Below are 48,909 nucleotides of genomic sequence, written 5' to 3'. Positions count from 1 at the left end.
TAATCCCATAGTAGTAATAAGCGATGCTGCAATTAATTTATTTACGTTCTTTTTCATTTAATTTCTCCTTCCTCTTTTTTGTTTGTTTGTAATCGCGCATTAAACTAAATGTCAACCCTTTTTCCATACCTCTATTCTAAATGATTCAGATTTATTAAACAATAGATATCACTATAACCATTAAAATAATGAACAGCCTATAAACGTCTGTTCAATTTGGCAATTAAAAAATATCAAAATATTTTTCATAGAACGCATTGAGCTTTTCAGCAACTCTTTCTTTGATTGTTTTACGTTTCCCTCCAAATCGACTGATTGGTGGAAGGATATGGTCAAAATCAGTACCCGTTGTTTTAAAGTATCCGTCATTTAAAGCAACCAGCATATAATGTTCCGTTTCTTCCGGTTTTAATCGTTCTTCTTTTATAATCTCATCCAGGTCTTCCTTTCGTTTTTCAGTGATGTATTGTTTCCATTCTTCCCTCGAGCTCTGAGTTTTGGCTTAGTAAGTTCTGAGATGATGGTTTGTTTGATTTCTCTATTCGACATATCGTCTAAGCCTTTCTTTTTTGGAAATAGGATTGTGATTTTCTCGATTTTAATTAATAATCCCCTTTCGTTTACAATTACATTGTACAAAAGGTATAAAAAAAGACCCGAAATGGGGCCATTGGTTTACAGTTAAGTTGGAGAATAACAGGCCTTGCATAGGGTTTAGGTACTTCCTACTTTTATATATTGATATAAAGGATTTAAATCAATATTCCGTTGCAGTGATCAATCTCATGTTGAATAACCTGGGCAGTAAAGTCTTTATATGTCTTGATCTTTACTTTCATATTTGTGTCTTGATACTTTACTTTGATAGACCGATAACGTGTCGTTTCCCTTTGCCCTTCTAATGATAAACATCCTTCCTTGGTTTTGTAAGCATCAGACATTCTAATGATTTCGGGATTTAACATGACAGTGATCTTTCCGTTGTCCTGAAATGCAATGATTCTCTTATTGATACCAATCATATTAGCAGCCATCCCAGCACAAATCTCTTTATTTGCCTCCAATGTGTCTATTAGGTCTTTTACGATGTCTGAATCGTTCTCTGTAGCCACAGAAGAAAGTCTTTGAAGGATGAATGTATCTTTTACAATATGTTTTATCATGACGACTCCTTTCAAAAAAGGCGGTTGAACCGCCTTAGTATTGCAATATTGTGCCGATGATCATAGAGACTACAATTAATGCACAGAAAAATAGAATAAAAAATCTTTTGATCATGATTTGTTTCCTTATTTTTTATTACAGATGTTTTTTAAAGTTTGACTTGGTTTGAATTTTGGAAGTTTTGTAGCGTTGATCATCATTCTCTCTTTTGTGACTGGATTGATTCCCATCCGTTCTTTGCGGTTGAAAATCACAAATTTTCCAAACCCGGCAATATCGATTTCTCCATCGTTAGCTAATGCATCCGTCATTTCTTGAAAGATTCTTTCTACAGCGTGACCTGCGTCTTTGCGAGAGATCTTGAGCTCATTGTAAATCATTTCTGTCAGGGATTCTTTATTGACGTATTTAGCCATATTAAAACTCCCTCTTTAATTCACGAAGCATTAAATCGTTGGCACATAACTTAGGCTCTTTTCCTTCGTATAAAATTTGATACACTTCTTCACAAATCGGCATATCAATATTATGCTGTGTCGCTACTTTGTGAACGATCTTTGCTGTACGCACACCCTCAACTGTCTTCTTGTTTTCTTTAAAGAAGTTTTCAACCGTGTTTTCTATACCTATGCGATATCCGGCTTCAAAATTTCTCGAGTGTTTACTAGTACAGGTAACGATAAGATCTCCAATTCCAGTCAGACCCATAAACGTTTCTTGTTTACCGCCAAAGGCCATACCATAACGAATCATTTCTTGCAGTCCTCGAGTTATTAAAGCGGCTCTGGTGTTGTCCTGATAGCCTAATCCTGACAAGATTCCAGAGGCTATGGCCATAACATTCTTGATGGCGACTCCCAGCTCACTGCCGATTTCATCGCTTCCGGTGTAGATGCGTAAATAGTTGTTTGAAAACAACTGTTGAACAGTTATAGCGTCTTCTTCTTTCAGACTCACAGCATCGATCGTTGTTAATAATCGTATTACAACTTCTTCAGCATGACTTGGTCCAATCAGAGAAACAACACTGGATAAATGTTCTTTAGAGATGCAGCGTCGAATGACTTCCGACATTCTTTCATTGGTTTCAGGATGAAAACCTTTTGACACATTGACCACAATTACTTTTTTGGAAATCAGGGTATCAATCTGTTTACAAATGGATTCGATTGCAATCGTTGGAACGGCTAAAAGAATAATATCCGCCTCTTTAACAATGTTGATATCATCGGTAGCTTTCAGGTCAGGATTGATCTCTACATCGCCAAAATATTTAGAATTTTTATGATTTAAGTTAATATCATCGATTTCGTTTTTTTCAATTCCATAAAGGATAACACTTTCATTATTATCCTGAAGAACTTGAGCAAGGGCGGTACCCCAGCTTCCACTTCCTATAATAACTGTATTCATAGTAAACACCTCAACTTTTTTTTCTGGCGATGATATGGATTGGAGTTCCTTCAAAGCCAAAAGCTTCACGAATCTTATTTTCAATATAACGTTTATAGCTGAAATGAAGCAGCTCAGGATCATTGACAAACAAAACGAAGGTAGGTGGTTCTACCCCAACCTGACTTGAATAATAGATCTTTAACTGTTTTCCATTATGTGGTTTCGCAGGATTCATCATTTGAGCATCAAGAATTACATCATTTAAAACATTAGTTTGAATTCTTAAAGTACAATTTTCATGAACTTGATCAATCAATGGAATCAATTGATTGACTTTTTGTGATGTGAGTGCAGATGTGAAAGCAATGGGTGCATAATCCAGATAAACAAATTGAGCACGAATTTCCTTCTCAATCTTATTCATGGTTTTCTCATCTTTTTCAACGGCATCCCATTTGTTATAAACGATAATGATTCCCTTACCCGCTTCATGAGCCAGTCCAGCGACATGTTTATCCTGTTCGCGAATTCCTTCGCTGCCGTCAATCACAAAGAGTACGACATTGCTTCGATCGATGGCACTTAAAGCCCTTAATATTGAGTATTTTTCAATATTTTCGTAGATCTTCCCTTTTTTACGGATTCCTGCTGTATCAATGATGATATATTCTTGCCCATTGTATTTAAAAGGTGTATCAATCGCATCCCGAGTCGTTCCTTCAACATTTGAAACAATAACGCGATCTTCTTTTAATATTGCATTCACTAATGAACTTTTTCCTACATTGGGCCGGCCAATCACACAAAAGGAAGTCATTCCTTCATAGGGTGTTAATTTCTTTTCAGGCATGACTTCAACGATTTTATCTAATATATCACCAATACCGATTCCATGCGTACTGCTGATACAATGAGGCTCTCCCAGTCCCAGTGCGTAAAACTCATACGCATCTAATAAAAGCTTTTCGTTATCTACTTTATTGACCACCAATAGAATCGGTTTTTTCGATTTTAGAAGTTTCTTTGCGATAGCCAAATCATCATTCATGACCCCTTCTTTACAGGAAGTAATAAAAAGAATGACATCCGCTTCCTCTATCGCAATCTCAACTTGCATATTGATTTCCTGGGCAAAGGGCTGATCTTCGATTTGGATTCCGCCAGTATCTATGATCCGATAATTCTTTGTAAGCCATTCTACTTCTCCGTAGATTCGATCACGGGTTACCCCAGGAGTATCATCGACAATGCTCTTTCTTTGGCCAATCAATCGATTAAACAAAGTGGATTTGCCAACATTGGGTCTTCCTACAATCGCAATCGTACCTTGAATCATAGAATCACTCCTTCTAAACTATATCTTCAATAATATTTTCAATGGTTTCTACAACTTCCGATATGGTCATATCGGAAGTATCAATCACAACCGCATCATCGGCTACTTTTAATGGTGAATGTTCTCGATGGGAATCCTGGTAATCACGAGCAACGATATCTTGAAAAATGACCTCATAGTCCGCATCGATTCCTTTGGAAATATATTCATCATACCGACGCTGTGCTCTAGCCTTGCTTGAGGCATCCATATAGATTTTAACTTCTGCATTCGGTAAAACAACCGTGCAGATATCGCGTCCATCCAAAATAAATCCTTTTTGTGATGCGATATCCTGCTGAAGAGATACCAGTTTATTTCGAACTAAGGGCAATGCAGAAATCTTACTGGCTGCCATTGATATTTCATTTAAGCGGATCTGAGAAGAAACATCCTGATTGTTTAAAAATACTTTATCTCCATCAAAATGAATATCAATACAATTTAAAGCTTCTTGTAATTCTTGCTCATTCTGTATGTCTACTTGATTTTGAATAAGATAAAAAGCTACACATCGATACATAGCACCCGTATCCAGGTGAATCATATGATAGTGATCGGCCAGAATATTGGCGATCGTGCTCTTTCCTACGCCACTAGGTCCATCAATGGCGATGTTAAATTTTGGCATACACTAAGCTCCTAATTGAGTTATAAAGTAGAATACAAAAGCTAAAGATACGATCAACAAAATTACCAATACAACTAAGATCACATTGATGATCATACCAAACTTGCTCTTTGGTTCCTGTTCCATATCCTCGATATCACGAGTACTCATTCGAATCTTTGCCGATGGCATTTCCTGTGAATCGGAAACTTTCTTTTTCGGTTTTCTCTCTTTTTTAGGTTTCTGCCGTTTTTCTTTACGAACAGGTTCTTCTTCCACTTCAGGAATGATTCGATCTTTCGGTCCAAGCACAGACAAGTGATCGGTATCTACGGTGTCATCCGCCAGGATATCATCACTTCCCAAAATGACATTTGTATAAGTAGAACCACCAGACTCTTCTTCCGTTTCGTATTCCTCTTCTTTTGTTTTAAGTTCTTCAGGAACGCTGGTTTGTACCGGATTAATGCGTGTCAGTTTCTGATTTGGCATATACATTGCCACACCGTCAACTTCTTCGACATTTGGTTTTTCCATTTTCATTGTCTGTTGAGCGGGTTCTTCTTCCTCCATAGGAACAATGTGCGTATTTCGGTGCATTGGATGTTTTTCTGTTGGTTCCAACTGACGAAGGATATTGATTTGGGTATCATCGGTTACACGATTTCCCTGTTCAATATTATACTGTTTCACTTCTCCCAACAGATCTTCGATTACGGGACTTTTCGTATTTGTTGCTTCTGATGACGAATATAAAGGAGTGGTTGCTTTTCCATCGGTTGCATGCGCCAGATTTTTATGCTGCGTGCGGGAAAGACGGGCAAAGCCAGTTTCCTGGTTGATTTTATCCTCTTGTGCGGCCGTTGTTTCTTCGTCCAATCGATTTCTCAATGTTTCATATCGTTTTACTCTTGATAATTTTTCTGCCATATGATCCTCCTAAGCATTCCATATTATTATACAAAATATTAAAATATTCTACAATATCCTTTATATAAAGGCTATAAAGACATTTCTACAACTTTTTTTAAAAAAGAAAGACTTTTCAGCCGGAACTGAGTATGGTATTCAAACCAATCTATCCAATATAGACAATCATTTAAAGTGAAAGTATACAGCTGAAACAATCGTTCATGCTGAGAAAAATCGGAAACGAATAAAGAATAGACTTTCAGAAGTTCGTCTTTGGACATTTTTTGTGTACCCTGATTGCATTCATGACATAAAAATCCGCCATCTTTAAAGCTTAACGTTTCGATTCCCTTTTTATTGTGACACCGTATACAGCCATTTACATACGGTTGAATTCCATCCACGATCAGAATTTCTTTTATTACATACAAACAATATCCATAGACCTCATTATCTTTACACTGGATTTTTGTAAGAAACATCATAAACAAATCATAGATGGATGGTTTGATTTTCGTATGTGATAGCATGTCACTGATGACAAAACAAAGACTTTGGATGACAAGATCTTCGTTTACAAGATAGAAGTATTGTTTGGCTTGTCCTTGTATCATTAAAGAGAGCCCGTTTTCTTTCTTATCGATGATCCATTCACAATAAGAAAAAGGCTGGCACACCTGACGCAGTTTTGAAGTTGAGTTTTGCACTCCTCGAGCACGGACTGTGAATATTTCTTCACGAGTCAAGATCCAAACCAAAGCATCTTTTTCTCTATAATCCTGGATTTTTAAAACGATGCCTTCGATTTTAATCATCATTTAATTCATCCAATCCAAATTCTTTGATCTTTTGTTCCTGATTACGCCAGTTTTTCTCCACGCGAACATATAATTCCAAGGATACATTCTTATGAAATTTATTTTTAAGTTCTTTTTGAGCACTTAATCGAATTCTTTTGATCATGGAACCTTGTTTCCCAATCAGAATTCCTTTTTGCGAAGGCCGATCTACGATCACAAGGGCCTGTAATACAATCTGTTTTTCGGTTTCTTCTCGATTTTCTAAAATAACCGCAACACTGTGAGGAATTTCTTCTTTTGTATAATTTAAGATCTTTTCACGAATGATCTCAGTAATTTGAAAATTCTCATCGTGATCACTGATCATTTCATCTGGAAAAAGAGATACGCCCTCAGGCAATTCTTCCTTAATAACCTTTAATAATTCATCCAGATTGTCTTGTTTTAAAGCACTGATAGGAATCATAGCTTTAAAATCGTAACGATCTTGCCAATCGATTAAAACTTTCATCATTTCCTCTTTGGTTAAAGTATCGATTTTATTTAACAGTAAAATAACTTTCTTATTCAAAGAAGAAATACGATCCAAGATAAACTGGTCACCTTTTCCAAAAGGTTGTGAAGCATCATTGATCCATACGATGCAGTCGCAATCTTCCATGGCCATATACGCATTTTTGTTCAATACCCTTCCCAGCTGCTGCTGAGGTTTGTGGATCCCTGGTGTATCTACAAAAACGTATTGAACATCCGGATATGTCAAAATTCCGGCAATATTGTTTCGGGTCGTATTTGGCTTATCCGACATGATCGCTACTTTTTGTTTCAACAAAGCGTTGAGCAAAGTGCTTTTTCCCGCATTGGGGCGTCCGATAATGGCAATAAAACCTGATTTATGATTCATATTTATTCTCCTATAATAATTTTGGTATAAAAACAAAAAGTCCAATCAGCAGGCTAAAAAAGCTCACTAAAAATACGGCAGCAGCTGCCATATCCTTGATTCGTTTTGCGTTTTCATTTCGATCTAACGAGATATAATCCACAAGATGTTCGATACACGAATTCAATATCTCAAGAACAAGCACCAAGGTAATACAAAGAATCACCAACAGCCATTCCACTAAGGAAAGGCGGAAATAAATCCCCGCCAGAATGACAAGACAGGCAAAAAGAAACTGAAGAAAGATGCTTTTATCTTTCAAAGCATAATAAAGGCCTGAAAAGGCATATTTAAATCTTCCTACGAACCACTTCATTCAAAATCACATCCTGCAGTGTAAACATTTCTTTTTCATCTTCTTTTGTCATGTGATCGTATCCCATAAGATGCAACAGACCATGACAAAAAAGAAAACAGGCTTCTCTTCTTAAGGAATGGCCATATTCTTTTGCCTGGTCTCTTATAGCCTGAACATTGATAAAAATATCGCCTAATTCATTTTGTTCTTCTTGGACAAAGATATTTGAATCATCATCCTGTAAGGCAAAACTGATTACATCGGTACTGCGATCAATATTTCTATATTCCCTATTGATTTCATGGATTCTTTGAGGCGTTACAAAAATCACACTTAGAGAATAATCCTGATGTTTGTTTAAAACTTTACAAGCATTATTCAAAATGGTCAGATAATCTTTTTTGTAACGATAAATACTTTTATCTTTTGCTTCATTGATAATAACTATTTCCATACAAGAATTATACACCAAACATAAAAAAAGAACTATATCGCTATAGTTCTTTCGTAGTTCCTCTAGGAATAAAGGAATAACCCAATTCAATCGAACGATTCTCTCTTACGGATTCATCGTCCACTAACATCTTTGTCAAAAGGCGCATCGAAACAGCTCCCATATCATATTCAGGAATGTTGAAGGTAGAGATGTTTGGTCGAGTCATGGCCAGATACTTATTGTTGAGAACACAGACCATCTGGCAATCGTCTGGAATTTTATACCCGGCTTCATTGCAAGCATTTAATAAGGCAATGGCCTGAGAATCTCGGAAAGTGAAAACAAACTGGCTTGGTTTATGGGTTTTAAAATATTCTGTTAAGAAATTATAGGAACTTTTAAAACTGTCATCGTAAGAAATATATTTTTTAAATTCTAAGCCATGATCTTTAAAAGCTTTGTCAATACCGGCACGCATTTGCGCCATCATGCTTAAATTCAGCTTGTCTTCCACAAGAGAAATATCCGTGATTCCCTTTTCAAACAATTGGTTTACGATATCGTACGCCATTTGTTCGAAATCGATATAGACATTTCCTACATTGTCAACACTGGTATCTGGGATTTGACTTCCTACAACAACCATAGGAATCTGATATTCCTGTAAGACTTCCATTTCGTCTTCTGAGAAATTGTCATTGAATAAAATTACTCCATCGACATGCGATTTAATAATGGATTCAATAACATCCTGCATTTTCGAAATACCCTGGGATGTGGTATGGAACATAATGTTGTAGTTATAGATTCTAGCCACATCCATCAAACCATTTAGAATCTTTCCATTATAAGCAAAAAGTTTTTCGCTCATTACAATAGAAACGGTTGTAGTTTTGGATAGAGCAAGTCCCTGTGCAATGGCATTAGGTTTATATCCTAATTTTTCAATGGCTTCCTGAACTCTTTGTTTGGTATCTTCTCGTACCACATTACTATCATTGATAACACGACTGACCGTCGCCAAAGAAACATCAGCTTCTTTGGCAACATCATAAATTGTAATACGCTTCATACCTATTCATTCTCCTCAGAGTTAGAAGAAGATTCTTCTTTTTTATCGAAGAAATTACGGATGCCAGAGAATAAGGCATCTCCAACTTTATGGGAAACTTCTTCCGCAGAATCTACTGCGTTTCTCAAGCTTTCGCTTTCACGAAGAACATCAAGTTTTTCATCCGCTGCATTCACAACTTTCTTGATATTTTCGTTCTTCATCAACGCATCGGCTCCCGCCTTGATACCGTCACCAATCAAACCGCCAGCACCCAACAAAAAGTCCTTTCCGGCAGAAACCGTATTTTTAAACTGCTCTGAGTTGCTGATCTCGATTGCTTTTTCTTTTGTGTTTTTTAAAACTTTTATCGTCTCTTCTTTAGCGTTATTTAAACCTTCTTTGATTTTTTCAGGTTCCGTATTTTGCTTGATCCAAATTTGAAGATCATCAAAAATCGCTTTGATTTTTTCTTTTGCATCCTGGATTACTTTTTCATTGTCTTTATTGTCTTTTTCCTCCAAAGTGGAAAGTTCATTAATGGCTTCTTCCTTCAGTTCTTCAACAATATTATTATTTTCTTCGCTCATTCTGCATCCTCCTGTTCTACATGATCGATTGGTTCTTCATTATTTGAAACATTTTTAGATTTTGTGATGTCGCCAATCCAGTTTTTGACCTGTTCAGCGTTTTTTACGATAACACCAGCACATGTTTTTACAGCTTTTTTTGTGGTCTCATGCACTTCGTCTACCGTATGAGAAATATTTTCGGCAGTAGATAAAGGAGCATCTAACTTTCTTAACTGTTGTTCCGTGGTATCTAATGTTTTCGTGGCCGCCTGTATTGTTTTCAAAAGCTCTTTCAAAACCAGAATCAAATACACAAGAACTACAATTCCCAGTATTGGAAGGATCCAGCCAGCAACCTTTGAAAGAGTTGAGAAAAATTCATCAACCGTCAAAATATCACCTCGGTTGTATTATAACACTTCAATACTACAAAAGCCATTAATTCTGAAAATATTTTCATTTTCATGAAAACGCTTAAATAAAAAGCACGTTTCCGTGCTTTTTAGTCTTTTAATAATTTTGCCAGTTTATCTTTTAATAAATAAATATCTTTACTGGACATAAATACATAGACAGCCGGTGCCATAGTTTTTAAGACTTCTGCTGAGGCATCGTCTACATCAAGTAATTGAACATTGTGACATCGATCCATCAGATCTTGAATCGTTACTGTGATCGTTTTATCTTCCCGAACCGCATTTTTCGGGAAGTCACAGAGAATAACTTCATCCGCCGTATTTAAACTCTGTGCAAATTCATCAAGAAAATATTGAAGTCTGGAATAACGGTCTGGTTTATAAAGTGCAATTACTTTTTTGCCAGGATACTTTTTTCGAGCAGAATCGATCATGTAACGAATTGCCGTAGGATGATGTGCATAATCATCGATCAAAGCAGAATCATTGATTTCTTCTACAACAAAGCGTCGAGCGATTCCTTGGTAGGTTTTTAATCCTTCGACGATTAGATCCACCGGCATTCCTAGAAGATGGCATAAGGCAAAACAGCCTAAGGCATCCTGAAGGAATGGATCCCCTACTTCGTTTAATTCAATATGAGCCAGAAGCTGTCCATGATGCATACAATCAAAATGCATTCCAAAAGGACCTTGTTCGATATGAATTGCCTGATAGTCGTTTGTATCTTTCAAACCATAGGTTGTCACGGGGACATCATAAGAAAGTTTGGGAAGATATGGATCATCTCCAAAAATTACACAATGTTTTTGCGTTTGGTGAATAAAGGTCTGAAACGCATCAAGATAGTCATCCATATCCTTATAATAATCCACATGATCCAGTTCAATGTTGGTGATTAGTGCATAATCAGGACGATAAGCTAAGAAATGGCGCTGAAACTCACAGGATTCTAAGACAAAATATTGGGCATCCTTTGGCATATGACCGTGACCATCACCAATCAGATAACCGGTTGATTTGTACTCAGGAAGCGTATGTCCTAAGATCCCGGTCGTCGTTGATTTTCCATGCGTTCCTGCTACGCAGATCGACGTATAAGATTTTAACAACTCACCGAGATATTCATTATAATAATATGTTTTTACGGTTGGATTGGAAATCGCAGCCTTCACTTCCGGATTGGATTCATCAAAAGAAAGACCAATAATGACCACATCATTATCTTTGATATTTTTTTCATCAAAATCAGTGATCACGATTCCTCTTTTTTCCAATTCATCCTGGGTAAAGATATATTTTGGAATGTCACTGCCGCGAACTTCTTTGTTCTGATCATAGAGAATCGTCGCTAAAGAAGCCATGCCGGTTCCTTTGATTCCAATAAAATGATAAGCCACTTTTATCACCTCTTATCGTCTTCAGAAAAGAGTGTTGCTTGTTTTGTTTGGTTCTTTTCGCCTTTCTCCAACATGTCATCAAGAGATAGACCTTCGCGAGTTTCTTGTGTAGTGACAACTTCTTTTTTAGGAATGCTCTCTAAACGAGGACGAAGTTCTTCACGATCACCGTACATTGGAGAAATGACAGTCATGTAGTCTTCAATTTGTTCCGGTTTATTTAAGTCAATCGCGTTATGAACTTTAGACGTATCTTTCTGAGATTCTTTCATATTACCAAAAATAGGAGAAATCACAGGAGTATACTCCAAATCTTCCTGTGGTCGACGTACTTGACGAGCTTTTGATCGATCATAGCGATACAGCTTCTTTTTCGCTGGACGCGGTTCCTCGCTGGCAATGCTGTCTACATCCAGACCGGTAAACAGTGTAGTTTGCGGCTGTTCTTTCTCCGCATTTCCAAAGACCTGGATCTGTGGTTCCTGGTATACGGGAGCTGGTTCGGCCTGAGATGGTTGAACCGTTGTCCTTTCAGCTGAGGAATCGGCTGTTTCTTTCTTTTCCTCTTTTGTTTCTTCTGTTACAGTTTCTTCTTCATCGGCATCGACTTCTTCGGTAAAAATTGCCTGCATCAAATCTTTAAACATTACGCTTCCTCCACATCTTTTATCGCATTCAAATAATCTTCAATTTCCTGTTTTGTCTTTCTTAATGAAGAAACAAAACGAGAGATTTCTTTTCCGTTTTTGTAGCTGACAAAACTTGGAATCCCCATGATATCAAGTTCCTGTGCAAGCTCTAACATTTCATCGCGGTCAATTTCGTAAAAATCGTACTCTGGGTACGCTTCCACCACAGCCGGCATAAATGGCTTGATGAACATACAGTCACCGCACCATTTTGCGGTAAACAATAAAACACTGACCTTATCTTTTTCAATGGCCTGTTGAAATTCTTCACGATTATGAATTGTTTTCATCCGGATCCTCCTTTTTCTTCAAAACACAACGAAAGATTGGCTGGTTTTGAGCAATGAATTTTTCCTCATACTCTGTGATTGCATCTTCTGGATGAGGCTCTCTTCGATAATTCACACAAAAATCTTTTAATATAAAATCATGGGATAAAAATTCCAAAACCGAATATTCAAACAAAAGCTCATTATCGGTCTTCATTTGAATTTCCCCATCTTTTGAAAGAATCGTTTTATATTGATCTAAAAACGAGGAACTGCTCAATCTTCGTTTGGCATATCTTTTTTTGGGCCATGGATCACTGAAGTTTAAATGAATGACATCAATTTCTTCCTTGTCGAACCATTCGCCGATAGAGATGGCATCTCCATGGATCAAACATAAGTTGTTTAAATCCTGAGCCTCATCAAATTTTTTGGCGGCGATTCCTGCAGCACTTTCGTTTTTTTCGATTGCCACGAAGAAATCTTGCGGATACATACGAGCCATATCCATGGAATAATTTCCTTTTCCACATCCGATTTCTACATGCAGCTGTTTATAATCTTTCTTCCATTGGGATTTCAAGGAAGAAGGATCTTCGACTCTTTTTGAACTGTTTTTTAAATATTCGACAGCCCATTTTACTTTTCTCATTCGCATATTAGCTGCAAAGTGATACGATTGCATCCGCGTAGATCGCGATTGCCTGTATCAAGTCCTCCAGTTTGATTCCTTCATCACGCTGATGACATTCTCCTACAAATTGATCGGTCGTTTTCACTTCATTTGGCAATACCGGTCCATAGGAAACAAAGTTATCAAATTTACGGGCATACGTTCCGCCGCCCAAAGTGAAAGCGCAAGAGAAAGTATCGCCTGTATATTTCTGATAGACTGTCATTAGATCCTTGACCAGCTTTGACTGAGGATCTACAAATAAAGGCTTTGAATCGCTTTCCATAACAGGACGAATGTTCGATTTCAAAGTGGAACATACATTTTCAAAACCAGACATGATTTCTTCGGCATTGGTATCATTTGGATAACGAATATCAATCAGGATCTCTGTTTTACCGTTTTCAATATCCACAATACCGGTATTCATGGTCAAAAATGACATATATAAACCATTTTTATAGATACCAACTGGTTTTCCCTGCCAATCCTTCAACAGATGGTACAGGTCTTTTGCCAACTGATCATCAAACGATTCTCCGATAAAATTTAAAAGATGCACAGCGGCATTGACTCCCAGCCATGGCATGGCCGCATGAGCGAAAACACCATCAAGATGAATGGTTTTGTCTTTGATCCAACCTTCCAGCTGATGGACCTTGCAGTAATATTCAAATTCTTCTTTTTGTTTCTCCGTAATATCTGTGACCGTACATTCCGCCTTACCAATCACGATGTTTGGACGACTGCCGGCATGCATTGATTGGATCACCGTAGAATCATCGGATGTTAAGACAACGTGTAAGCCTCCTTTTTCCCCATAAATTACCGGGAAATCGGCATCAGGCACAAATCCCATCTGCGGAATTTCTGCATGTTCTTTATAATAATCCATACATTCCATACCGCTTTCTTCATCACATCCTGTGATCAACATGACGCGGCGATTTAAAGGAATGTTCTGTTCACGAATGATCTTTAAAGCATAGTATGCGGCAAGAGCTGGTCCCTTATCATCCATGACACCGCGTCCAAAGACATAGCCGTCATTGACGGTAACCTTTAGCGGGTCTTTGGTCCAGTCTTCTCCAACAGGAACAATATCTAAATGTCCCAGAACGCCTAATGTATCCTTTTGTGTTCCATATTCTATAACACCAGCGTAGCCGTCAATATCTTTTGTCGCAAAACCATCACGCTTTGCGATATCCAACATCGCATCCAAAGCTTCCCGGCACTTTGTTCCAAAGGGTGCACCCTCTTCTTTTGTTGAAAGATCACGCACCGATTCAATAGAGACCAATGTATTCAAATCTTCAAGAAAATCTTTTTCTTTTTCTTTAGCGAGTTTTAGAAAATCCATTTTTGTCACTCCTTTTTAGCCATTTTACCATATTTCAAAAGTACAAGAAATACAGAGTTGAAAAAACCTTGGAAATCCATAGAAAAAGACAGGCTTACTCTCTGGTGCCTGTCTTGCAATTTTATTCAGCTTCTTTTTTAGGTTCTTCCTTTGGTTTTGGAAGTAAAGCTTTTGCACTGACGTTGATACGGCCTTTGTTGTCGATTTCTACAACTTTAACATCGATCGTATCCCCAATCTTCAGCACATCTTCAACTTTTTCTACTCGATGGTGGGAAATCTTAGAGATATGGAGCAATCCATCCGTATTGCCAAACAAGTTCACAAAAGCACCGAATTTTTCAATTCGTACTACCTTGGCTGTATAGATATCTCCTACTTTTGCTTCGCGAACAATGTTTTCGATCATCTCTTTGGCTTTATCGATCGTTGCGTAATCATGATGATAAATAACGACTTTACCGTCATCATCGATATCGATCTTAACATTGTCACACTGTGCAATGATCTCGTTGATCATTTTTCCACCAGGACCAATGACATCTTTGATCTTATCAGGATCGATGTGCATCATTTTGATTTTCGGCGCGTAAGGGCTCAATTCTTTACGTGGTTCAGGAATACAGCTCAGCATATTATCTAAGATCTCAAAGCGAGCCTTATGCGCCTGCGCTAAAGCTTCTTCAAAGATCTCTTTCGTGATGCCTGTTACCTTGATATCCATTTGTAAGGCCGTGATTCCATTTTTTGTACCGGCAACTTTAAAGTCCATATCGCCAAAATGATCTTCCATTCCCTGAATATCGGTCAAAACCGTATATTTCCCGGTATTGTCATCCATGATCAATCCCATGGCAATTCCCGCAACTGGAGCTTTAATAGGAACACCGGCTGCCATTAAAGACATCGTTCCCGCACAGATACTTGCCTGTGAACTGGATCCATTACTTTCCATGACATCGGCCACCGTACGGATCGTATAAGGGAATTCATCCAAACTAGGAAGCACTTGTAACAGAGCTCTTTCCCCTAAAGCACCATGACCAATCTCACGGCGGCCAGGGCTTCCCATACGACCGGTTTCACCAACACAATATGGAGGGAAATTATAATGATGCATGAAACGTTTTGCTTCTACCTCGGTTAAATCGTCAATGATTTGGTTTTCATTGATGGCTCCTAACGTGGTCGTCGATAATACCTGTGTTTCTCCGCGGGTAAACAAGGCAGAACCATGAACACGAGGCAATAGATCGACCTGAGAATTCAATGGACGGATCTCATCAATGGCACGTCCGTCCGGACGAATCTTATCTTCAATGATCAAACGACGTACTTCATCCGCTTCAATGCTGCGGCAGATCTCTTTTGTCTGTTTGATCGCATTGTTTAATTCTTTATCCGAATCGTAAGATTTTTCTTCGATCATGGCCACTGCCTGATCTGTCAGTTCATCAATTTTTCCATAGCGTTCCAATTTTTCTTTGATGGACACCGCTTCACGGATCGGCTTTTCAAAATGAGCACGAACTTCCTGATCCAATTGCTCGTCAATGGCATATAGTTCGATTTCACGTTTTTCCTTACCGCAGGCAGCTACGATTTCTTCCTGGAAAGCGCAAAGCTTTTTGATCTGTTCGTGTCCAAACATTAACGCAGCTAACATATCTTCTTCGCTGACTTCCTTGGCACCGGCTTCCACCATGTTCAATGCCTGTTTCGTTCCAGCGACAGTCAATTCAATATCACTCAAGCTGGCCTGTTCAACACTTGGATTGCAGATAAATTCTCCATTCACACGGCCTACCTTAACACCGGCAATTGGTCCGTTGAATGGGATATCACTGATGCATAAAGCTAAACTGGCTCCAAACATCGCTGCCATTTCGGCAGAACAATCCTGATCCACACTCAACACAGTGTTAACAACCTGAACTTCATTTCTGAATCCTTCCGCAAACAAAGGTCGGATTGGTCTATCGATCATTCGAGCTGTTAAGGTTGCGTGTTCGCTAGGACGTCCTTCACGACGTAAAAATCCACCTGGGATCTTACCTACTGAATACAATTTTTCTTCAAAACTTACTGTTAATGGAAAGAAATCGATTCCTTCCTTAGCCTGGTTGGATGCACAAGCGGTTGAAAGCGTTACTGTATCACCATATCGAACAATAACCGCCCCATCGGCCTGTTTTGCGATCTCACCAGTTTCTACTGTGATCCCCCGACCACAGAAATCTAAATGAAACTCTTGTTTCGCCATATGTTACCTCTCTTTTTACCAATGGTAAGTTTATCATAATCAGACAATAAAAAAAAGTAATCTTTCGATTACTTTCTCAGACCTAAACGTGCAATTAAGCTTTTATAGCGTTCTAAATCTTTTTTCTTCAAGTATGCAAGCATGTTTTTACGACGTCCAACCATTTTCATCAATCCTCTTTGAGAATGGAAATCATGTTTGTGTTCCTTGAAATGATCAGTCAAACGGTTGATCTGTGCAGTTAAAATAGCAATCTGCACTTCAGGAGAACCTGTATCTCCTTCATGAATGGCATACTCTTTCATGATTGCCTGTTTTTCAGCTTTTAATAACATATTTTCTTCCTCCTGTTTGTGTTCTTCTGATCCAGGAATCAGGTCGGAAGTCTCCAGATTCTTAGACCAAAAGCTCATATATAATATCAGTGAATTTCTAAAAAATCAACTAAAATTGTGTTCAATATCTCAAATCCCTTTTCCGTCGGAATCAAATGCCCGTTTATGATTTGTAAGTGATCCGGGATATATTGTTGCAGGACCTTCTGGTATTGTTTTCGAAAATTCATTTGATATTTATTTTCCCATTGTTGAATATCTAAACCAAAGATTGTACGTAATGACATCATGATTGAATCAAAACTTTGTTCTTTAATGTCTTCCTGAATCAATGTAGGACAAGGTCCTTTTTGAAGATAAACATTTAAATTTTTCGTATTCTCGTAGAGAGTTCCCTTTTCTTTACCGCAGGCTCCGCATCCAATCCCGATAAAGTCTTGATCGCTCCAGTATTTCATATTGTGTTTTGAAAAGAATTTGTTTTTGGCAAAGGAACTGATCTCATAATGAGTAAACCCATTCTGCTTGCAGAATTGAACAATCATTTCGTACATGTCCGCCTCCAAATCTTCATCGATCGGTTGTATATTCTGCTTTTGGAAGATCGAATTTTCTTCGATCTGTAAAGAATAGATCGAAAGATGAGGTACGTTTAACTGAACGATTTGTTGAAGGTCCTTTTTTATGTCATCGATTGTCTGATTCGGCAAGGCAAACATCAAATCGACAGATACGTTGCGAATATCCTGTTCAAAACACAATTCAATCGCTTTAAAAACATCGTCTGAAGTATGATGACGACCGATACTTTTAAGAAGGCTGTTATTCAAGGTCTGTACACCTAGACTGATTCGATTGATTCCCATTTGTTTGAACATCTTGACTTGATCATACGTTACAAGTTCAGGGTTACATTCTATGGTCCATTCATAAACACTATCTAAATATGGCCTGAACATTTCACAGAGTCGTTTTAATCCAGAGGCTGATAAAACATTGGGAGTGCCGCCGCCAAAATATAAGGTTTCTAATTGGGTCAAATGCTTATCATCAATCTCCTTTTGGATTTGATTCAGCCACGCTTCTTCTAAAGTTTCATTATATTTCTGCCGACAAAACCCACAGTAATAGCAGATATGCCGGCAAAAAGGAACATGAACATAACAAGATACAGCACGCATTATTGATCGTCCATAGAAAGAACAGCCATAAAGGCCTCCTGCGGGATTTCCACGGAACCTACCTTTTTCATTCGTTTCTTTCCTTCTTTTTGTTTTTCCAACAACTTTTTCTTACGGGAAATATCACCGCCGTAACATTTGGCAAGCACATTTTTTCGTAAAGCTTTAATGTTGGTTCGGGCAATGATTTTACCACCGATTGCCGCCTGAACTGGAATTTCAAACTGTTGTTTAGGAATGATCTCCTTTAATTTGATGGTCATGGCATTGCCTCGATTGTACGCAAAATCCTTAAATACAATCGTACTTAATGCATCGATGATCTGTCCGTTCAACAAGATATCCATTTTAACCAGCGCACTTGTTTTGTATCCGCTAAAATGATAATCCAGACTGGCATAGCCTTTGGTATAGGATTTCATTTTATCAAAGAAATCATAAATGATCTCACTTAATGGCAGTTCATAGATCATATTCATACGCAAATCATCAATGACCTGCATATCGATGTATTCCCCTCTTTTTTTCTGGCACAGATCCATCATGGCGCCAACATAATCTTTAGGGACCATGATTTCAGCCCGCACATAAGGTTCTTCAATATGATCGATATTCTGTGTAGGCGGCAATGCGCTGGGATTATCAATGGAAAGCATTGTTCCATCTGTTTTGTAAACATGATAGATCACAGAAGGAGACGTAGCGATCAGATCCAGATTGTATTCTCTTTCCAGACGTTCTTCCACGACATCCATATGTAAAAGGCCTAAAAAACCACATCGAAATCCAAAACCTAAAGCTTGTGATGTTTCTGGTTCGTAGGTCAAGGAAGCATCATTAAGCTTTAATTTTGACAAGGCTTCCTTTAAATCGTCGTATCGCGCATTATCCACCGGATATAATCCACAATACACCATCGGATTCATTTGACGATATCCGTGAAGAGGTTCCAAACAAGGATCGACTGCATTGGTGATCGTATCCCCAACTCGAACATCTTCGATATTTTTGATGGCTGCACTGACCCATCCCACTTCTCCGGTAACCAGTTGATCCTTGACGATTTCTTTTGGTGTTCTGACCCCTACATCGATAACTTCATATTCGGCTCCGGTAGCCATAAAACGAATCTTATCTTTGGGCTTGATCACTCCATTTTTCACACTGATAAAGGCAATGACGCCGCGGTAGGAATCATAAACGCTGTCAAAAACAAGCGCTTGAAGGGGCTGGTTCGGATTGCCTTTAGGCGCCGGTAATTTAGAAACGATCTCTTCCAAGACCTGATCTACATTCAATCCGGATTTGGCGCTGATCTCCACAGCTTCCGTGCAGTCCAAACCAATCAGGTTTTCAATTTCTTCTTTAACGACATCCGGCTGCGCGCTGGGCAAATCGATTTTGTTCAAAACAGGAAGAATTTCTAGATCATTTTCCAAAGCCAGATACACATTGGCCAATGTTTGCGCCTGAACGCCCTGACAGGCATCTACAACAAGAACGGCACCTTCACAGGCGGCTAACGATCGAGAAACTTCATAGCTGAAATCGACATGACCTGGTGTATCGATCAAATGAAACACATAATCTTCCCCATTTTTAGCGTGATAAATCAATTGCACGGCATTTAATTTGATCGTGATACCTCGTTCTCTTTCCAGATCCATAGAATCCAGAATCTGGTCTTTCATCTCTCTTTTTTCGACGGTATCCGTAAGTTCAAGGATGCGATCGGCCAATGTAGATTTACCATGATCGATATGTGCGATAATTGAAAAATTACGAATATGATTTTGATCCATATCAACACTCCTATACTTTTTTCCCTTTTAGATTTTGTCCCTGACCATTTGCGAAGTCCAAACCAGAAACAACAGGTTTCCCTTCCATTTGGCAGCTTTTGATGATTAAGGTTCCCTTTTGAAGATTGAGACCCAATCCACGCTGTAGCTTTCCTACCCAGACAAAAGGCTCATCAATTGGTCCAGGAACATACTCAAAATCATAGATCTTAAATTTTTTCTGATTGACCTGAATATATCCTCCTGGGTTTTGTGAAAGCGCCCGGATCTGAGCAAGGATCTCTTCGTCCGTTTTTGACAAGTCGATACGCTCATCCTCTTTTGAAATTTTGGGTGCATAGCTGACCAGCTTTTCATCCTGATCAACATAAGTTGCCTCTGTATCACAAAGGGCATCATAATTCTCAATCAACAGCTGGCTGGCGGCATCCGCCATTTTATCAAATAAGGTTGAAGAAGTCTCGTTATCATCAATCGAGATCTTCTTAGTGGCAAAGACCGGTCCTGCATCCATTTGAGGTACCATCTTCATCAGTGACATGCCGCTTTCCTTTTCACGATTCCAGATGGCTCTTTGTATAGGAGCGGCTCCTCGATATTTCGGTAATAAGGATCCATGAAGATTCACACAGCCATATTTAGGATAATCCAGGATCTCTGAAGGAACGATCTGTCCAAAAGCACAGGTGACGATCAGTTCGGGATCTGCCTTTAAAACCTCATCGAATTCCTGTTTGATATGATGCGGCTGAAAAACCGGAATATTGTTCTCCAGAGCACATTCCTTGACCGGTGAATAGACTATATTCTGTTTACGGCCCACTTTGCGATCGGGCTGCGTAACAACTAAAACGATGTGAATTCCGTTTTGAATCATATTTTCCAATAAGACTTTCGCAATATGAGGAGTCCCCATAAAAACCGTTCTTACATTTTTCATTTGAATCCCTCCAACACTTCGGTATTATACCTTATTTTTTAGAACTTGTGTTGCATTGTATCGGATATTTTGTTATAATTCAAAAGCAATTTAAGTCAGGAGGTGCAAGCCATGCCACAAATTAAATCGCAAAAGAAACGTGTTAAGACAAATAACAAAGCTCACAAATTAGTTGTATCCAAGAAAACAGCGTTGAAAACTTCTATTAAAAAAGTCTTGGCTGCCGTTGAAGCCAACGATAAAGATGCTGCCTTGGCTGCATACAACGAATGTTGTTCAAAGCTTGATAAAGCTGTCGCAAAAGGTGTACATCATAAAAATTATGCCAGCCGACAGAAATCACGTTTGGCTACAGCTATCAATAATATCAAATAAAAAGTTTCCGATGGGAAACTTTTTTTATAATTTATAATTCTAAGATAAATCGCTCAAAGCCTTCATCTTTGTTGACAAGTCCAAGTTTCATATTCTGATCCAGATTGGCAAGAGATTCCAACTGATCCAACAATTCTTCACTTGAAAAAGACCTTGCTTTTTTGACGTTGAGACTGACACGATACGGATGGGCTTTTAAAATCGAAGCAATCGTATCGCTCGAATATCCCTGATCCATATAAATACGAACCTGGAATAAAAAACGCAGTTGCGAAGCCAAAAGACCAATGATGGCCACAGGCTCTATGTTTTGTTTGCGAAAGTTTCGATAGAATGCCAACAATAAGATCTTGTTTTTTTGAAACAAGGCATCCACCATTTTAAATACATCATCCACAGGAACAGGAGCAATCAAAGCTTTGACATCGTTTAATGTGATATGATCCGCATAGGTTTTCAACTTATACACTTCAGAGTCAATGCGCAGCACATCGTAACCGATGCGCTGACAAAACCAGCGCAGTGCATCCGGGTCCATAGATACTTTATTTTTCTTTAACGTTTCGCGAATGTAACTGAGCTGACTTTCCTGATCGAGTGCCATACAGCTTAAAACTTTGGAAGCAGCTACCAGTTCCTTCACATTTTTCTTTCTTTGATCTAATTTATTCCCTTCATGAATGAAAACAATGACACATAAATCCTCATTTCTTCTTAATAAGAATTCATTGATGTCATAGTTGGTTTTATTCTTTGCCGATAAAAAAGAACAATTTTTAATGACAATCATCTTTCTATCTTCGAAAATAGACAGACTGTCCATATCTTCAAGAACGATTTCCTGGGTGTCATTAAGCGCATCATAATAATGAATCGTATCGGCTTTTTGTGTTGTTTCAATCGTTTTTAATTTTTTCTGGATTCGACTTTGATCATCGCCATATAGAATATAATACATCTTGGTCACCTATGGTATTATACCAAAGTTTTTGGAACCGGTAATAACAAAACGTAGTCCTTTCAACGTATAAATTCGGATCATCCCTGCATCACCGGTATTCAAATTGGATATCCCGGCTCTTTTTAAGTTTTTTAATGTTTCTACATGTGGATGTCCATAGCGATTATCTTTTCCGGCAGAAATGATTGCCAAAGAGGCATCCGTTGCATCGAGAAATTCAAAACAAGAACTTGTGTTTGATCCATGATGTCCCACTTTTAACAGATCGGCTTTCAAATTCGGATACCTGTGTATCAAATCTTTTTCTATTTCTTTGGAGGCATCTCCCATCCATAAAAACGAAGTGTTATCGTAAGAAAAATAAGAAATAATACTTTCATCGTTTTTATCATTGGCTTCACGTTCTTCTAAAAGAGAATAAAAGGGATAAGAGACCGGTACGGTTCCTTTTCGTTCTGTAATTATCTTTTTGATGTGAATTTGCTTTTTTAGTGAATCGATTCCTCCATCATGATCAAAATCGTTATGGGTCAAAATAACACAATCCAGCTGATGAATATGTTTCATTCTTAGAAATGGAATCACAATTTCTTCCATATTGTCACGATACAGATTCTGTCCGCAATCGATCATAACCGCACTTTTTAAAAAAGGTTCCGTAATCAAGGTGCAGTCTCCCTGTCCAATGGAAAACACGGTTACCGTAAAAAAAGGATTGGTATAAGGAGCAAAAAATGGAAACAGAAAAAAAACTAAAAGATATATGCGATTTTTATTTGCACAAAGTATTTTAAATAGAGTGATAAGCATAAACAGCAAATATATAAAACCGGCGTCAAATTCCCAAATCAAAGAGGGAATGTTCTCTAATAGTGAAAACCATAGATTCTGGAGTTCATAAAATGGAAAGAAGAATAAGAAAATTTCCACAATCAGACAATAACCGCTCATTTTACGAAGAAATCCAAAAAACAGAAGCAATACGAAATCCACTTGGTGAAAATACAGATATTGAAGACCCGTCAGAAAAACCAATCGCAAACACATCTTTTGTTTTCCATTTTGAGAAACTAAGTTCAACAATGAAAATGCAATTGGTAGTACAAACGAAAAAGAAGTTCCTTTCTGCGGAAGCAGGACAAGAAACAAAACAATGGTCATGCTGATCTGATTTTGAAGATCTTTAAAAAAGATCTTACTAAAGCGATGACAAATAAATCGAACCAGAGAGGTTGTATAGTCAAAGAGAAAACCACAAATCAGGCTGGTAAAAAAACTAACGATATAAACCTGAGAATAAGAAAGATGTTTTTTCAAGAAGTTTTCAAGTAGATATAGAAAGCTCAGTAAAGGAAGTGATAAACGATAGATCAAATCCGGCGTGTTATCATCATAAATGCCATATAGAATGGAAAACAGAAAAGGATCCTTATTATGGATCACATTAAAGATTTTCGATGAGAAAGTATGCCCTTTCGAAATGAGGTTGGTTTCACTGACTTGAGCAGAGTAAGCGATCTTTTCTTCTTTTAAATAAGACGAAAAAGAAAACATTGAAATGTTGTCTAATGAATACACCTTTTCAAACGTTTCAACATAATACGTATCAAAGATTCCTGGATCTTTTAACCCATACAAGATGATACGATCATTTTGATTCTGTGCCAATGCATAGTTTTTTTTCACTCGATAAACTGTGTATTCCCCACTTACGGGCGCATCAATGGATTGCGGCAAAAGCATTAACGAGAATAGACAACATAAAAGCCAAAGGAATAAGACAACAAACTGCTTACTTACCGAATACAGGTACAAACCATACAACAAAAAGAACAAAAACGTAAACAGAATGTCTCCGGTAATAACGATCATCCAGAAGCCAAGAGCCATGCAAAATATTTGTTTTTTCATAGACAGATATCATCCTTTAGTTTTTGAAAGGTTTTTTCTCCAATTCCTTTGACTTCCATTAATTGTTCTAAGGAAGTAAAAGGCTGATTTTGTCTATAATCAATGATTCGCTGGGCCATGACCGGTCCGATCCCGGTCAATTCACAGAGTAGTTCTTTATCGGCTTCATTAATGGAAATCAGATCCTTGGTTTGCTGGTCTCCTGGAATGAGGATCGTACTTTCCGGTTCTGGTTTCATTAAGAGGTTGATCGATCGATCATCTGCCGTCTTGGTCATACCGCCTGCCTCCTCAATGACATCTTGAACCGTAGCTTCCCATTTTACTGTATAAACTCCTGGATTTTGCACTTCCCCTTTGATCTCCACCTCTTTTAAGGAAGGTTTCACCAGTTCAAGCGATACAGGCTGAAAGCGTCCATAATAGGAAAAAAAGATACAAAAGATAAACAATAAAAAAAGAAGAGCTTTCTTCATAATGATCACCCTTCTTATATACGTAATAATATCTGGAAAATTGTTATTTGATCGTAAGAATTTTTACTTCATATGGTTCATCCACTCGGGAAACTGTAACCACTTCACCAACCTTACGATCTAAGATGGCTTCCGCCAACGGTGTATTGTTGGAAAGTTTACCGTTCAATGGATCGGCTTCGATCGATCCCACGATAGAGAACGTATTCTGTGTGTGATCGGATAGATCTTCCAAAGTAACGATTGAACCAAGTTTTACAACGGCGTTCTTGCTCTTTTTACGTTTTCCATCCGACTCTTCAATGATTTCCGCATTTTTGATCATTGTTTCCAATTCGCGAATACGAGCTTCCACCTGAGCCTGATGTTCACGTGCGGCATCATAATCAGCGTTTTCTGACAAGTCTCCCTGAGCACGTGCTTCCTGAAGTTCTACAATAACCTGCTGACGAACATTTTGAACCAGATCTTCATGTTCTCTGACCAGTTCGTTATAGCCTTCCTGTGTGACATAAAATTTATCATTTTCCATTTTGATTTCACCCCTTGATTGCATTGTGATTATAGCATACAGTTCATATTTTTCAAACTTTAATTCAGAATCAAACCAAGATCTTCACACACCTTTTGGTGTTCTTCAAATGTCTTGGAGTAATATACTTTACCATCACCATTGATATCGGCGGCAAAAAAGTAATATTCAGTTGAAGCCGGTTCTAAAACTGCTTTGATCGCATCCGCTCCAGGATTCAAAATCGGGCCAACAGGTAGACCGTCATTCAAGTATGTGTTGTATGGAGATTCAATATCCGTTTGCGTCTCACACTGTGTTGGATCATCAAACTGATCGTATAAGGCATAACATACCGTAACACTGGATTCCAAACGCATGCCGTCGTTAAGACGATTGTAGAAAACACTGGCAATCGTTGGCATATCTTCTGTTGAGCCGGACTCAAACTGAACTACACTGGCAAGAGTTACAATCTCATGCACCGAATACTCACTTTGTTCAAACAAAGATTTATTTTCCTGATAGAAACTATCAAACTGATTCAACAAAGTTCTGGTGATTTCGTCAATATCGGCTTCCGGATTTAAAAAATAGGTTTCTGGAAATAAATATCCTTCCAGCTTAACTTTATAGTTCTCGTTATTTAAGGTTTCCGCATTTAAGAAACTGTAATCTTTTGAAAGAGTCTGGATATATTCTGCATCGTTCCACTGACGGATAATATCTTCTGCCGTATATTGCGGATAGATTTCGGCAATATTTTCAGCAACTTCTTTGGCCCATGTTCCTTCAGGGACCGTCAAAGTAACCGATTCATTCACGAGATTGGATTCGTCCGAAATATAAGACAGGACCTCTTTTGTACTCATGGAATCGTTCAGTTCATAGTTACCGGCAAAATAGTTACCTGAATGCGTCAGCTTCGCATATAATTTCGCAACTATAGAGGACCGGATTATTCCTTCTTTTTCCAGGTTGGTTAAAACGGAATCAAAAGTTTCGCCTTCCTTAACTTCAAACAGAATTTCATGATCACCATTTCCGACCGCTTTAAGATTCATTGAAAAATAAACACTGGCAGAAACTCCAACAACTACAACTATCAACAATACAGTCAAAAGAATTTTTTTGAATGGAGACTTTCGTCTTCGTTGTTTAGGCATTTTCTTCATCCTCCGCAAATGTATTGATCACTTCCTCAACCATTTCCCATTCTTCCTCCGTTTCGATTGGCAACAGGTTTCCTTCATCATCATAGCGGGAAGCATAAACCTGATCTGCATCATGATCGGCATCCTGGAAAACAACATATTGTTTATCTTCATGATCAAAGGTAAACAGGATCGTCATTTTTTTCTCCAATCCATTTTCATCTTCTACATATAAACAGTTAGAATCAAGCATAATATTTTCCTTTCATAAAAAATGAGGGTTAAAATCCCCCATTTTGTTTATCTAAATATCCTTGAAGAATTTCGACTGCAGCTAACTGATCCACGACCTTTTTTCTTTTTTTGCGCGAAACATCCGCTTCCAGTAAGACTTTTGTTGCGGCGATCGTAGTCATACGTTCATCCCACAGTACCGTTTCGTATCCTTCTTTTTCCAATTCCTTAGCGAACTGAATCGATATCTGAGCTCTTTCCCCTATATCCCCATTCATATGTTTGGGTAAGCCGATGACAACCTTTTTGATCTCGTTTTCTTGCAGGATCTTTAATACTTCATCAAAACAGATATCATAATCTTCGCTTGGAAATCGGATTGTTTTCAGTGTTCTGGCGACAATTCCGCCACGATCGCTGATTGAAACTCCACAAGTTACACTACCAAGATCTAAGCCAAGAATTCGTGCCATTATTTTTCCAAATATGCGCGAACCAGCTCTTCGATAATTTCATAACGTTCGATGCGCTGAATCAAATTACGTGCATTTTTGTGCGATGAAATATAAGCTGGATCGTTACTGATCAAATAACCGGCAATTTGGTTGACCGAATTGTAACCTCTTTCTTCCAAAGCTTGACTTACATCGCGTAAAACACTTTTGATATTTTCACGACGAATCTCTTCAGTAGTAAAAGTCATAGTTTCTGTAATGTCTTTCATAAGATCACACTCCTTTAAACTACTTTATACTAAGTAATTATACAGAAAAAGAATAGAAAATGAAACACTTTGAGGAACAAAAGCGCATACATTTTAGTAAATAAGTCCCACTTTATTATTGTTTTAAAGTGTTTTTGATCAATTCAATGGCTTCATCCACTTTTGATACATCTTTACCGCCAGCCTGAGCCATATCCGGTTTGCCGCCGCCGTTTCCTGCACAAAGCTGACTTGCCTGTTTTACCAGGTTTCCAGCATGGATACCATCTTCAATAGCATCTTTGCCGGCTCCGGCAACAAATACAGCTTTATCACCATCACAGTTGACAAAGAAACATACGATATCGTCATTTTCCGCTTTCAAATTAGATACGATATCTTTTAGAGCTTTTGCATCCATGTGGGAGACTTTTTTGATCAGCACTCTATGTTTTCCCATCGTTATGGCATCTTTGATCCATTCTCGGGATTTCAGGGCGAAAATTTGATTTTTTAAATTCTCATTTTCTTTCTGGACCTTCTTCAGTTCTTCATAAACGGAACCAATCTTATCATCGATTCCTTTGATGCTTTTTTGTTTTGCGTAATCGGCAATAGACTCCAACGTTTTGTGCTCATGGGCAAATTCCTTAAACGCTTCATATTTTGTTTTGGCCGTGATTCGACGCACATCGGATCCAATGCTTTCTTCACTGATGATCTTGCATAAACCGATCTGCGATGTATTGTCTACATGACAGCCTCCACAGAACTCTTTAGAAACATCACCCATGGTTACTACCCGAACACGGTCTCCATATTTTTCATTAAATAAAGCCGTAGCTCCAGATTTTTTCGCATCCTCAATATCCATGATTTCTTTTGTGACAGCATATCCGTTAGAAATATACTGATTGACCAGATCTTCAACCTGAGACAGTTGTTCTCTGGAAATCTTTTCAAAATGATTGAAATCGAATCGTAGATAACTTTCACAAACATAAGAACCGGCCTGAGAAATATGATCGCCAATAACTTTTTTCAAGGCACTTTGAAGAAGGTGCGTACATGAATGATTGGCTGTAATAGCTGCACGTTTTGTTTCATCGACATGCTGCTCTAGGATCATCCCTTCACATAAGCTTCCTTTTTGAATCTTGATCGATAATAAATGCTGTTTGTTGGGAGCTTTTTGAACATCGATCACATCGGCAAAAAATTCCTGACTATATAAATTTCCGCTGTCCGCGATCTGACCACCGCTTTCGGCATAGAAACACGTTTTGTCCAGAATGATTTCTCCTTCATCATCTAAAGAATCCACGCGTTTTCCTTCTTTGAATAAGGCCAGCACTTTTCCTTGGCATTGCAAATGATCATACCCTACATACTCGCTTTCATCCGTAAATTCCATAAGATCCACATGTTGTGAAGCAAAAGATTCTTTGGTGCTGCGAGCATTGCGGGCTCTTTCTTTCTGGATCTCCATCTGGGCATCAAAATCTGAACGCAAAACTTCCAAGCCGTTTTCCTGTGCAATTTCCTGGGTCAATTCAAATGGGAATCCATATGTATCATACAGTTTGAAAACAACTTCTCCGGACAGTTTTCCATCTTTGGCCTTTTTGATTTCTTCATCGAGCAATGCCTGTCCATTTTTTAACGTCTTCTTGAACGTTTCTTCTTCGGTCTTGATAAGACGCTGGTTAAACTCTACATGCTCTTGTAGATATGGATAAAAATCTTTCATCGCATCGGCAACCACTGGAACCAGTTTGTAAAGGAATGCTTCTTCCAATCCCAGTTTCAAACCATATCGAACCGCACGCCGCAATACTCTTCGTAATACATATCCGCGTCCGCTGTTTGAAAAGTTGGCGCCATCGCTCAAGGCAAAGGTAACGGTTCGAACGTGATCGGCAATTACGCGGTAAGCCATTTTGTATTCACCTTCATAAGGATGTTTTGCGAGCTTTTCTGTTGCGTGAATGATTGGCAAAAACAAATCCGTATCAAAATTGGTTTCGCCATCCTGAATCAAAGCAACAAGGCGTTCCAACCCCATTCCTGTATCGATGTTTTTCTGAGGGAGTTCTTTATAATCTTTACGGTCAATGGCTGGATCGCAATCGTACTGGGAAAAGACAACGTTCCAGACTTCGACATAACGATCGTTTTCCATTTCATCAAAAAACAGTCTTTCACCCAAACCTTCTGGATCATATTTTTCACCACGGTCAAAGAAAATTTCAGAGTCTGGTCCGCCAGGTCCTTTACCGATTTCCCAAAAGTTATCGTATGTTTTTAAAATATGACTTGGATCCACACCGCATTTTTCGGTCCAGATTCGATAAGCGTCTTCATCATCGGTATAGACCGAAACATAAAGACGATCTTTATCGATTCCCATCCACTCCTGGCTGGTTAAAAATTCCCATGCGAATGGAATGGCTTCTTCTTTAAAATAATCTCCAATACTGAAATTCCCCAACATCTCAAAGAAAGTATGATGACGGGCTGTCTTCCCTACATTTTCAATATCGTTGGTACGAATACTTTTTTGAGCGTTGGCGATACGATTGCATTTGGGCTTTTCGGAACCGTCAAAATATTTCTTTAATGCGGCAACTCCTGCATTGATCCATAACAATGTCGGATCATTATTAGGAATCAGACTGGCTCCAGGCTCGATCATATGGCCCTTGCCTTTAAAATAATCCAAAAACATTTGCCGAATTTGATTTCCACTTAACTCTTTCATAACATCCTCCAATAAATAAAAAAAACGTTCCTTCTAGGAACGTAAAATACGCGGTACCATCCTAGTTCGTCTATCATCATAGACGCCCTTAATTTCATCGATAACGCTGATTCGCGGTTCAACTCCAAAGGAGCTTCAAAACTATCCGTTGTAAAGTTTGCACCCACCACTTTATCTCTAAATTTCCAGAAATAGTTTTTACTTATCTTTTTCTTTGTCAAACTATGAAAATTCTAGCATTGTTTGATACATTTTACAAGCAAAGAAATCCCTGCTTCCATCTTTGATGGATCCATGGTCGCAAAGGATAATCGCAATTGATGATCGATGATCTTGTCGATTCCAATGGAAGCACTTTGACACAACTGTTGAAATTTATCTTCATCGATACCGTGAGTATCAATTGTAAAACATAAATAAGCCTCCATCAGTTTAAAATTGGGAATATACCGTAAGAGTATTTCCTTCATAAACTCTTGTTTTTGTGCATACTCTTTTTTCAATTTTCGTAACCGTTTTTCCAAATATCCATTTTCAATATATTTCTCTAAAGCAATTTGTTCAAAACGAGACGCATTGGGAGAAAAGGAATCACGATACAAGTCGTACCAATGTTTCAATTCTTCATTCATGACAACATAACTCAGTCGAATCGATGGAACCAGTAAACGTGAAAAGGATCCAAAGTAAATCACGTTATCTTCGGTGCTGTAAGAAAACAAGGCTTGTCTGGGTTGTGAAACATAGGTCAATTCCCCATTATAGTCATCCTCTAAGATGAGAAATGAACGTTGAATAGAACAATCAATGATCTGATCACGCATCGTACGATCAATGGGTTTCATGTCTTTTCCAAAACAGGCTGTATTGATATACAAAATATCAATAGCGGCCTCTTTTAAATCTTCCAGATAGTGCTCCTTAGATAATAAAACACATTCAAAGCCATACGACTCAAAAACCCGAAGCACCTCTTTGGAGGTCGATTGTTCCAATCCAATCCTTGAGTTGGCATCCAACAAAGAACAAGTCATAAACAAAAGTGTTTGAAAACTGGGACCAATCAGAATATGTTCAGGATTGCTGGAAACACCGCGGTTTCGATAGAGATAATCACATAAAGCATATCGAAGCGAATATTCCCCTTGCGCATCACCATAGGAGGCAATCAGCGATTCGTCGCGGAAAGATTCTTTTAAATATCTTTTCCATAGATCGACATCAAAACTACCGGTGGATACAGAATGGATCCGAAAATCATACATATAGTTACATTCGATTTGTTTATCGATGATCCCATGAGCATTCTTTCTTACTTTGATACTCTCCGGTTTTACATCTACAAAATATCCTTTTCCGGGAACTCCTATGATATATCCATCCGCCAACAATTGATCATAGGCTCTTTCAATCGTTGTTTTGGAATATCCAAATAAGGACTCGCTATGACGAATACTGGGAATCAAAGTTTTATACTTTAAATATCCATTTAAGATATCCGATTTGATTTTGTTGTAAACGATTAAATACTTTTTCATAACTGTACTCTAAAATTTTATCAGAATTGTGTATTTTATAAAAGACAGATTTGTTCTAAACTCTAAAAAAAGGAGTTAGTATGAATCAAAAAACAAGAGAAATCGTTATCACATCGCTATGCATCGCCATGATTTTTATCGCAACCATGTTTATTAAGATTCCCAACGCCTTTCACGGTTATATCAATCTGGGTGACGGCTTTATCTTATTATCCGGATGTCTCTTAAAACCATCCTATGCTTTTCTTGCCGGAGGTTTAGGAAGCGGACTGGCTGATATTGCCGGAGGATATGGATATTACTTCATTTTCACATTGATCATTAAAGGTTTTGAGGGTTGGATCGTTTCTTATGTATCAAAAAAAAGTGAAAGGAAAACAACAAGAATCTTAAGTTACTTTATCGGTTCCATTATCATGATTGCCGGATATTTTATAGCGGATTTCTTGATCAATCAAAGCATATGGATTGGTTTGGCCAGTGTATGGGGCAACCTTTTCCAAGCTGGAATGGGATTGATCATAAGCGTTATCGGATACCCCATCATACGTAAACTATGGCCAATACATCATTAGAATATAAAAAAACCGATCATTGATCGGTCATTTTTTTAATGGTCCCCGAGGCCAGACTCGAACTGGCACGGTATCGCTACCGGTGGATTTTGAGTCCACTGCGTCTACCAATTTCACCACCCGGGGATTGCTTTGATATTATAGCGAAAACCAGAATGGAATGCAACCCTTTTTTTCATTTCCTCAGATTGAATTCATCAGGGAATCTAGTATAATAAATTGTATGAATAAAGAAAAGATACTTGTAGGACTCAGTGGCGGTGTCGATTCCGCCGTTGCTGCCTATTTATTGAAAGAACAAGGCTATGATGTAACTTGCTGTTTTATGCGTAACTGGGATGCTCTAACAAATAACGATATTCAGGGAAATCCTACCATTATGGACGATACCTGCCCCCAGGAACAAGATTACATGGATGCAAAGGCAGTCGCAGAACATCTGGGACTCCCTTTATTGCGAGTTGATTTCATTAAGGAGTATTGGGATTATGTTTTTCAAACTTTTTTGAATGAATACGAAAAAGGACGCACTCCCAATCCCGACATCCTATGCAACAAATATATCAAGTTTGATGCATTCTTTGACTATGCCATGGAGAACGGGTTTGATAAGGTCGCAACCGGTCACTATTGTTCAAATGAAAAAGACAATGACTACACATATTTGACCCGAGCAGCGGATCAGAACAAAGATCAGACATATTTTCTATGCCAAATCAGTGAAAAAGCTCTGGCAAAAACCATATTCCCTTTAGGAAAACTTACAAAACCAGAAGTACGAAAGATTGCTTTGGAACTGGATCTGGAAAGCGTTGCCACAAAAAAGGACAGCACGGGGATCTGTTTTATTGGAGAACGTAATTTCAGACAGTTTTTAAGCAATTATCTTCCTAATAAAGAGGGCGATATCGTAGATATCGATACAGGAAAAACCATAGCCCGTCATATCGGCGTGCTCTATTATACCATTGGACAAAGAAAAGGATTAAATATCGATCATGAAAAAGGTCCCTGGTTTGTGTGCGGAAAAGATGTTAAGAAAAATATTTTATTTGTCTGCCGGCAGGATCATAAAGAATGGTTATATTCCAATAAATGCATTGTCAAAGGGATCAACTGGCTTGTTCCTGACGTCCATGAGATTCCTGAATCCTGTACGTGTAAATTTCGCTATCGACAGCCGGATCAAGATATAAAGATTCTATCGATTGACCACGACACTGCTGTTGTAGCCTACCCGCAAAAAATCGCATCCGTAACGATCGGACAAGAGGCCGTATTCTACCATGGCCATCGCTGTCTGGGAGGCGGCGTCATTGAACAAGTCTTCATCGATGAGGAAGATCTGAATGAAAAGATCTTAAATACTTATAAGGAGAAATGCTGTGGATGACATAGTTCTGCAAGCCAGTCTTGATTTTATCATCTTTGAAAATGCATCGACCCACTATGTTGTGGGTTCTTTTTCTGAGACCGAAAATTATCACACATTCATAGCGGCCGGAAACATGAAAGATCCTTTAGAGGACCAGGAATATGAACTGACGGGGCGATACATAGAACACCCACGTTATGGAACTCAGTTTCAGATTCAATCTGCGCGAAAGATTCTGCCTCGAAAAGAATATTCGATCCTACACTTTTTGACAAGTGACACCTTCCCTACAATTGGTAAAAAAACAGCACAAACCATTTACGATGTATTGGGTGAGGACTGTCTTTTAAAAATCAAGGACGACCCGGATTGTCTTCATACGGTTCCTGGTTTGAATCCGAAAAAAATCGATATTTTAATTCAAGGAATCCAACAATTCGACGGTTTTAATGAAACCTATGTCAAACTCATGGAATATGGATTGGACTTTAAAAAAATCGAACTATTGGAAAAAAACTATGAAGATATATTTGAAGTTCTCAACGAAAATTGTTTTAGACCTTATTATGAGATTTATGGTTTTGGATATCGATCCAGCTTAAAAATCGCTGATGGTCTTAACATGAATCTCCATGACATACGACGCATGGAAGCCTATGTTTATGAATTAGCCCGTCAAATGACGATGCAAAGCGGAAACACCTATATTCATCAAATGAGTCTACAACAAAGAATCCCAAACTGTCCGCCTGATTTATTGAATGAGATACTGCAACGATTAAGTCAGAATGAGAGTCTGCACATCGATGAGGACAGAATCTATTCATTTGGTCTGTACCAGGAAGAAATTGAGATTGCCAAAAGGCTTTCTCATCATACGTTTCGAGTGGAACCAGTTCATGAAAACGAACTTTTAAAAAAAATAAAAGACATTGAATTTGCCAACTGTATCCATTATGATTCACAGCAAATCGAGGCCATCAAAACATTCTTTAAATCCAGTATCTGTATATTGAATGGGGGTCCCGGGACCGGTAAAACGACCACGGTAAAAGCCATTTTGGAATTATTGAAAGCCTTCTATCCGGAAATGAAGATACAGTTATGTGCTCCAACCGGACGAGCCAGCAAGCGATTAAGTCAGCTTGCACTGGCTGATAGTAAGACGATCCATTCGCTCTTGAAATGGAATAAAGACGACAACACGTTTGGAATCAATGAAGAGGAACCACTAGACGTTGATACATTGATCATCGATGAGTTCAGTATGGTTGACACTCACTTGTTTGCCAGTTTATTAAAAGCTTTGCCCGATCATGTCCGCCTGCTCTTGATTGGAGATGAAGACCAGCTGGAAAGTGTGGGTCCCGGAAAAGTATTCCAGGATTTGATCTCAAGCAAGGTTTTCCCTATGATTCATTTAAATAAGATCTTTCGTCAAAAGAATGGATCCGGTATCGTAGCTCTGGCAAGAAGTATTCGTGAAGAATTGCCTTGCCAGTATATTGATGGTGTCGAATTCTTAGAAAGAAACACAGATTCTATACTGGAAACAATCAAAACGATCACAAAGGACAAGGATCCACAGGATTTTCAAATTCTGTGTCCGATGTATAAAGGCGCTGCCGGAATCGATAAGATCAACGAAACAATGCAGGAACAATTAAATCCTTCGAGTGCTTTAAAAAACGAACTAAAAACGGGTACGACGATCTTTCGTGAAGAAGATAAGGTAATGCTCTTAAAAAACCTGCCTGAGGAAGATGTCTATAATGGAGATATAGGTACGATCGTTTCGATCGAGAATCTAAATAAAAAGTCACAATGTATCAGTGTTGATTTTGGAAATCGGATCGTAGATTTTACTATGGATTTCCTTTACTACCTGACTCATGCATACTGCGTGAGTGTACACAAAGCACAAGGCAGTGAATACGACCAGGTTCTTTGCATCGTCGATAGAAATTCTTTGCATATGCTGGAAAAACGATTGTTGTATACGGCCATCTCTAGAGCTAAAAAAGAGCTGTACATTATTGGACAAAAAGATGTATTTGAAAAACAGATTCGTTTAAAAACAAGACATGTACGTGAAACAACATTGAAACAAAGATTGCTCGATTATACAAAAAAAGAAGATAAATAAAATCTTCTTTTTTTATTGATTCTTTTTTGATTTATGAAAGAGATTTACGATCCCTCTTTTTAATACAGTAAAGAAGCCGAGCGACTGAACCATTTTCTCTTCTGGCATATGATTACGAATCGCACGTAGAAGCATTTTATTGTTTCTCCCGGCCGAAAAAGAAAAACTTCCGTCTTTTTTAGTAAAAATCGCAAACCGATTGATATATTTTTTAAAATAGACCGAAGCCGCTAAATAATCGACTTCTTCCCAGGGGATCTGAATGTAATCCTCTACTTTGCGATCATTATAATATTCAAAAGCCTTATCCCCTATCATGATCTTTCCGGTACTGGATAAACCAAGATAAGAAGAACCTTTTACTGTTAACTCAACTTTTGTATTCATTGACTGAACCATAAAATCACCTCTCATAAAGAATAAAGAGCCCAGCCAAAAGCCAGGCTCTCTGTTTGTGTAATCCTCTTTTTACATGAAGTTGCACAGTACACCAATGATACCAACAATGAACAATCCAATGATGATAACGATTGGAGATACGTTTTTCTTTAACAACCAGCAGATGAATAATGTTAAACATACAGCTAACAGACCTGGAGTTAAAGAGTTTAAGTTGTCCTGCAATGTAGTTGATCTTGTATCATACAAAGATTTTCCACCGTCGTACTGAACCAAGATGTCACGCAAAGATTCTCCTGAACCATCGAAAGTGCTGAAATCGATGATGTTTACTTCGTCATTAGCAACCGTAGATACAACTGGTGTTAATGTGATACTTACCCAACGTTGAACCAGGGCACCGATAACGAACATACCTAAGATACTAGCACCTTGTGTGATCTTACCAAGTAAGCCACCAGACAAGTCCTGTGTAATTGATGTACCAACTTTGTATCCAAATTCCTGTGTATACCACATGAAACCATAACGGATCACGTTCCACAATACGAAGAACAGGATTGGTCCCAAGATATTTCCGCTCATTGCGAAAGAAGCACCTAATGCACCTAAAATTGGACGCATTGTAAACCAGAATGCAGGGTCACCGACACCGGCCAAAGGACCCATCATACCAACTTTAACACCCTGAATTGCGACATCATCGATTGGTGCTCCATTAGCACGTTCTTCTTCCATAGCCAGAGTAACACCCATAACTGGTGAAGAAACATAAGGATGTGTGTTATAGAATTCCATATGACGCTTTAAAGCGGCAATCTGATCTTCTTTGTTAGGATAAAGTTTTTTGATAGCAGGAATGATGGAATAACACCAACCACCATTTTGCATACGTTCATAGTTCCAAGATCCTTGAAGGAACTGATGACGCCAACAAACTGCCATACGATCTTTTTTAGATAAAACAATTTTTTCAGCCATTATAATTCCTCCTCTCGATCCTAGTAATCATTCAGGATATCCCCTAATGGATCTCCTGTATTAGAAGCAGAACCAGCTGATCCACCACTTTCTTTCAAAGTTAAGTAAATCAATGCAAGAGCTACACCGATTACACCTAAACCGATCAAAGTCAGTTCCTGGATACAAGCAACTGTGAAACCAAGTGCGAAGAATGGCCAAGTTTCTTTGGTAGCCATCATGTTGATAACCATGGCATAACCTACGGCAGCAACCATACCACCACCAACAGTCATACCATCAGACAACCATGCCGGCATTGCCTGTAATGCAGCCGTTACTACATCACTTGGAACGAAACACAAGATAGCTGCTGGGATTGCAATACGAGCACCCTGCATAGCAATGGCGATATACTGCCAGATTTCGATAGTTTTGAAGCTGCCTTTTTCCGCTCCACCATCCATGATGTGAACGATAGGGATTGCCAAAGTACGGCAGATCATGGTTAAGAACAAACCAGCTACTGACAAAGGAACAGCAACCGCAATGGAAGTAGAAATTACAGATTCAGAAGCTGTTGCTCCATCCAAACCTAATACCATGATAATTGCGGAAGCAACCGACGCCAAAGCGGCATCTGGTGCAACTGCAGCACCAACGTTGGCCCAACCAAGAGCCATCAACTGTAAGTTACCAGCAAGCATGATTCCTTCTGTAAGGTGCCCGCTGACTAAACCGATCAATGTACATGCAACCAGTGGCTGATGGAACTGGAATTCATCCAAAATCCCTTCCATACCAGCTAAGAAGGCTACAATGACAATTAGAAGTACGGTAATAATATTCATATTTAACCTCCAAAATAATCAATTTTACGCTAACTCAGCTTCTGCTTTTTTAAGAATTGAATCCATATCTTCAGGGCTGTCTCCAGGCACTTTACGAACGTCAAACTTAACTCCTAAATTTTCAAGTTCACGCATTGTCTGAATGTCGTCTTTGTCAAATGCCAAAGCTTTTGTAACAGCAACTTTTCCCTGAGAATGAGCCATAGAACCAACGTTCAATGTTTTTACATCCACTCCGCCTTTGATTGCTTTTAAAGCGTCCTGCGGTGTTTCAAATAACAACATTGCCTTAGTCGCTCCAAAACGAGGATCCTTGGCAACCTGGATCATCTTGTTGATCGGAACAACATGGGCTTTTACTCCTGGAGGAGCTGCCTGCATGATCATGTTCTTACGTAAGTCATCGTGAGCAACGTTATCGCTGACAACAATGATACGATCCGGAGAAGTTGTCTTTGTCCATGTAGTAGCAACCTGTCCATGAAGCAGACGAGTGTCGATTCGAGCAAGTACGTACTTGATATGTCCATCACCAAGAACCGTTCCTTCAGGAATCGCACCTTGAGGAGCTGGCGCTGCCTGAGCGGCCTTCTCTTCTTTAGGTTCAAGTTCTTCAGGCTGGATGCGCACACCTTCTTTTGCCGTAGTCGCAATGTGTGCTGCAATTTCGTGAGCAGTGTTCATGCTCATACGAGATGCATAGGCTTCAATCAGCATAGGTAAATTCAATCCAGTAACGATAGCCCAGCTATCATGACCGTCTTTCATTGTGCTGGCCTGATTGAAAGGTGTTCCACCCCAAAGGTCAACCAGAAATAAAACTTCATTCTGGTCTTCGAAAGAAGCTACTGCCTCTTCCATTTTTGCGCGAATGTCTTGAGGGCCTTCACTTGGTTTCAAGATACAAGGTTTTACATTTGCCTGATCTCCAAAGATCATTGATCCTGACTGGAAGATACCTTCTGCAAATTCCCCATGACTCGCAAGGATAATTCCTACCATACTAACCTCCTAACTATTGATCACAATGTGATCATGTCGTAAACCAACAAATAAGAGTTGATCCACAGAAAAACGAATCATTCAATACAGATTTATTATTTTGCGTATTACATCTTATAAGTGGTACAACATTCTCTCTTATTTTATAAAAAATCGATAAGGCTTTCAAGAACTTTTCCCAAAATTTCCCATAATTTATGTTTTAATATCCTTAAATTACACATAATTCAAAGCTCTCATGCTATAATTCTTTTATGAGTTTTATACTGATGAACAAAAACAAAGATTCACTGATCCTTGGAGCGGATACTCAGCTTACTTTTGATAATGGATTTAAGATGACAACACATAAAATTATATTCAACGAGCAGTACAGAATTTGTTTTGCGTTCTGTGGCGATATTGCTTATCGGCGATTGAATGAAAATACATTTCAGTATCTTGAGTCGATATTATATGATGCCATGCATAAATATCGTGAGATGCCCTATTCGGCTTTCTATTACTGGCTAAAACAAAATATTTACAGCTTTTTATATGAAATGCCCACGATACTCAATAAATACATTCAGGTAATGCTCATAACATGGGAAGAAAAAATCCATTTTGATACCTTGTTTGTATCCATGTGGTTACCAAAAAAAGAATTGTGTTATGATCCTATGCTGCATAAAGATTCTTATGCAGCGGGAAACAGTTCTCAAATCTACAATAAAGAAAACGAAAAGGCCGATTATCAAGATCAAAGTACCAAACAATTGTATAAGCGCGTCTTAAAGACACTGCATAATAAAATCAATGACGCGTCTCTTCCTACGATTGGGGGAACCGCAGAATGGATATGCATACAAAAAGACGGCAGTATTTATACCAACATTAAATAAAAAAATCGGCTTAGCCGATTCCTCTGACAACATAAATATGATCGTTATGAAGCTGCACAAATTCAAATACTTTTTGAAACACTAAAATATCATCGGATAAGGTGTCATTTTGTCTTATTTCGACAATCCTATCTTCGTTTATATCCAACAGTTTTTTTTCAAAATCTTCTACAGAATGAATTTGATTTCTTTGAAAAGAAAACTTCTGACAAAGATCATCCAAAGCTTCATCAACATGATGATAGTCATTCAACACAATTGAAATTTTTTCCATATGAGTCCTTTCTAATCCGTTAAACGGAATTAAATAATATTTCCTATTCGTTTGATCCTTCATGAAGAATCGTTTTGTGGAAACATTCAATGACTTTCGTTAGAATTCGACGCAAGTTTTCACAATCTTCCGGACCTAATTCATCCAAAAATTGAGAGAGAGCTTCCATATGCTCATTCCATTTCATCAATAATTTGTCCCTGATTTCATCTGCGATCTGAATGTATACGGTTCTTCGATCTTCCTGGGATCGTACCCTGGTCACCCATCCGTTCTTTTCATATCCGCTGATGATTTGACTGGCTGCTGCCGGTGTTACTCTTAAACTCCGAGCCAGATCCGACATCGTAATCATATGTTTCTCATTGGCTTTAAAAATATAAATAAGAATACTAAGATCCCTTGTTCGAAAACCTTTGATAGGTTCCTTTGTCTGTCGGGCAAATTCCATAAGAGAAAGAAGCGACTGATTGATCAAATCTAAAGTTTCTTGTTTGGACATAGCTGGTTCCTTTCATTAAGTACCTAAATCATTAAGTATATTAATTATATCATTCTTTTAAAGAATATCAAAGAAAAAAGAGAATCGGGTTGATTCTCTTATTTCAATTTATTCAAAACTTCCTGAAGATTTGATTGCGTCAATGCCAGTTTTTCTTTGTAGCCCTCCAGTTTTTCTTTTTCCTGCTCCACTTTAGAAGCTGGTGCTTTGGAAACAAAGTTTGGATTGTCCAACATACCCTGTGCCCTTTTGATTTCAGAATTTAAATGCTCAATTTCCTTTTCCAATCGAGCTTTTTCTTCGTTAAGATCCACCAGATCTCCCATACGGACCCGTAATACCGCTTTGTCCAGAGCTCGGGATAGAATGTCTTCTCCTTCAATGATTTCAAAAGAAACATGACACATTCGATCGATCATATTTTTTGCATCTTCATTTAACGTTAAAGGTTTGCCTTGTTCATCCACCACGGAAATCGCCAGTGTTTCCGATGGTTTCATATTGTATTCCTGCTTGATTTCACGAACTTTTTTGATAATCGACAAAGATAGATCCACTAAATCGTTTTCTTTATCTTGAACAGAAAATGCGACTTTTTGAGCCCATGTTTCTACATTGATACTTGTTTTGTCATGCGGCAATGATAAATAAATCTCTTCGGTCACAAAAGGCATGAATGGATGCAGTAATTTACAAATGTTGATAAGGACTGTGTAAAGAACTGCTTTGGCCGACTCGACGGTCTGAGGATTCTGACTATACAAGCTGGCTTTGCTCAGTTCAATATACCAGCTGCAGAAATCATCCCAGACAAAGTTATACAATTCATTCCCTACCATCGCAAATTCATAACGGTCCATGTTCATCGTTACATGATCAATAACACGGTTCATACGACCCAGAATCCATTTATCGATCCATGTCAACTGATTCAAATCTAAAGAAGGTTTAGTATCCTGAATCTGCATTTTAACAAAACGAGCGGCATTCCATATCTTATTGATGAAATTCCAGGAAGCATCCATCTTTTTGTCATCAAAGCGCAAATCCAATCCCGGTGTCGAATTGGTCGTCAGGAAGAAACGGAGGGCATCGGCCCCTTTATCCTGGATCACATCCATTGGGTCAATTCCATTTCCCAGTGATTTTGACATTTTTCTTCCTTGAGAGTCTCTGACCAGCCCATGGATCAAAACATCCTTGAATGGACGGTTGTGCATACAGTAGCGCGTTTGGAAAGCCATACGGGCAACCCAGAAGAATATAATGTCATATCCTGTAACCAGGCAATCATTTGGGAAATAGCGTTGAAGATCTTCTGTCTTTTCGGGCCATCCCAAAGTAGAAAACGGCCACAAAGCACTGGAGAACCATGTATCCAAAACATCTTCATCTTGGGTCCAGTTTTCAATATCTTCAGGATCTTCCATCCCTACATAGATTTCTCCTGTCGTATTGTTGGTCCAGGCTGGAATTCTATGTCCCCACCAAAGCTGACGGGAAATACACCAGTCTTCAATATTCTCCAACCACTGCTCAAAAGTTTTTTCAAAACGAGAAGGAACAAAAGAGATTTTCTGATCTTCGATTTTCTGATTATCCAACACTTCCTGAGCCAACGGTTTCATTTTGACAAACCATTGTTTACTTAAATACGGTTCTACAATAACTCCCGTTCTTTGAGAATGTCCCACTGGATGAACATGGTCTTCAATGTGATCCACGATTCCATTCTTTTCAAAATCTTTGACCAAAGCTTCACGACATTCAAAACGATCCATACCCGCATACTTATGTGCCATTTCATTCATGGTTCCATCAGGATTCATGCAAATCGGCATAGGAAGATCATACTTTTTTGCCAACATAAAGTCGTTTGGATCGTGAGCTGGCGTACATTTCATGACCGCTGTTCCAAAGTCCATGTCAATATAATCATCTGCCATGATAGGAAGTTCTTCCCCATTGGCGGGGTTGATGGCATGCATGCCCACAATATCTTTATAGCGCTGGTCATCAGGATGAACAAAAATAGCCTGATCGGCAAACATCGTTTCCGGACGCGTTGTGGCAATCACAAGTTCCTTCCCGGTTTCCACAACTTTATACTTAAAATAATACATATGGCCCGGAATTTCCTTATGCTCAACCTCAATATTGGATAGAGCCGTTTTTGCCTCAGGATCCCAGTTAATGATTCTCTCGCCCTGATAGATCAATCCTTCATTATAAAGATCTACAAAGACTTTACGGACCGCTTTAGAAAGTCCCTCATCCAGAGTAAAGCGTTCTCGTGAGTAATCTAAAGATAAACCCAATTTTGCCCATTGTTGACGAATGGTGGAAGCATATTCTTCTTTCCATTCCCAGGCACGATCCAAAAATTTTTCGCGGCCGATATCATATCGGGATATTCCTTCTTCTTTTAAACGAGCATCCACCTTGGCCTGGGTAGCGATTCCGGCATGATCCATTCCTGCAACCCATAAAACATCATATCCTTGAAGTCTTTTATAACGGCAGATGATGTCCTGTAACGTTGTATCCCATGCATGACCTAAATGAAGTTTTCCTGTTACATTAGGCGGAGGAATCACAATACAATATGGCTTTTTCGTCATATCTCCGGCCGTAAAATAACCTTTTGAGATCCAATCTGTATACTTGTTTTCCTCAACTTTTAAATGATCATATTTGGGTGCCATTTCTTTTCCCATTCTCATATCCTCCTTCATAAAAAAAACGCATCCCATTAGGACGCGTTTAACGTGGTACCACCTAAATTCGTATGAAAACATACCTCATTACACATAACGCTGTGCCGGCGTGATCTTCTACTCAATTCAAAGTCCTGCTCCTAGACTACCTTCATTTCCGTTCCAGACTCTTTTTCACCAGCCAAGAGCTCTCTAAACTTTTCCGAAAACTACTCCTTCTATTCTACGCATTTATGTTTATAGTTTAGGGGAAAGCAATTTAAATTTCAAGTGTTAAATCAAGATCTGGTAAAAACAAGTCACAAAAAGTAAAAAAGCGCTGGAAGCAATCACTGCATCTAGAGACAGTTCAAATGTACCTAAAAAGCAAATAATTCCAACCAGTAAAAAAGTAAAAGAAAAAATTTCCAAACGAATCTTTTTACTGGAAGCTATAAACATGGAGATAACATAAAAGATCAAACTGAGCGCAACGCATAAATAACCTGAAACATATAACATAGTCTTACCTCTTATATTCATCATACAGAGTATTTGTTTCAGGTGTTTCAAAGGTTTGTTAAAAGAAGGTAAAAGAAAAGCCCGCAAAATGCGGGCAATATTCTTATTGTTCTACTTTAGATTTTACGTAGTCCAATACTTGATCTGCAGTTTCTTTATTCAAACATTCCTGAGCAAGATCTTTCATTTCTTCATAGCTCAAAGATTTTACAACTTTACGAGCTTTCAAGATCTGAGTAGCACTCATTGAGAATTCATCCAATCCCAAACCTAATAAAATTGGAACAGCGTTCGGTTCACCGGCCATGGCACCGCACATACCAGCCCATTTTCCTTGAGAATGAGCTCCTTTGATCGTATTAGCGATCAAGCGAAGCACACTTGGGTTAAACGGCTGATACAGGTAAGATACATGTTCAGACATACGGTCAGCCGCCATTGAATACTGAATCAAGTCGTTGGTTCCGATTGAGAAGAAATCTGCATACTTAGCGAATTGATCGGCTAATACAGCAGCTGCTGGAATTTCAACCATCATACCTACTTCGATGTTATCGGCAACGGCAATACCTTCGTTGATCAATTCTTGTTTAACATCTTCATAGATTGCCTTGGCATCACAGAATTCTTTGACCGTTGCGATCATTGGGAACATGATACAAAGTTTACCATAGACAGAAGCACGGCATAATGCACGAAGCTGTGTACGGAAGATATCGGTTTCTTTCAAGCACAGACGAATTGCACGATATCCCAAGAATGGATTCATTTCCTGCGGGAATTCATAATAGGATAAATGTTTGTCCCCTCCAATATCAAGGGTACGAACTACAACACGTTTACCTTGCATTCCTTCAAGCACTTGTTTATAAGCTTCAAACTGTTCATCTTCCGTTGGGAAATGATCGGAATCCATATAAAGGAATTCTGTACGGAAAAGACCTACACCTTCTCCCCCGTTTTTCAATACACCTTCAACATCTTTGAATCCACCGATGTTTCCAGCCAATTCAACTTCATGTCCATCCTTAGTCACTGATTTTTCAGTTACAAGAACTTTTAATTCTTCTTTTTCTTTTGCGTAAGCTTCAGCCTTTGCCTGGAAAGCTTTCACTGTTTCTTCATCTGGATTGACAACGACCACTCCGTCCAAAGCATCCAGTGCCAAAACATCGCCTGTTTTAACAGCATCAAGAACGCCAGGGCATCCTACAACAGCAGGAATTTCCAATGAGTTGGCCATGATGGCTGAATGTGAGGTCTTTCCACCGATTTCGGTCGCAAAACCTTTTACATACTCGTTAAGCTGAGCCGTATCACTTGGTGTCAAATCATGAGCAACGATAATTGAATCTTCATCAATGCTTGTAAGATCTGGGATCGTTAATCCCAGAAGGTTACATTTCAAACGGAACGTAACATCTTTTACATCGGCGGCTCTTTCACGGAAATAGTCATTATCCATGCTTTCAAACATTTCAACCATTTGATTGGCAACAACATCCGTAGCGTATTCAGCATTTACAGAATCATTTTCAATCATGGCTTTGATCTGTCCTGCTAATTCAGGGTCACCTGCCATCATCAAATGTGCATCAAAGACAGCCAGTTCTTCTTCGCTTAAACGTTTAGCCGCTCTTTCTTTTACACCTTCAATATCCTTTTTTGTTTTTTCCAGGGCTGCATCAAATTTTTGAACTTCTTCCTGTGCATTTCCCTGCTTCTTCTCAATCACAACATTTGGTGTTTCCAGTTTGTACACTTTCGCAACGGATACACCAGCACTTGCCGCAATACCTTTTAACATGATTCAATCCTCCTATAATTCTAAGCATCCCTGCTTATATTCTCGAACAAATTTTATCACTTTTGATGATAATTTACAATTTTTATAAGCGGTTTCAATCCATAGAAACAAAATCACTTTCTTTTATACATTGTGTGATATAAGGAACATCTTTTTCATTGCTCAATGTACAATGAAAGTATAAAACTTCTTCCATTTTTTTCAAAATAGCTTCGGTGAAGATCAATCCCTCTTCATTGAAAGTTTTTAACCATAAGGACTTCCCCTGATAGTTAACGGGTTCTATGGATTCCAGTTCTTCTCCATAAGAAAGGATCGATGGATCTTTCGATGCCTGAATCAAATAATCCCATTCATGTTCCTGTGTTCTTGGCGACATCAAACACAAAGACTGCGTGCTTGGATCATAGCCTCTTTCACAGGCTCCCAAAGCTACCACTTTGACATTTTCAAATAAATGATAAACTTCCTGTAAACGATACTGAAATACTTCCTGTTCCATTTCTTTGGCATCTTTCAATCGATCTTGGCGATCCAGTATCGAGATATATTCCTTGTAGATCTTAACAGGAAGAGTCAACTTTGGATCTTTTTCATGCGCGATTTCTAAATAATCACAAATCGTATTAGCCATTTTGATAGTGTGATCATTCATTAAGATATAAGGTCCATATCCTTCCTTGGCTAATAGAGTCAACGCTGCATTTTTATAATAAAATCCATCCATGTCCCATTGGTTCCACACATAAAACTGATCCATCAATTCGTGCGGTTCTAAATCAATAAATTCTTTTTTATCAATATACCCAATCGGTGTGGCAATTTGATTTTCTTTTTCCATCGGTAAAAAATAGGTAGAATCGTATAAGTAGTTTTTATAAAAAACGGGTTCTCTTCGTACAAGGTTCCCTCGAAGATATTCAAGTTCATCTTCGTAAAGATGGTGAAGACGATGAAAGTTTCCATCTTTATCAAATTCAAGATCATCAATTAACTCAAACTCGCCGTCCAATTCCTCCTGAACATCCATAAAGATATCCACACAAAAGGCATGAAATCCTGCACCGGCATGGCGAGTATTCGCCGTTAAAATAACATCTCGATCTTCTTCATAAACAAGGATCTTCCCCTGCGGACAGACATCCATTTCAACCACATCTTTTCGTTCTTCAATTTGAACATTTTCGCGGTGCGCAATGGCACCTAAAACTTGATATAGTTCATCTTTTTCTTTCTGATTTCTATCTTTGCAGATCAATTGTACGTACATGGAATATCACTCCTATTCAAACAATATAATTATATCAATGCCGTCAAGAAATGTGATATAATGTGAAGCATGAATCAATGTGCAAAGAATTGGAAAGACTATGAAGTCTTAGATACTGGAAACAAAGAAAAACTAGAGCGATGGAATTCCATCATTCTCAGAAGACCTGATCCTGTTTGTGTCTGGCCAATCGATGACTCGAATCCCGATTGGAACAAGGCAGATGCAATCTATCATCGTTCAAAAAGCGGCGGCGGTCATTGGCAGGCGATCAAACCCATTAAAGAATTTTGGACGATTGGTTACAAGGGGTTGCGGTTCAAGATCTCTCCCACCGGTTTTAAACACACTGGTTTATTTCCGGAACAAGCGGCCAATTGGGACTTTATGATGGATACCATCCAAAACACCTCCCTTCCGGAATTTCGTGTTTTGAATTTGTTTGCCTATACCGGAGGAGCCACCATGGCTTGTGCAAAAGCCGGTGCTACCGAAGTCGTCCATGTTGATGCCAGCAAAGGTATGGTTCAATGGGCAAAAGAGAATATGCAACTATCTCATTTAGAAAATCATAAAATCCGCTTTATTGTGGATGATGTAGTGAAATTCGTAAAAAGAGAACAAAGACGCGGTCGTACTTATCATGCCATTATCTTAGACCCGCCCAGCTATGGTCGCGGTCCTAAACAAGAGCTCTGGAAACTGGAAGATCAAATCTATGAGCTTTTGTTGGAATGCCAGAAATTGCTCGATAAGGATGCACAATTTTTGATTATCAATTGTTATACCACCGGGTTTACGATGTCCGCTTTGCATGAAATCTTAAAACGAACGATACAAAATAAAAATGGCGGACAGATCGAATGTGGAGAAAATCTTCTCCCTGTCAGCCATAATCAAGGCGTTCTTCCTTGCGGAATCTTTGGACGTTGGACTAGCGACTAAAAACATAGTCGCTTTTTTCTTTGATCGAATAGGTTGAAAAATAGAGTTCCTCCATCGGAATCCATTCCTTTAAAAAACGATTTATCAAAGATGGTGATCTCTTTTCTAAGCGAGCTTTTTGTAAGTCCTGCGAGATATCCAAATAAATCTTTAATGCATTCAGCTCTTCAAAAGCAGGATGATGACTATAACACCCTTCAATAATCAGAAAGGGTGTATATTCAAGATGTATTGGCTTTCGATATGTCTGTGTATGGCAATCAAAAGGACGAAGAAAAAGATCTTCCTTTTTTAGAAACGGTACAACTACTTCGCTATAAAAACGTTCGTGATCAATATTACCCCCTGGTGTACGTAAACGCTCTTTCGTTTTTAAAGAAGAGGGTAAAAAATAATCATCCATATGAATACAAGGGCATTCAAAAAAAGAAGATAGATAGCGAGCAGCCGTTGTTTTACCACTAGCACAAGGTCCGTCGATCATAACGATCTTTTGTTTTGAAAAAGCATTCAGACAAGCCTTAAATAACGAAAAATGATCCACATACTCTTTTCTAATCACTCTGTAATGGGGAGAATAATTCTCTTTAAAGATCTGACTGTGACTCACCGGCCCCCGATCGAAGAAGCCATATTTGGCCAGCGCCTGATCAAAGGCTCTGTGAGTATGTCTTGTCTTTGCGCTTTCTATCAATAGTTCGTTCCATAAGAGAAGGTCTTCTTCTTTCATTTCAATCAGAGGCATTCGTATATAGCCGTTGCCAATCTCCTGCATAGGAAAGGCCACAGCTTCTTTCCATTCTTTGATCAGACGATCATACGACTCTTCTTCATTAGTAACCATGTGACCATTGCCTAAACAAGATTGATAGATGAGCTTATAGAGATCCTGTCTGGTTCCTAAAGGATGTAATTCTTTTTCGTGATGAATTGCCTGTTCTAAATCCATAAAATAAATATAGTTCAAATTGGTTGAGATTTCCATAAAAAAAGACTTTCTGATTTGATAACAAACCAGAAAATCTCTAAAATCAACTATTCGACATCGAACACAGAAAGTACAACACCATCGTATGTGTCATTGATAAAATCAACCGTTTTTTGTGTTTCTAGAACATCTAACAAGTCCTTGATTTTCTGTGAATCTTTATCTTCTTTTCGAACAGCTATCACATTTGCGAACTCATCAG

51 protein-coding genes, 1 tRNA gene, 1 pseudogene and 2 other annotated features are annotated in these 48,909 nt (G+C 38.5%); of the genes and pseudogenes, 6 read left to right on the top strand and 47 right to left on the bottom strand.

The window, feature by feature from the left end:
* Window positions 1–223 precede the first annotated feature (223 nt).
* The 24 genes and pseudogenes from Q0K03_RS07390 to fmt all read right to left on the bottom strand — a co-directional run.
* Window positions 224–478 (bottom strand): annotated as a pseudogene (locus Q0K03_RS07390) (restriction endonuclease subunit R); the annotation flags it as partial.
* Between the two features lie 274 nt (window positions 479–752).
* The gene (locus Q0K03_RS01280) at window positions 753–1,163 is read right to left on the bottom strand and encodes a peptide deformylase (protein ID WP_297236909.1); all 411 of its coding nucleotides are present in this window, start codon (window positions 1,161–1,163) and stop codon (window positions 753–755) included.
* 126 nt (window positions 1,164–1,289) lie between these two features.
* Complete coding sequence (locus Q0K03_RS01275) at window positions 1,290–1,580, bottom strand: HU family DNA-binding protein (protein ID WP_297236907.1); 291 nt, start codon at window positions 1,578–1,580, stop codon at window positions 1,290–1,292.
* Window position 1,581: 1 nt separating this feature from the next.
* The gene (locus Q0K03_RS01270; protein WP_297236905.1) at window positions 1,582–2,577 is read right to left on the bottom strand and encodes an NAD(P)H-dependent glycerol-3-phosphate dehydrogenase; all 996 of its coding nucleotides are present in this window, start codon (window positions 2,575–2,577) and stop codon (window positions 1,582–1,584) included.
* A 10-nt stretch (window positions 2,578–2,587) separates the two neighbouring features.
* Window positions 2,588–3,895, bottom strand: coding sequence for a ribosome biogenesis GTPase Der (gene der, locus Q0K03_RS01265; protein ID WP_297236903.1), 1,308 nt, complete (start codon window positions 3,893–3,895; stop codon window positions 2,588–2,590).
* A gap of 13 nt (window positions 3,896–3,908) precedes the next feature.
* Window positions 3,909–4,565 carry a (d)CMP kinase gene (cmk, locus tag Q0K03_RS01260; protein WP_297236901.1) on the bottom strand — a complete coding sequence of 219 codons (657 nt, stop codon included), beginning with the start codon at window positions 4,563–4,565 and terminating at the stop codon, window positions 3,909–3,911.
* Between the two features lie 3 nt (window positions 4,566–4,568).
* Entirely contained in the window at window positions 4,569–5,474 is a 906-nt protein-coding gene (locus Q0K03_RS01255) for a hypothetical protein (RefSeq protein WP_297236900.1), read from the bottom strand.
* A gap of 71 nt (window positions 5,475–5,545) precedes the next feature.
* Window positions 5,546–6,274, bottom strand: a complete 729-nt coding sequence (gene recO, locus Q0K03_RS01250) for a DNA repair protein RecO (RefSeq protein WP_297236898.1) — start codon at window positions 6,272–6,274, stop codon at window positions 5,546–5,548.
* Window positions 6,264–7,160, bottom strand: a complete 897-nt coding sequence (gene era, locus Q0K03_RS01245) for a GTPase Era (protein ID WP_297236896.1) — start codon at window positions 7,158–7,160, stop codon at window positions 6,264–6,266. Before era ends, recO begins: the two co-directional genes overlap by 11 nt.
* Before the next feature lie 10 nt (window positions 7,161–7,170).
* Window positions 7,171–7,515 (bottom strand): diacylglycerol kinase family protein, encoded by a 345-nt coding sequence (locus tag Q0K03_RS01240; protein WP_297236894.1) that lies wholly within the window; start codon window positions 7,513–7,515, stop codon window positions 7,171–7,173.
* Complete coding sequence (ybeY, locus tag Q0K03_RS01235; protein ID WP_297236892.1) at window positions 7,490–7,951, bottom strand: rRNA maturation RNase YbeY; 462 nt, start codon at window positions 7,949–7,951, stop codon at window positions 7,490–7,492. Before ybeY ends, Q0K03_RS01240 begins: the two co-directional genes overlap by 26 nt.
* Before the next feature lie 40 nt (window positions 7,952–7,991).
* On the bottom strand, window positions 7,992–9,005 hold the full coding sequence (locus tag Q0K03_RS01230) for a LacI family DNA-binding transcriptional regulator (protein ID WP_297236889.1): 1,014 nt from the start codon (window positions 9,003–9,005) through the stop codon (window positions 7,992–7,994).
* A 2-nt stretch (window positions 9,006–9,007) separates the two neighbouring features.
* Window positions 9,008–9,574, bottom strand: coding sequence for a hypothetical protein (locus Q0K03_RS01225; protein WP_297236888.1), 567 nt, complete (start codon window positions 9,572–9,574; stop codon window positions 9,008–9,010).
* Entirely contained in the window at window positions 9,571–9,948 is a 378-nt protein-coding gene (locus Q0K03_RS01220; protein WP_297236886.1) for a histidine kinase, read from the bottom strand. The genes Q0K03_RS01225 and Q0K03_RS01220 overlap by 4 nt, the downstream gene beginning before the upstream one ends.
* A 110-nt stretch (window positions 9,949–10,058) precedes the next feature.
* Entirely contained in the window at window positions 10,059–11,372 is a 1,314-nt protein-coding gene (locus Q0K03_RS01215; protein ID WP_297236884.1) for a Mur ligase family protein, read from the bottom strand.
* Window positions 11,373–11,377: 5 nt separating this feature from the next.
* Entirely contained in the window at window positions 11,378–12,019 is a 642-nt protein-coding gene (locus tag Q0K03_RS01210; RefSeq protein ID WP_297236882.1) for a hypothetical protein, read from the bottom strand.
* Window positions 12,019–12,351 carry a thioredoxin family protein gene (locus Q0K03_RS01205; protein WP_297236880.1) on the bottom strand — a complete coding sequence of 111 codons (333 nt, stop codon included), beginning with the start codon at window positions 12,349–12,351 and terminating at the stop codon, window positions 12,019–12,021. The genes Q0K03_RS01210 and Q0K03_RS01205 overlap by 1 nt, the downstream gene beginning before the upstream one ends.
* Window positions 12,335–12,982, bottom strand: a complete 648-nt coding sequence (trmB, locus tag Q0K03_RS01200; RefSeq protein WP_366774970.1) for a tRNA (guanosine(46)-N7)-methyltransferase TrmB — start codon at window positions 12,980–12,982, stop codon at window positions 12,335–12,337. Before trmB ends, Q0K03_RS01205 begins: the two co-directional genes overlap by 17 nt.
* A 7-nt stretch (window positions 12,983–12,989) precedes the next feature.
* Window positions 12,990–14,366, bottom strand: coding sequence for a dipeptidase PepV (gene pepV / locus Q0K03_RS01195; protein WP_297236876.1), 1,377 nt, complete (start codon window positions 14,364–14,366; stop codon window positions 12,990–12,992).
* A gap of 121 nt (window positions 14,367–14,487) precedes the next feature.
* Complete coding sequence (pnp, locus tag Q0K03_RS01190; protein WP_297236874.1) at window positions 14,488–16,629, bottom strand: polyribonucleotide nucleotidyltransferase; 2,142 nt, start codon at window positions 16,627–16,629, stop codon at window positions 14,488–14,490.
* Window positions 16,630–16,697: 68 nt separating this feature from the next.
* The gene (gene rpsO, locus Q0K03_RS01185) at window positions 16,698–16,964 is read right to left on the bottom strand and encodes a 30S ribosomal protein S15 (RefSeq protein WP_297236872.1); all 267 of its coding nucleotides are present in this window, start codon (window positions 16,962–16,964) and stop codon (window positions 16,698–16,700) included.
* Window positions 16,965–17,050: 86 nt separating this feature from the next.
* Window positions 17,051–18,145, bottom strand: a complete 1,095-nt coding sequence (gene hemW, locus Q0K03_RS01180; RefSeq protein WP_297236871.1) for a radical SAM family heme chaperone HemW — start codon at window positions 18,143–18,145, stop codon at window positions 17,051–17,053.
* Entirely contained in the window at window positions 18,145–19,947 is a 1,803-nt protein-coding gene (lepA, locus tag Q0K03_RS01175; protein WP_297236869.1) for a translation elongation factor 4, read from the bottom strand. The genes hemW and lepA overlap by 1 nt, the downstream gene beginning before the upstream one ends.
* 10 nt (window positions 19,948–19,957) lie before the next feature.
* A complete protein-coding gene (gene fmt / locus Q0K03_RS01170; RefSeq protein WP_297236867.1) occupies window positions 19,958–20,887 on the bottom strand; it encodes a methionyl-tRNA formyltransferase in 930 nt (309 codons plus the stop codon).
* Between the two features lie 111 nt (window positions 20,888–20,998).
* Between fmt and rpsT the strand changes: the two genes are divergently transcribed.
* Window positions 20,999–21,262, top strand: coding sequence for a 30S ribosomal protein S20 (gene rpsT / locus Q0K03_RS01165; RefSeq protein WP_297236865.1), 264 nt, complete (start codon window positions 20,999–21,001; stop codon window positions 21,260–21,262).
* 31 nt (window positions 21,263–21,293) lie between these two features.
* On the opposite strand, the gene holA is transcribed toward rpsT, so the two are convergent.
* The 10 genes from holA to Q0K03_RS01115 all read right to left on the bottom strand — a co-directional run bounded on the left by holA (window position 21,294) and on the right by Q0K03_RS01115 (window position 31,511).
* Window positions 21,294–22,220 carry a DNA polymerase III subunit delta gene (gene holA / locus Q0K03_RS01160; protein WP_297236863.1) on the bottom strand — a complete coding sequence of 309 codons (927 nt, stop codon included), beginning with the start codon at window positions 22,218–22,220 and terminating at the stop codon, window positions 21,294–21,296.
* 9 nt (window positions 22,221–22,229) lie between these two features.
* Window positions 22,230–24,134: an MBL fold metallo-hydrolase gene (locus tag Q0K03_RS01155; protein ID WP_297236861.1), complete on the bottom strand. Its 1,905-nt coding sequence runs from the start codon at window positions 24,132–24,134 to the stop codon at window positions 22,230–22,232.
* A complete protein-coding gene (locus Q0K03_RS01150; protein ID WP_297236859.1) occupies window positions 24,131–24,610 on the bottom strand; it encodes a ComEA family DNA-binding protein in 480 nt (159 codons plus the stop codon). Before Q0K03_RS01150 ends, Q0K03_RS01155 begins: the two co-directional genes overlap by 4 nt.
* A gap of 43 nt (window positions 24,611–24,653) precedes the next feature.
* Window positions 24,654–25,142 carry a transcription elongation factor GreA gene (greA, locus tag Q0K03_RS01145; RefSeq protein WP_297236857.1) on the bottom strand — a complete coding sequence of 163 codons (489 nt, stop codon included), beginning with the start codon at window positions 25,140–25,142 and terminating at the stop codon, window positions 24,654–24,656.
* Window positions 25,143–25,201: 59 nt separating this feature from the next.
* Entirely contained in the window at window positions 25,202–26,287 is a 1,086-nt protein-coding gene (mltG, locus tag Q0K03_RS01140; RefSeq protein WP_297236855.1) for an endolytic transglycosylase MltG, read from the bottom strand.
* Window positions 26,280–26,528 carry a DUF1292 domain-containing protein gene (locus Q0K03_RS01135; protein WP_297236853.1) on the bottom strand — a complete coding sequence of 83 codons (249 nt, stop codon included), beginning with the start codon at window positions 26,526–26,528 and terminating at the stop codon, window positions 26,280–26,282. Before Q0K03_RS01135 ends, mltG begins: the two co-directional genes overlap by 8 nt.
* Before the next feature lie 28 nt (window positions 26,529–26,556).
* A complete protein-coding gene (ruvX, locus tag Q0K03_RS01130; protein WP_297236851.1) occupies window positions 26,557–26,982 on the bottom strand; it encodes a Holliday junction resolvase RuvX in 426 nt (141 codons plus the stop codon).
* Entirely contained in the window at window positions 26,982–27,233 is a 252-nt protein-coding gene (locus tag Q0K03_RS01125) for an IreB family regulatory phosphoprotein (protein ID WP_297236849.1), read from the bottom strand. The genes ruvX and Q0K03_RS01125 overlap by 1 nt, the downstream gene beginning before the upstream one ends.
* A 115-nt stretch (window positions 27,234–27,348) precedes the next feature.
* Window positions 27,349–29,973, bottom strand: coding sequence for an alanine--tRNA ligase (alaS, locus tag Q0K03_RS01120; RefSeq protein WP_297236846.1), 2,625 nt, complete (start codon window positions 29,971–29,973; stop codon window positions 27,349–27,351).
* Between the two features lie 32 nt (window positions 29,974–30,005).
* Window positions 30,006–30,197: a binding site (T-box leader), on the bottom strand.
* A gap of 9 nt (window positions 30,198–30,206) precedes the next feature.
* Window positions 30,207–31,511 carry a PLP-dependent aminotransferase family protein gene (locus Q0K03_RS01115; protein WP_297236844.1) on the bottom strand — a complete coding sequence of 435 codons (1,305 nt, stop codon included), beginning with the start codon at window positions 31,509–31,511 and terminating at the stop codon, window positions 30,207–30,209.
* Window positions 31,512–31,591: 80 nt separating this feature from the next.
* Here Q0K03_RS01115 and Q0K03_RS01110 point away from each other — a divergent pair, with 80 nt between their 5' ends.
* Window positions 31,592–32,086, top strand: coding sequence for an ECF transporter S component (locus Q0K03_RS01110; protein ID WP_297236842.1), 495 nt, complete (start codon window positions 31,592–31,594; stop codon window positions 32,084–32,086).
* Window positions 32,087–32,125: 39 nt separating this feature from the next.
* Here Q0K03_RS01110 and Q0K03_RS01105 read toward each other — a convergent pair.
* A tRNA-Leu gene (locus Q0K03_RS01105) sits at window positions 32,126–32,212 on the bottom strand.
* Window positions 32,213–32,309: 97 nt separating this feature from the next.
* On the opposite strand from Q0K03_RS01105, the gene mnmA reads away from it, so the two are divergent.
* Entirely contained in the window at window positions 32,310–33,479 is a 1,170-nt protein-coding gene (mnmA, locus tag Q0K03_RS01100) for a tRNA 2-thiouridine(34) synthase MnmA (protein WP_297236840.1), read from the top strand.
* The gene (locus tag Q0K03_RS01095) at window positions 33,472–35,607 is read left to right on the top strand and encodes an ATP-dependent RecD-like DNA helicase (protein ID WP_297236838.1); all 2,136 of its coding nucleotides are present in this window, start codon (window positions 33,472–33,474) and stop codon (window positions 35,605–35,607) included. The genes mnmA and Q0K03_RS01095 overlap by 8 nt, the downstream gene beginning before the upstream one ends.
* Window positions 35,608–35,619: 12 nt before the next feature.
* Here the strand turns inward: Q0K03_RS01095 and Q0K03_RS01090 are convergent, their stop codons facing one another.
* The 4 genes from Q0K03_RS01090 to Q0K03_RS01075 form a co-directional block, all read right to left on the bottom strand.
* Window positions 35,620–36,006: a DUF956 family protein gene (locus Q0K03_RS01090; protein WP_297236836.1), complete on the bottom strand. Its 387-nt coding sequence runs from the start codon at window positions 36,004–36,006 to the stop codon at window positions 35,620–35,622.
* Window positions 36,007–36,075: 69 nt separating this feature from the next.
* The gene (locus Q0K03_RS01085) at window positions 36,076–36,987 is read right to left on the bottom strand and encodes a PTS system mannose/fructose/sorbose family transporter subunit IID (protein WP_297236834.1); all 912 of its coding nucleotides are present in this window, start codon (window positions 36,985–36,987) and stop codon (window positions 36,076–36,078) included.
* Window positions 36,988–37,007: 20 nt separating this feature from the next.
* Window positions 37,008–37,817, bottom strand: a complete 810-nt coding sequence (locus Q0K03_RS01080; RefSeq protein WP_297236832.1) for a PTS mannose/fructose/sorbose transporter subunit IIC — start codon at window positions 37,815–37,817, stop codon at window positions 37,008–37,010.
* Between the two features lie 24 nt (window positions 37,818–37,841).
* Entirely contained in the window at window positions 37,842–38,819 is a 978-nt protein-coding gene (locus Q0K03_RS01075) for a mannose/fructose/sorbose PTS transporter subunit IIB (RefSeq protein WP_297236830.1), read from the bottom strand.
* A 254-nt stretch (window positions 38,820–39,073) separates the two neighbouring features.
* Here Q0K03_RS01075 and Q0K03_RS01070 point away from each other — a divergent pair, with 254 nt between their 5' ends.
* On the top strand, window positions 39,074–39,703 hold the full coding sequence (locus Q0K03_RS01070; protein WP_297236828.1) for a hypothetical protein: 630 nt from the start codon (window positions 39,074–39,076) through the stop codon (window positions 39,701–39,703).
* Between the two features lie 10 nt (window positions 39,704–39,713).
* Here Q0K03_RS01070 and Q0K03_RS01065 read toward each other — a convergent pair whose 3' ends face one another.
* The 6 genes from Q0K03_RS01065 to Q0K03_RS01040 form a co-directional block, all read right to left on the bottom strand.
* Window positions 39,714–39,977, bottom strand: a complete 264-nt coding sequence (locus tag Q0K03_RS01065; protein WP_297236826.1) for a hypothetical protein — start codon at window positions 39,975–39,977, stop codon at window positions 39,714–39,716.
* Window positions 39,978–40,020: 43 nt separating this feature from the next.
* Window positions 40,021–40,479 carry a MarR family transcriptional regulator gene (locus Q0K03_RS01060; protein ID WP_297236824.1) on the bottom strand — a complete coding sequence of 153 codons (459 nt, stop codon included), beginning with the start codon at window positions 40,477–40,479 and terminating at the stop codon, window positions 40,021–40,023.
* Between the two features lie 98 nt (window positions 40,480–40,577).
* Window positions 40,578–43,196, bottom strand: coding sequence for a valine--tRNA ligase (locus tag Q0K03_RS01055; protein ID WP_297236912.1), 2,619 nt, complete (start codon window positions 43,194–43,196; stop codon window positions 40,578–40,580).
* Window positions 43,197–43,229: 33 nt separating this feature from the next.
* Window positions 43,230–43,431, bottom strand: a binding site (T-box leader).
* 38 nt (window positions 43,432–43,469) lie between these two features.
* Window positions 43,470–43,697 carry a hypothetical protein gene (locus Q0K03_RS01050; RefSeq protein ID WP_297236822.1) on the bottom strand — a complete coding sequence of 76 codons (228 nt, stop codon included), beginning with the start codon at window positions 43,695–43,697 and terminating at the stop codon, window positions 43,470–43,472.
* A gap of 103 nt (window positions 43,698–43,800) precedes the next feature.
* Window positions 43,801–45,504 carry a phosphoenolpyruvate--protein phosphotransferase gene (ptsP, locus tag Q0K03_RS01045; RefSeq protein WP_297236820.1) on the bottom strand — a complete coding sequence of 568 codons (1,704 nt, stop codon included), beginning with the start codon at window positions 45,502–45,504 and terminating at the stop codon, window positions 43,801–43,803.
* Window positions 45,505–45,598: 94 nt separating this feature from the next.
* Window positions 45,599–46,774, bottom strand: coding sequence for a hypothetical protein (locus tag Q0K03_RS01040; protein WP_297236818.1), 1,176 nt, complete (start codon window positions 46,772–46,774; stop codon window positions 45,599–45,601).
* Window positions 46,775–46,843: 69 nt separating this feature from the next.
* On the opposite strand from Q0K03_RS01040, the gene Q0K03_RS01035 reads away from it, so the two are divergent.
* Window positions 46,844–47,719, top strand: a complete 876-nt coding sequence (locus Q0K03_RS01035; RefSeq protein WP_297236816.1) for a class I SAM-dependent methyltransferase — start codon at window positions 46,844–46,846, stop codon at window positions 47,717–47,719.
* Here the strand turns inward: Q0K03_RS01035 and Q0K03_RS01030 are convergent.
* On the bottom strand, window positions 47,709–48,668 hold the full coding sequence (locus Q0K03_RS01030) for a hypothetical protein (protein WP_297236814.1): 960 nt from the start codon (window positions 48,666–48,668) through the stop codon (window positions 47,709–47,711). The two genes, Q0K03_RS01035 and Q0K03_RS01030, sit on opposite strands and share 11 nt — an antisense overlap.
* A gap of 86 nt (window positions 48,669–48,754) precedes the next feature.
* Entirely contained in the window at window positions 48,755–48,892 is a 138-nt protein-coding gene (locus tag Q0K03_RS01025) for a MetQ/NlpA family ABC transporter substrate-binding protein (RefSeq protein WP_297236910.1), read from the bottom strand.
* Window positions 48,893–48,909: the final 17 nt, after the last annotated feature.

The organism is uncultured Faecalicoccus sp., from assembly GCF_944327125.1.
Taxonomy (GTDB): domain Bacteria; phylum Bacillota_I; class Bacilli_A; order Erysipelotrichales; family Erysipelotrichaceae; genus Faecalicoccus.
This window is presented reverse-complemented; position numbering and strand designations above follow the sequence as displayed.

Excerpts from the sequence above, each read along its gene's own strand:
- Q0K03_RS01280 (WP_297236909.1), bottom strand. The coding sequence starts at position 1,163 with ATGATAAAACATATTGTAAAAGATACATTCATCCTTCAAAGACTTTCT.
- Q0K03_RS01275 (WP_297236907.1), bottom strand. The coding sequence starts at position 1,580 with ATGGCTAAATACGTCAATAAAGAATCCCTGACAGAAATGATTTACAAT.
- Q0K03_RS01270 (WP_297236905.1), bottom strand. The coding sequence starts at position 2,577 with ATGAATACAGTTATTATAGGAAGTGGAAGCTGGGGTACCGCCCTTGCT.
- der (WP_297236903.1), bottom strand. The coding sequence starts at position 3,895 with ATGATTCAAGGTACGATTGCGATTGTAGGAAGACCCAATGTTGGCAAA.
- cmk (WP_297236901.1), bottom strand. The coding sequence starts at position 4,565 with ATGCCAAAATTTAACATCGCCATTGATGGACCTAGTGGCGTAGGAAAG.
- Q0K03_RS01255 (WP_297236900.1), bottom strand. The coding sequence starts at position 5,474 with ATGGCAGAAAAATTATCAAGAGTAAAACGATATGAAACATTGAGAAAT.
- recO (WP_297236898.1), bottom strand. The coding sequence starts at position 6,274 with ATGATGATTAAAATCGAAGGCATCGTTTTAAAAATCCAGGATTATAGA.
- era (WP_297236896.1), bottom strand. The coding sequence starts at position 7,160 with ATGAATCATAAATCAGGTTTTATTGCCATTATCGGACGCCCCAATGCG.
- Q0K03_RS01240 (WP_297236894.1), bottom strand. The coding sequence starts at position 7,515 with ATGAAGTGGTTCGTAGGAAGATTTAAATATGCCTTTTCAGGCCTTTAT.
- ybeY (WP_297236892.1), bottom strand. The coding sequence starts at position 7,951 with ATGGAAATAGTTATTATCAATGAAGCAAAAGATAAAAGTATTTATCGT.
- Q0K03_RS01230 (WP_297236889.1), bottom strand. The coding sequence starts at position 9,005 with ATGAAGCGTATTACAATTTATGATGTTGCCAAAGAAGCTGATGTTTCT.
- Q0K03_RS01225 (WP_297236888.1), bottom strand. The coding sequence starts at position 9,574 with ATGAGCGAAGAAAATAATAATATTGTTGAAGAACTGAAGGAAGAAGCC.
- Q0K03_RS01210 (WP_297236882.1), bottom strand. The coding sequence starts at position 12,019 with ATGTTTAAAGATTTGATGCAGGCAATTTTTACCGAAGAAGTCGATGCC.
- Q0K03_RS01205 (WP_297236880.1), bottom strand. The coding sequence starts at position 12,351 with ATGAAAACAATTCATAATCGTGAAGAATTTCAACAGGCCATTGAAAAA.
- trmB (WP_366774970.1), bottom strand. The coding sequence starts at position 12,982 with ATGAGAAAAGTAAAATGGGCTGTCGAATATTTAAAAAACAGTTCAAAA.
- pepV (WP_297236876.1), bottom strand. The coding sequence starts at position 14,366 with ATGGATTTTCTAAAACTCGCTAAAGAAAAAGAAAAAGATTTTCTTGAA.
- pnp (WP_297236874.1), bottom strand. The coding sequence starts at position 16,629 with ATGGCGAAACAAGAGTTTCATTTAGATTTCTGTGGTCGGGGGATCACA.
- rpsO (WP_297236872.1), bottom strand. The coding sequence starts at position 16,964 with ATGTTATTAAAAGCTGAAAAACAGGCAATCATGAAAGAGTATGCCATT.
- hemW (WP_297236871.1), bottom strand. The coding sequence starts at position 18,145 with ATGCGTGCTGTATCTTGTTATGTTCATGTTCCTTTTTGCCGGCATATC.
- lepA (WP_297236869.1), bottom strand. The coding sequence starts at position 19,947 with ATGGATCAAAATCATATTCGTAATTTTTCAATTATCGCACATATCGAT.
- fmt (WP_297236867.1), bottom strand. The coding sequence starts at position 20,887 with ATGAAAAATGTAAGAACGGTTTTTATGGGGACTCCTCATATTGCGAAA.
- rpsT (WP_297236865.1), top strand. The coding sequence starts at position 20,999 with ATGCCACAAATTAAATCGCAAAAGAAACGTGTTAAGACAAATAACAAA.
- holA (WP_297236863.1), bottom strand. The coding sequence starts at position 22,220 with ATGTATTATATTCTATATGGCGATGATCAAAGTCGAATCCAGAAAAAA.
- Q0K03_RS01155 (WP_297236861.1), bottom strand. The coding sequence starts at position 24,134 with ATGAAAAAACAAATATTTTGCATGGCTCTTGGCTTCTGGATGATCGTT.
- Q0K03_RS01150 (WP_297236859.1), bottom strand. The coding sequence starts at position 24,610 with ATGAAGAAAGCTCTTCTTTTTTTATTGTTTATCTTTTGTATCTTTTTT.
- greA (WP_297236857.1), bottom strand. The coding sequence starts at position 25,142 with ATGGAAAATGATAAATTTTATGTCACACAGGAAGGCTATAACGAACTG.
- mltG (WP_297236855.1), bottom strand. The coding sequence starts at position 26,287 with ATGCCTAAACAACGAAGACGAAAGTCTCCATTCAAAAAAATTCTTTTG.
- Q0K03_RS01135 (WP_297236853.1), bottom strand. The coding sequence starts at position 26,528 with ATGCTTGATTCTAACTGTTTATATGTAGAAGATGAAAATGGATTGGAG.
- ruvX (WP_297236851.1), bottom strand. The coding sequence starts at position 26,982 with ATGGCACGAATTCTTGGCTTAGATCTTGGTAGTGTAACTTGTGGAGTT.
- Q0K03_RS01125 (WP_297236849.1), bottom strand. The coding sequence starts at position 27,233 with ATGAAAGACATTACAGAAACTATGACTTTTACTACTGAAGAGATTCGT.
- alaS (WP_297236846.1), bottom strand. The coding sequence starts at position 29,973 with ATGAAAGAGTTAAGTGGAAATCAAATTCGGCAAATGTTTTTGGATTAT.
- Q0K03_RS01115 (WP_297236844.1), bottom strand. The coding sequence starts at position 31,511 with ATGAAAAAGTATTTAATCGTTTACAACAAAATCAAATCGGATATCTTA.
- Q0K03_RS01110 (WP_297236842.1), top strand. The coding sequence starts at position 31,592 with ATGAATCAAAAAACAAGAGAAATCGTTATCACATCGCTATGCATCGCC.
- mnmA (WP_297236840.1), top strand. The coding sequence starts at position 32,310 with ATGAATAAAGAAAAGATACTTGTAGGACTCAGTGGCGGTGTCGATTCC.
- Q0K03_RS01090 (WP_297236836.1), bottom strand. The coding sequence starts at position 36,006 with ATGGTTCAGTCAATGAATACAAAAGTTGAGTTAACAGTAAAAGGTTCT.
- Q0K03_RS01085 (WP_297236834.1), bottom strand. The coding sequence starts at position 36,987 with ATGGCTGAAAAAATTGTTTTATCTAAAAAAGATCGTATGGCAGTTTGT.
- Q0K03_RS01080 (WP_297236832.1), bottom strand. The coding sequence starts at position 37,817 with ATGAATATTATTACCGTACTTCTAATTGTCATTGTAGCCTTCTTAGCT.
- Q0K03_RS01075 (WP_297236830.1), bottom strand. The coding sequence starts at position 38,819 with ATGGTAGGAATTATCCTTGCGAGTCATGGGGAATTTGCAGAAGGTATC.
- Q0K03_RS01070 (WP_297236828.1), top strand. The coding sequence starts at position 39,074 with ATGAGTTTTATACTGATGAACAAAAACAAAGATTCACTGATCCTTGGA.
- Q0K03_RS01065 (WP_297236826.1), bottom strand. The coding sequence starts at position 39,977 with ATGGAAAAAATTTCAATTGTGTTGAATGACTATCATCATGTTGATGAA.
- Q0K03_RS01060 (WP_297236824.1), bottom strand. The coding sequence starts at position 40,479 with ATGTCCAAACAAGAAACTTTAGATTTGATCAATCAGTCGCTTCTTTCT.
- Q0K03_RS01055 (WP_297236912.1), bottom strand. The coding sequence starts at position 43,196 with ATGGGAAAAGAAATGGCACCCAAATATGATCATTTAAAAGTTGAGGAA.
- Q0K03_RS01050 (WP_297236822.1), bottom strand. The coding sequence starts at position 43,697 with ATGTTATATGTTTCAGGTTATTTATGCGTTGCGCTCAGTTTGATCTTT.
- ptsP (WP_297236820.1), bottom strand. The coding sequence starts at position 45,504 with ATGTTAAAAGGTATTGCGGCAAGTGCTGGTGTATCCGTTGCGAAAGTG.
- Q0K03_RS01040 (WP_297236818.1), bottom strand. The coding sequence starts at position 46,774 with ATGTACGTACAATTGATCTGCAAAGATAGAAATCAGAAAGAAAAAGAT.
- Q0K03_RS01035 (WP_297236816.1), top strand. The coding sequence starts at position 46,844 with ATGAATCAATGTGCAAAGAATTGGAAAGACTATGAAGTCTTAGATACT.
- Q0K03_RS01030 (WP_297236814.1), bottom strand. The coding sequence starts at position 48,668 with ATGGATTTAGAACAGGCAATTCATCACGAAAAAGAATTACATCCTTTA.